The following is a 57,671-nucleotide window of genomic DNA, read 5'->3' as shown; positions in this document are numbered from 1 at the left end:
AATCCTTTGCCTAGAAAGGCTTTAGGTTTGGGTACCACTGGGCTTGAAGTTTTCAGAACTGTTACAAGTTTAATTACATTGGCAACGTCCATTTATTTCATAGTTACAAGATAATGGCTCACGAAGATGATCACATATCAGATGTAGGCTCCACTTTTGACTTTAAAGGGTTTATTCTTAAGGTTATTAGTTATTGGAAATTAATTCTTTTATCTGTAGGTATAAGTCTGGCGGTGGCCTACTATAATAATGTGCGTAAACTTCCTGTATATCGTTTAGGAAATACTATTTCTATTAAGGACGACCAGAATCCATTCTTCACTTCTAATACCAGTCTCACGTTTAATTGGGGAGGTACCTCAGATAAGGTGAATACTGCCATGACCATTTTGCGATCGCGCTCACATAATGAAGAGGTCGTAGAAAAACTGCAATTTTATATTAACTATCTGGAACAGGGAGAATATCAGCGGGTAGATGCATATGGAAAAACACCATTTAAGGTATATGCAGATACACCCTCTTTTCAGGCCAATAATGTAACCATAGAAATCCAAATGCTGGATGAGGTAAGCTATAATTTGCGAGCCATGGTGCCTTCAAATCTATCGCGTACTAACTATAACACCAAAGAAACTGATTCACGGCTAGTAGAACCCAGGGAATTTAATAGAAATTTTAAAATAGGTGAACCCATAAGCCTGCCTTTCTTTTCTGGTCATTTAGAGCGAACCAACGAATCACTTTCGAAAAATGTTTATTATATAAGTTTTACCCCTTTTGACGGAGCGGTGGGAAGATATAGAGGAGTAAATATTTCACCTGAAGCCCAAGGATCCTCTGTTTTAAATTTAAGCATGACCGGTCTTAATAAGACTCGGATCGTAGACTATCTTAATGGATCAGTCCAGGTTTTAAGCGAAAATATGCTGGAAAGGAAGAATCTATTTGCGACCAAAACCATACGGTTTATTGATAGCAGTCTGGCGGTGCAAGCAGCTGAATTAAAAACTGTCGAAAATGAGCTAAATGATTTTAGGAATACCAATTCTATTCTGGATATATCAGCAGAAAGTAGTGAGCTATCTGGTAAATTAGCTAATCTCGATGTGAGAAAAGAGGAGGTTAGCAGACAATTGGCATATTATAATAACTTGCAGGATTACCTACAAACAAGGACTGATTATTCTAATGTTCCTGCGCCATCGGTAGCAGGGATAAGTGAAGGAAGTATCGCTGGAGGAGTTGCGAAAATTATTGAGTTAGCAGAAGAACGACAAAATTATCAATACACCTTAAAAGAGAACTCACCGATATTTGATGATATTGATCGTCGGATCAATTCAGTGAAATCAATTTTAATTGAAAATATCAGTTCTTCAAAAGGGCTTTTAAGGACAGAACTTAGGGATGTAAATGGAAAGATTGCAAGGTTTGAACAAGAGGTGCGCAAATTACCTCAAGAGGAGCAGGATCTGCTAAAGATCCAAAGAAAATATGCTATTAATGAGCGTACTTATAACATGTTCCTTGAAAAACGCAGTGAAGCTGGTTTAATAAAAGCAGCTAATGTTAGTGATGTACTGGTTATTGACAAAGCAAAAGACACGGGTGGAGGTCAGATTGGACCAAACACTCAACTTAATTATGTGATGGCTGTAATGGTTGGCGGAGTAATACCACTTACTTTCGTATTCTTACTAGTTTTTCTTAACTCTAACATACATAACGCACAGGAGATTACGCGCCTTTCTCCGATTCCAATCTTAGGACTTATAGGTAAAAATAAAATGGAAGGTAATTTAGCGGTTTTTACATCTCCCAAATCCTCCATTGCTGAAAGTTTTAGAGGCTTACGATCCAGTTTGCAATTCATGTATAAGCGTCAGGGGGTAACCGGGGCAAAAACAGTAATGATCACTTCATCTGTTTCAGGAGAGGGAAAAACCTTTTGTGCCATGAACCTGGCAACGGTATTTGCCTTAAGTGAGAAAAAAACAGTTCTGGTTGGTGTTGATCTTAGAAAACCTAAAATTTTTGATGATTTTCAATTGAATAATGATTTGGGAATCGTGAATTATTTAATTGATCAGGCCTCACCACAAGAGATTATACAAAAAAGTAAGATTCCCTATTTAGATGTGATCACTTCGGGACCGGTGCCTCCGAATCCTTCAGAGTTATTACTAACTGAAAAAATGGATGTCCTGATCAATGAGTTGAAAAAGGAATACGATTACATAGTTTTAGATACTCCACCTATAGGAATGGTGGCAGATGCACTTAATCTGGTTAAACATGCTGATGCAACCTTATACATGGTTCGTCAGGATTATACAAAGAGAGGCATGCTGGAAACCATCAATCAAAAATATGCTAAAGGAGAAATAAAGAATATTAGCTTTGTATTGAACCACTTTGTACATAGTGCCAAATATGGTTATGGTTATGGTTATGGTTATGGTTATGGTTACGGATATGGTTATAATCGTTATGCCAAAGGTTATTATGGGGCTGCCCCTTCTCGTATTTCTCAAGTTAAGGATTCATGGAGGAAGTTTTTGCGAAACTTTGAATAGAAGAGAACTAGACTATGCAGAAGGATCGGGAGTGGTTATATGAAATAAGTCCAAAAAGAAAGCTGATAGATCTCAATTTTAAAGAAATATGGCGCTATCGTGACTTATTGATTCTTTTTGTTAAGCGAGATATTGTAACTGTTTATAAACAGACTATTTTTGGACCACTTTGGTACTTTATTCAGCCGCTGTTTACTTCGGTTATTTTCACCCTGGTTTTTAATAATATTGCCAGTATTCCCACAGGGAATGTTCCATCTTTTTTATTCAATTTAACGGGGATCACGGCATGGAACTATTTTAACCAGTGCTTAACTGGTACTTCAAATACTTTTGCGGCCAATGCGGGGATTTTTGGTAAGGTTTATTTCCCACGGGTGATTATGCCTTTGAAAACTGTAATTTCTAATCTCTTTAAATTTGGAATCCAATTGATAATATTGCTTATTTTTTATATTTATTTTCTATTTAGAGGTTATGACTTAAGTCCAAACTTTAATTTACTGTTCTTTCCAGTATATGTGATAATGATGGCATTGTTAGGTCTAGGAGCAGGAATGGTAATTTCGGCCCTCACAACTAAATACAGAGATCTAGGTGTTTTAATTGGTTTTGCTACATCTTTATTAATGTATATCTCGGCTGTACCATATCCCCTTAGTGAAGTCTCTAAAAAAATGCCAGATTGGGCCTGGGTAGTAAAATATAATCCTTTAACCCATATAATTGAAGGATTTAGATTTATGATCCTTGACACAGGTCTTTTTTCCTGGTCTGGTTTCTTTTATACGCTAGGGATTTCTGTTTTTCTATTTTTAGTTGGCCTGGTGATATTTAATAGGACAGAAAAGAATTTTATAGATACTGTATAGTTTCTGATAGTGTGAATAAATTCAAAGTATGGTTTATCATTAATTCTCTGAAGTACCATTCAAGGGTTCATTGTTTAGGAAAATAAATGCGCAGTATTAATCCATTGCCATATATGAAAGCTTGAGGTATTTTCACCTTCCTGATAAGAACGCCATTCTTTTTCAATTTCCTTATGGTCAAACCAATCTGCAACTGAGCAAGATTTAAGTTTTTCAAGATTCCCGGAAACATACTCTTTAAGTTCATTGCCTAGCCATTCTCTTTGTGGGGTTTGTAACGGACGTTTTGGGGCATTACTTATCTTTCTCGTAGTTAATTCCATCAATATTTCTCTAATTAAAAATTTCTGGACCTCCCCTTTAATTTTAAAATTTCGCGGTTGAGCAAAAGCAAATTCAACCAGGCGATAATCTAAAAAAGGTTCACGGAGTTCAGTTGAATATGCCATGGAAACACGATCGTTAAACCTAAGTGCTCTAGGGATTTTTGTATAAAATAAATCTCTATATTGCAGGTTTTGGAGTTTTTCAGCAAAAGGTTCAGGGTATTCCGGTTTTATGCTTTCTTGTAATAATTCCTTTTTCAGCACATTGGATTTAAAGGGTTTTTTTCCACCTATTCCCTGAATATTTACAGAATGTGTATTTAAATAATAATCGTAGCCGGCCCACTGCTCATCCATTCCCTGTCCATCAAGAAGAACTTTTACCCCATCCTTTTTGGCTCGCTTAAAAATTTCAGAGTAAGCCATGGTGGGAATCCCTCCAAAGGGTTCATCCTGAATTTCACTAATAAATTTTGAGGTTTTTCCAACTTCTCTAGCCTCAAATTTAATCGTATTCAGAGGATTATTGGTATAGGAAATCATTTCTTCCACCCAGGGCAATTCATCGTAATTTCGATCTCCCGTATAAAAAGTATAGGCATTAATATTATTTTTTTTCTTGAATTGATTTACAAGTGCTAAAAGAAGAGAACTATCTACGCCACCGCTTAGATTGAAACCCACTGGAACATCGGCTCTAAATCGAAGCGCAATACTCTCTTGAAGCATTTCCAAATAATATTCTTTAGCCTGGTTATATTTAAAATCTTTTGGATTTTCCTTGATCTTTTCCTCAAAGTTGTACCATCTGGAAGTAGAGAGAATTCCTTTAGAATATTCTAGATAGCATCCACCAGGAATTTGGTTTATCTGCTGATAAAATGTTTCATCAGGCATTCCATAAATGCCATATTTAAAGTAATTAGCCCAAACCTTTTTATTTGGAGAATTAATTTTGGTCACAGCAAGTAAACTCTTAATCTCACTGGCGAAGTAAAAAGATTCTTTATCTGAAAAATAATAAAAGGGTTTTACCCCGAATCTATCTCTGGCAGCAAAAAGTGTTTTATTTTTGGTATCCCAAACTGCAAAAGAAAACATTCCATTTAATTTCTGAAGGCAATTTTTCCCCCAATGTATAAATGCAGCCAGTAAAACCTCGGTGTCTGAGAACGTCTGGAATTTATACTCATTTCTCAATTCCTGTCTTAGCTCCTTATAATTATAAATTTCCCCATTGAAAGTGAGATAAAATCTTTTCGAAGAATCACAAAATGGCTGATTAGCGTCTGGGGAAACATCAATTATAGAGAGGCGGTTATGTCCTAATGAAGCAAAACCATTGTCGATATAAATTCCTGTATAGTCTGGACCCCGGTGAGCCTGCTTTCTCAGCACTTTTTTTAAATTTGCTGCCTCAGGTTTCTCTGAAATAATTCCTGCGATACCACACATTACTCAATCCATTTTAAAATTTTTTCTGCCTTTTCCCAGTCTTCAGGCTCATCGATATTTACATAACTACTTCCGGTGGTATCGATAAACGAAATTTTTTTACCATAAAGGGAATTTTGATTTTTTATTACTGAGGTTTTCGTTAAATATATAGAACCGTCTCTATGATAAGCCTTGGGGAGTTTTTGACGTTGTGAAATAATTTCTGACTCGCCGGTCGCAATTTGCAATAGATTGGTTTCATCTGGCTCAAAGGTCCAGTGGGGATTATATTCTACAGGAACCTCTCTAACAGAAATCAGGCAATCGGCCTCTGATTCTTTGAATTTCAGAATAGCTTTATCTATAAGTGATTTTTCGCGAAAAGGAGATGTTACCTGAAGAAAGCAAACTACATCAAAATATTCATTCTTTGCTTCAAAAAAATCGAGCGTATGCTTTATTACATCAAGTGAAAAAATATTGTCACCTGCAAGATTTGATGGACGTTTAAAAGGAACTTCCAGACCTAGCTTTTGGGCGACCTGAATAATATTATCATCATCAGAGCTAAGTATACAACGATCCAGGAATTTGGAAGAACTTACGGAATCAACGGTGTACTCCAGGAGGGGTTTATTTCCCAGAAGTTTGATGTTTTTACCCGGGATACCTTTACTACCTCCACGAGCCGGTATAATTCCTAAGATTTTCAATTTGATTTTTTTAGTGCTTAATGATGATTGAATTAATACGAAATTGTCTTAGAGAAAGACAATTCTACAGTTGCAAGTATCTCCGCGATCATTTTCCCTGAGTTTCCAGAACCATACATTTCTGAAGGCGGATAATGCTTCTTATTGATTCCATCCCTTATTGTTGAAAGAATTTGAAGCTCATTATAGTCCACATCCGTAACATTTTGTGCGCGGTTTCTACGGTTTTGACGATTTCCAATATTTATAACCGGAACTCCTAAATAAGAACATTCCCTAATCCCGGCACTAGAATTTCCAACCAGAACCTTTGCATTTTTCATTAATTTCAGAAAATCTATGGGATTCATATTTTTGAAAAAATGTATATTTTCTGGCTTTTCAAGTTCACGAAAAGATCTAATTCCATTTGAAGTTCCATCAGAACCAGCATCTACATTTGGCCAGAACCAAAAAGCAGGATAACCAGAAGCTTTTACCGCTTTTAAAGTTTCCTGGATGTGTTTTTTTGCCTTTTCATATTCCGTGGTAACCGGATGTTGCATTATCACCATGTAACCATTTGTCCAGGAGAATTCGGCTCCAACCCCACCATATTTTTTAATAGGATCAAAATCAAGCTCAGGATTCTGGGCCACCTGTTTTGCCAGATCTATCGATGGGCAGCCAGTATTAATAACCTTAGAGGGATCTTCCCCTAATTTAATAACCCGTTCCCGGGCATCTTCAGTGCACACCAGATGAAGGTCTGCTAATTTTGTATTGGCATGCCGTACTTTTTCATCAATACTGCCGGTAACTTCCCCTCCCTGGAGATGGACCAGCGGGATATTTTGATAAGCCGCAGCTATAGATGTAGCAATAGTTTCAAATCTATCGGCAATACTAATAACGGCATCAGGTTTAAGGTTGTAAAGAACATTGGTTAACTCCATTACTCCAAGACCAGTGGTTTTTGCCATAGTGGTCGGATTTTCACCCTCCAATACCATAAACACCTTGGCTGAAATTGGGAAGCCATCTTTTTCAATGAAATCGATGGCGTTTCCATACCTATCCAGTAGGGCAGAGCCAGCTATCACCAGTTGAAGTTCAAGGTCAGGATGTTCTTGAATAGCAGTTAGGGCAGTCTTGACGCGACTGTATGAAGGTCGAGCCGTAACTACTACACATATTTTTCGTTTGGGCATATTAGCAATTTGTTATCGCAAAAATTTACTGTAAGCTAATGTAGCAAATAAGTATTGGATTAGAATATATGCAGTAGGCGATGCCTACTTTTTAATATCTTCTTCCGTTAAGAAATCCCACTGCTTTAATTCACGAATCAAACACTTGCCAATAATACTTTGAAATTGGGAAGCAGGAATACCATAACCTTTTGGCTTTTTTGATTCCAGGTCCTCAAAAGCTAATAGATGACCTGCTGGCAGATCTTTATTTACAGCCAAAGATTTCTCAAAAATATCCTTTAAACCTGAAAAAGAGGAGTTGTCATTTTTATTTACTGGATGCTCATTGGCAATTTCTAAATCTCTTATAGAAGACACTAATTGTTTGATCTCATTTATTTCAAGGGAAGAAGAAGCATCTGGGCCAAACATTTCCCGATTAAATACTGCATGAAATTCAAGAATTTCAGCTCCAAATATAGTAGCAGCAATGCTGGTTTCTATTTTTGCAGAATGATCTGAGTATCCTATTGGAACCTGGTATCTTTCTTTCATTTCCCTAATCACGTTAAACCCATAATTCTTAGGGCTGGTAGGGTATGAGGTAGTGCATTGAAGAATAGAAAAATCTACATTTCGTTGGTTTAAAAAATCTACGCTTGTATCAAGCTCTCCAAAAGAGCTCATTCCAGAAGATAAAATAAGGGGTTTACCAGTCCTGCTAATTTTTTCAAGTAATAATAAGTTATTTACTTCACCAGAGCCAATTTTATATCGATGAACATTCAGCTTTTCGAGCAGATCCACTGCAGCAATGCTGAAGGGAGAAGCTATAAATTCAACATCGACTTCCTCACAATGTGCTTTTAAATCCTCCCATTGTTCAAGAGAAAACTCCATACGTTTCCAGTATTCATAACGGCTTTTATCCTGAGAGGAAAATTTAACCCGAAAAGGTTCATGGATGCTACTTTCAGCTTCAGCTATATGAACCTGAAATTTTACAGCGTCTACACCTGTCTTTGCAAGTGCATCAATATAGGAATGCGCTATACCTAAACTTCCCTCATGGGCCTGAGCAATTTCGGCTATCAAAAACATCCTTATTTATTTAGTTTCATTTTAATTTTTGTAAAATTCTTTTTCATTTTAAGTTTCCAACCAAAATGCTGGTCCTTGAAAATAATTGGAGAAAAGTCACCCTTATCTGTATTTGGAATAGATTCCAAAATATTATTGATACGGTCTGTGTGCTTTATATTTTGACCATAAGCTCTGGCATACCAGGTATGGTGTAAGAGGAGATTCCCATCTGGAACATATACTGAGGTTGTAATATCATCTGCGGGAAAGTTTGTGTCGACATTAAGATATAGAAATTTAAATCCTTTCCTTTTTAACCAGAAATAAAAACAGTAATAGGGCTCATATAAACTTGCAGTATCAAATTTCATTGAAAGCTGTGATAGATCATCTTTAAATTCATCTGGAGAGATATATTGATTTTTCTTTATCTCTTTTTTATTGAAAATTTTTTCAATTTCAGAAAAATGCAAAATAGAGAAAAATGTATTGATAGCGTAAGGATTAAAGGGCTTATGCGAAATTATACCGCCTTCTCTCACCCCTGATACCTGAAAATTGTTCTTTTTCATGTATGCAACAAGCTCCAGAGTCTTTTCGGGATTTTTGAAAATCACATCTTCATCTGCCATTATAAGCCAATCTATATCTTTATTTTTTAGTTTTTTAAATATGTAAAAAATACTTGCAAGACCATGCATGCCATTTCTACCATCAATGACGTAGTGATTTATATTCTTTGGAAATAAAGGAGAAGTCTTCGAATATAACTCGAAATTTACTACAGTTGATATAATAGCTATTTTATCATTCATGGAGCTTCTCTGGTAATTGATTGTTAATGAGATAACTTGAAGGTTTAGTATTTTTTCCTTTGTAGATAAAAATCATATTATGATAGAAGTGAATAGATTCAATATTAAGATTCAAATAAGAGGCTTTATAATCTGGTATTATAAGTTCTGCATGATTCAATCCGTCAGTTAGAGATTTAAAAAAGCCCATTATAGTTTCGGGGTTATTTAATTCTAAACTTGAACCACCATACTCCGGCCAGTATGAGGTTTGAATATCTTCTATCACATAAATTCCTTGCTCGTTCAATTTTGGAAATAAGAATTTAAAGGAGGTAATAACATGCTCGTTGATATGGCTGCCATCATCAATTATTATATCCAACTTTCCGATTTCTGAGTATACATGATTTAAGAAATTTAGGTCTATCTGGCTACCTTTAAAAATTTTAATACGTTTTTCCTGAAGTTTCTCTTTGTCATAAATATCTATAGCAAAAATTTTTGCTTTTCTGAAATAGCCTTTCCACATCCTTAGCGAATTTCCACCAGAAATAGGATTCTTATACCCTCCAACTCCTATCTCCAGAAGATTGATCTTCTTTTTGCGCAATGGATGAAAATGCTTTTGATAAACAGGGGTATAGTTATGTTTCTCAAATTTATCAGTCTTAAAGATCTGGCCAATCCTGCTCAAGTCTTTTTTATAAAAATGGGCCCGGACAGCTTCAAGTTTTCTTTTCAGCCTGGTTTTAAATTCTGGTGACAATGATTTTTTAAGATACATTCGTTGAATTACTAGTTAACACCTGAATTTTTTCAGGATTCCAATAGATCCTGGTTTCATTTAGCCCGAGATATTTCTGATATTCTTTACGATTCAGTCTTTTAGAATTAGCAAAGATCCTGGGTAAATGGATCAATAGATCATACAAGGCTAGAATTATAGCTCTTAGAGCTTTAAAATCACCTTTGAAAACCTTCAGCTTTAATTGCATCCATACAGAATAAACTAATTTTCTAGGTATTAAATGTACAGGTAAAAAAAGTATATATAAAAACCATCCTGCTCTTAATGAATAACGGAGTCTGGTTATATAGTCTGCTTCTTTTTTTCTTGCTTTTATATTTACCCGATGCTGTACCAGTACGCTAGGTAAATAATGCACTTCCCAATTTTTTTTAAGCAGGTGATAGGATGCAAAGTCCTCTTCCCCATAAAAATTAAACCAGGCTGGATAATCTGGGATATCTCTCCAGGCCTTCATACGCCAGGCATGTCCGCATCCTACAAAACTTCGAACTCTATGAGGTTCTACTGAAGTAAAGGTGGTTTCTGGCGTATTTTTAGACCAATAGATCCTGAAAGAGGTTACTGCACATTGCTGATGGGTGTTGAAATAGTTTATTATTTGTGATACTGGCTGCTTGCTTAAGAAATTAGAATCGTCATCCAGGGATATGGCAAAGTCAGTTTCAACCATGTTAAGTAACCTGTTACGGCTAAAAATTAATCCCTTACTTTCAATATTGCGTATTAAATTAATTTCTGGATAATTAGCTCCTAAAAAATGAGAGGTCCCATCTTTAGAACCATCATCGCAAATAATGACAGGTACTTTCTTCCGAAACAATTGATCTAATAAACTTAAACTTCGCTTAAGTTCATGTAAACGATCCTTTGTAGTAATAAGAATTGTGACCCGTGTATCCTGCATTCTAAATTACCATTTTTAAAATAATATCCTTTAATCTGTTACTGGAAAAATAATTTAATAGATCGGGCCTGTTTAATTTTAAATCTACAGGATCTTTCAACCATATATTATAAAGTTTTTGGAGTAACTCTACAGTCTTTTCAATATTGTTAGCTTCGGTTTTGAAAGGGTATTCTACTCCTAAAAGCCTGTTTACTTCACTTTTTTGCGGTCCAAGGAAAAGGATCGTTTTATTCGCTTTGAGACAATGAGGGAATTTACCAGGTAAAAATGGGCTATCATTGGCTTCAGATTCTAGAATAATATTTACACTTACTTTTTTTTGAAGTCTTAATACAATATCAAATTTTACATTTCCATCACTTATATACAGTGAATCAACTTGATCTTCCAGTTCTTGAAGTCTTTTCGTATAATAATCTGCATTACCTAACAAGATTAATTGGGATTTCTGTGCGGCTTCAGGGTTTTGCTTTAAAAATTTTTGATAGGATATTAATAATGGAAGAGGAGAGCGTTGTTTCATTAGATTCCCTGCATGGAGTAATGAGAACTTTTTTGGATCAAAAAAATCTGGTAGCGTGCCTTCAGAAAATTCTTTTTTAGCTAACTGATGCGGAATAATTATACTTTTCTTTTCAAAATAGGGATATTTTCTTGTCATCCATTCCTTTAAAAATAAACTAGGAAAAGCAGCCCACTTACACTTACTGGAAACTTCAGAAAAAAAAGAAATCTTTTCTTTAAATCCTGGTTCAGACCATTGATAAGGTTCGGGATAATAATGGAATGGATAGGGATCATGTATATAGGCCAGCCATTTTGCATGTAATTCAGGTAATTTGAGCAATGCATGATGAGGTCTAAAACTAGCCCCTTTACTTAAGCTAAGGACCAAATCCGGTTCAAATTCACAATTCTTTATACTTTCTGCAATACTTTTGCTATCATTAAAAAAAGTGAATGAAAAGCCAAACGTATTTTCTAGCGGTTTATTGATGATAATCTTAAGATCATTTTGTATACGTCTTTGCGATCTGCTTAGGAAATACAGATAATTCCATTTCTTTTCTTTGATTGCAACGCACTTTATTCCGGGTAAAAAGATCTCTTTTCTGGTATAATGAAGTACTAATAATTCAAAACCTTCTTTATGTAGATTTTCTATTAGCGCAACATTAGCTTTTGAGCCACTGCTATCTTCAACATCTATTGATTCTACTACTACAAGAATTTTTATTTGGTTAGCCAATTTCAAAGTATCAAAGATTTAAGAAAGATTATATGCCTTATACTTTAGGATTAAGATTTTTTCTTATATGATTTATAATTCTTCCTGCAGCTTTTCCATCACCATAGGGATTTTTTAGAATATCCAGATTTTCCGGATTAGTGAGTAATTTTATTGCTTCTTTAAGTATAGTCTTTTTATTTGTACCTACTAATTTGGAAAAGCCCTGATCTAAACCTTCTAAGCGTTCAGAATGATTACGGGTAACTAATATCTTTTTATTAAAACTAGGCGCTTCCTCTTGGATGCCACCTGAATCTGAAATAATAAATGCCGCCTTATCCAGTAGCCAAAGCATGGTAGGATAAGAAACCGGATTTATTAAATAAATATTGGGTTGTTCTTTTAGTAAATTATATACGGTCTCTTGAACATGCGGGTTAAAATGAACAGGGTAAACTATGTTTATATTATCAAATTGAGATAATTCTATAAGTGCTTCACATATACTAGCTAATCCTTGAGCAAAGCTTTCCCGCCGATGTCCCGTTACCAAAATTAGTCTCTTATCTAGGTTTAATTTGGACTCTAAAGAAAGAATTTCCTTATTCATCTTAGATTTAGAAACTATATCTTTAGCCAAATCCAATGCATCTACAATGGTATTTCCCGTGACTACTATTTTCTCTTCCGGGATTTTTTCATTTAGAAGATTTGATTTTGCTTTGGTAGTAGGAGCAAAATGAAAATGAGCCAATCTCGCTGTGATTTGGCGGTTTACTTCTTCGGGGAAAGGAGATTCCATGTTATAAGTTCTAAGACCGGCTTCAATATGTGCTACTTTTATTCCTTTATGAAAAGCGACCATGGCACTTATCGAGGATGTAGTGGTGTCTCCATGTACTAAAACAACATCTGGCTGTTCATTTTGCAAAATCGTATCCAAACGCTCTAAAAGTCTAGCGCTTAATTGATTTAGATGTTGGTTGGGTTGCATCAAATCGAGATCATAATCTGGTACAATATCAAAAAAATTAAGCACTTGATCTAACATTTGCCGGTGTTGAGCGGTATTACAGATTACTACAGATAATCCCTGTTTTTTTATTTCCAGGATTACAGGGATCATCTTGATGGCTTCCGGTCGTGTACCAAAGACTACAAATATTTTCAATATTTCTCTATTTTAAATATTTCTTGTATAAGGGATATATTTTTTTATAAATATAATATCTCAGCATGTAGTACCTGCTTAATTTTAAATTAATATCATGCTCTTTAAAAAAAAATGAATGCTTTTCTAAAACTTCTTTATCTGAGTGCCAGAATCCGAAAAAAACTCTTTGTAACTTCATGTTAAAGAAAGATTTGGACTCTATCTTTTTCGCTTTTAAGTGAGCATGCATCAAACGAAGACTATAAATTAAGGAGTAGAGTCTTTCCGAATTTTTCTCACTACTAATTCTTTTTGCTTCATGGGAGCGATAAAGCACATAGCAGTTTTTTACATTAATTATTTTATTTGAAGCGAGAATAACCCGCGTAAAATATTCCGCGTCCTGGTTGATTCTTAATTTGGTATTCCATTCTCCAGCCTCTATTGCTATTTTTTTCGGTGTTAAATATGCTAATGGTGGGATAAAGCTTCTGGTCTTTGTCATCTTTGAGAAAAAACCTTCACAATCTGTAAATTCTATTCCATCAAGAATATCATTAAGTTCCAGGGTTTTTCCATGCCAGAACAAATCCCAGGCACAGGTTGCTACTAGATTTTTGTCTGAATTTTCCAGTGCCATGACCTGTAATTCCAGTTTGTTTGGTCCTAAAAGATCGTCATCATCCAGCCATTGAATGTATTCTCCTTTAGATAGAGATAAACCATAATTTCTAGCGCCACAAGCGCCTTTAGGATATAAATCAGGCCTTAAATGATACAGGATTCTTGGGTCTTTCCTGGCGAAATCTTTTACAATTTCAGCCGTCCTATCTGTACTTCCATCATCGATCACCAGGCATTCCCAAGTTTGATAGGTTTGAGCAGTTACAGAATTCAGGGTTTCAAGAATGAGGTTCTCTCTATTATATGCAGGTAAAATGATTGAAACCATTGGAAACATATATTCAATATTTGAGTAATTTTAATATGACTTTCCGAAGTAAAACATGAAATTTTTTGGCTAATAGAAATCTATAGTAAAACCTCCTGTCCAGATCTTTTAAATCTTTACCAATTTGCTCAATATAGACGGATGTAAATCTATATAGTAAATAATTTCTTGCAAAGAAGAATAATGTAACCTTAGTATGTAGATTATGTTTATTTAAAAATTCAAAAACCTTAACACCAGTAATCGCTGAAGCTTTTCTTCGGGAAAAATCAATGTCTTCACGTTCAGTAATTGATTCAAGATGTTTTCTTCGGTAAAATAAAACCTTATTTTCCATTTCATAAGTCGGTCTATTTGATAAGAATTGCATTGAAAATAAGACCCATTCTTCCGCATAAAATAATTCTTCATCAAAAGCGAATTTTTTTGCGTAGCTCCATCTGAATAAGGGAACCTGCGCTACAAATTTTATTGTTCCGATTAAATAAGCTTCACCTAATAATAAATTTTTCGGATTATTTTTTTGCTGAATTTCTGTAAAATTTATTTCAGATTTATTCTTGAAATTTTTGGCCCCACAGAGAGAAAATTGAGCTTTTAAATTTTTTTTTAATGCCTTAGTCTGAATTTCAAGTTTAAGAGGATGCATAAGATCATCATCATCAAAAAATTGAATAAATTCAGAAGGGTTTCTTTTAGCTAAATCTAAGCCGAAATTTCGGGTTGCAGAAAGACCTTTAGCATATTCTATTGGTTTTAAAAAGTATCCAAAGCGATCATCTTTTCGACAAAATTCCTCAACTACTTTTCTCGTGTGATCTGTTGAGTGATCATCGATAATATAACATTTAAAATTAGTGAATGTTTGGTTTTGGATAGATAATAAAGTTTCTTCAATAAGATGCGCTCTATTAAATGTGGCTAAGAGTATTGTGACTTGGGCTTTTATTGCCATAACCTTTTTATGAATCTGATTGGGGCTAGTATTTTAGTTCCTACTTTGTATTCTATTCTTTCTTTATTTTTTATCTTTTCCTTCTCCTCTAATGCAATTTTACTGATAAAAAAATCAATCATAGATTCATAATTGTTTTTATAGAGCTCAGAATGTTTTCTAAAAATATAAGCCCAAAGTTCATATTTTATTTTATTAGCGCTTTTGCGCATTGATTGTTCTTTCTGTCGATAATGAAATAGAGGTTCTTTTATTACATATGCTTTTCCAGAGTTCGAAAGTAATCTTATATAAAATTCCCAATCTTCGAAACCTTTTCTCATATTTTCATCATAACCTTCAATTTGTTGCCAATCTAATTTGGTGAAAAGAGAATTGCCTATTGCAGCATTAAAGAATAAAAAATTCTCAATGCCACCGCCTTTTGGTTTAAATATGTCGATTACCCCTTTCCGATCAAAACGTTTAGCGTAGCATGTAATAACCTTATATTCACTTTTGTTCTCTAAGAAAATTTTTACTGCCTTCTCGCAAAAACTAGGTGAAAAAAAATCATCTGAATCTAAAACAACAATAAACTTTCCATTGGCGGCGCTAATTCCAATATTTCGTGCTGCACTTAGCCCACGATTTGGTTGAGTTATTATTTTATTTACTTTAAGTTTTAAAGAATTTAGAACAGCTTTGGTTTCTTTATTAGAACCATCATCTACTATAATAACTTCTTTATTTTTATAGGTCTGGTCAATAGCGGATTGAACTGCCTCAATAATAAAAACTGGATCGTTGTAGCAAGGGATTATAATAGAAACCATCATATTAAATTATTTGTTACCAACTTTAGTTTCTATGAAATAAGATAACTTTCTCAATATCTTAAGACGTCTCAGGAAGGTTGTGTTTATTTTCCTTTTCATAAATAACAGGATTGCTTGCTTTTGAGAAATAAAATTTTCCTGCAAAAGAAACTTTTCAATTTTCCTAATTTCACAATTATATCGTTTCGGATTTATGTACATGAACCTGAATAAAACAAATAAGATAAATTTTTTGAAATATTGATTATAATTTTTTATCTCGTACCTTAAAATTTTTTCAAATATTATTAAAAAACTATAAACTACATTATCTATATGATTAGTTGAACTCGTTCTTTTACAATTTAACCTGTAAAAATTATCGATTTCAAAAATCCGTTTTCCATTTAAATTTTCACTAAGTAATACTCGAATATGAAAATCTACATCCTGTAATCTACTAAGGTTTTCATCAAAGGAATAATAATCTAATACGTTTCTTCTCCAAAAAACACTTCCAGTTTGCCACGGAATTTGATAGCTTAAGAATAATTTGAGATAAGAATCTTTTGATAAATTTTTTGGGTCAATATTAAAAATTTCTCGTTCTCTAGAACCATTAGCTTGCATCTTACCCGTAGATTTTATCAAATAGTCGGCTTCATAATTTAATTGACATTGAAAAACCCGATCATTTAAACAATTAGGAGTGATTATGTCATCAGAATCTAAAAACTGAATAAATGCCCCTTTACTTTGGTTAAAGCCAAAATTTCTACATGCATTAGCTCCTTTGGGACGTTGCTTTGGCCTATGGTAAAACTTTATTCTTGGATCTTTTAAATAGAATTCCATCAATTCCTCCGTATAGTCATTTGAACCATCATCAACAACAATACATTCCCAATTTCCATATGTTTGTACTAGAACAGAATCCAGAGTTTCACCCAGCAAATGAGCCCGGTTATAGGTTGGGATAACTATGGATACTAAACTTGACACTGAATTTTATAATTAAAATTATCTTCTAGCTGCTTTTTGAATTAGCTCGTTTATCTTCCCCAGATGCCTGGATATGGTATAGTTTAATGAAATATTTTTTTTCCCTGCTTCTCCCATTTTTCTGGCAATATTTTGATCTTTCAAAAATATTTTCATCTTAATAGCCATTGCATCAACATCATGTTCTTTTACCAATAAACCTGTAGTTCCATTGATAATAACATCAGGGATTCCTGCATGAAGGGTGGAAATTACGGGTAACCCTGCAGCACTAGCTTCGAGAATAGAAACTGGCGTACCTTCAGAATCACCATTGTCGGCCAAAACAGAATGTTGTACGAATGCTAAGGAATTCTCTAAATATTCTTGATAAATTTCTGGGGTAATAATGCCAGGAAAAGAAACATTGTTTTCAATTCCTAAATACCTCGACATATTCTTACAAGTATTCAATAAAACTCCATCTCCAGCCATAACAAGTTTTGCTTCCGGGTAGCTTTTTAAGACTTTCGAGAATGCTAATAGAGTGTAATAAGGTGCTTTTTTGTCTACAAACCTACCAACAGATATAAACTGTTTGTTTGTAAATTTTGGAGAAACTTTTAGAAATCTGTCATTTGGACCATATACATTATAGATGATTTTTTCTTGAGGACATCCCATTTGGAGTAATTTTTCATACATTTTCTTTGAGACAACAATGATATAGCTGGAATAATCAAAAACCTCCTTATAGTTTTTGTATCGCTTAATTATATCATTACGGGATGCATCGTAACCATGAAAATGGACAATTAAAGGTAAATTAAGGTACTTTATTACAGGAAGATGAATGGCGGCGGTAATACCATACTCTGCTAGTACTACCTGAATATTATTTTTAGAGAGAGATTTAACAAAAAGTTGTTCATGAAGATATGAATAAGATTTTTTGAGAATCTTACGCTTCACTTTCAAAAATGTGGTTTTAGGCATATTTGAAAGAGCCCCCTCACCTTCTAAATGCAGGAATGATTTATCACCGTAATAATAAAATATTTTTCCTTCTAGCTTTTTGTGTGCCTGGATAAAAGTTTCAGAATATGCATTTTGCAAAGGTGAAATTATCGCTGTGTTTATCATACCTTTTTTTTTGCTGTTCCCGTAAGCCCGGTTATCATTTGACCTTCCTTAAATTCTATTTTATCAGGTTGGTCCAATTTAATCAAATAGCGGATTATTGGTTTTGATATATAGGATAGTATTTTTCGCTTATTAGCTGCCATGGGACTTCTTCTAACCCACAGTCCTAGCATTTGTGCCATAGAAGCGTGCCAGCCTCCTGTGGCTTTAATTTCTATATCCTCAAAACCAGCATTTTTTAAATGACGTTTAATAGAAAAAGGGGTATAGCGGTATTCATCATGAGGTACTTCATGTAAATTCCATAAAAATGGAACTGTAAAAAAAAATATACCTTCCTTCTTAAGAATGCGATATGTTTCCTTTAAGACAGTTTCTGGATCAGGGCAGTGTTCTAGTACCTCAGTAGCTAAAGCGCAATCAAAAGAATTTGAATCAAATGGCATTTTTATCCCATCCCAGTAGAAATCAGGTTTTATACTTTCATCATAATTGATCGCGGTTTCTATATCTAATCCAATATAATTCTTAATGGGACAGTTTTCGAGGATATAATTTTTATAAGGCATCTTACCACAACCTATATCCAAAAACTTATTTTTAAACAAATGAGTAGAATCTTTTATTGCATTAAAAATAGAATTACGAATAGTAAATCTGTCTAAATTTTCAATATTCAATGGTATATTTATAAATTGATTATCCATTAAGTATTAATTTTTTACAGAAATTCTACATGTATAATCAATCCGATGTAGCAAAAGACTAATATCATTTTTAGCTAGATATTCATCAACAGCTTTTTTGCAACCTTTCCAATGACCGTAATCATCAATAATTAACACACCTCCCGGAACTAATCTAGGATACAAATGTTCTAATTCATGCAGGGTTGACTCGTACCAGTCAGTATCCAACCTTAATATGGCAATTTTGTTAGGTGCATTTCCAGGTATTGTGTCTTCAACTTTTCCTTTAATAAATTTTATTTTTTTGCTGGGATAATTTATAGTTTTAATATTGGATTCAACTTCTTCAAGAGTTGAAAAACATTTAATCCTCTCCCAAAATTCATCTTTTTTATTAAAGGCTTTATTAGCAGATTCTCCCCTGAAAGATTCGTCTTTTTCAGTTGGTTCACTCATGCCCTCGAAAGTATCGTATAAATAAATTTCCCGATTGGTACTATCTCGATTTTTTAAAGTTTTTAGAATTGACATGATACTTCCACCTTTCCAAACCCCACATTCTACAATGCTACCTGCTATATTGTTTGATTCGATATAATCTACGGCTCTAATTAAGCTAACTAACCTTTCAGGATTAGTCAATGTAAAATCTTTTGTCTGGTTAATGATATTCCATTCTCTATCAGTAATGTCAGAATAGTTTGAGGCTGGCTTTAATGCATCGTCCTTACTATTCACTAAAAATTTAGCTATTTTTTTTCTTAACTTATATAGCATTTGAATTAAATTTTGATACAGACCAATTCGCATTCTCGAGATATTTACATGTTCCATGAACCCAATTGAAATCTTTTCTTACACTTTTCATCATTTTTATCTTAAAACCACATACAGATTCTAAATAATCAAACTTTTCCTTGGTTTTGGAATTTGAAAGATGGACTCTTACTGAATAATCACCCATATATAGTTTTGGTTTAGGTATAGTACATATAAAAAAATAATTACCTTTTTCTCTTTTTATTTTTTTCTCCGAGTCAATAATCCATATGTGGGTAATCGGTTTTTGCAATTCATCTATTATCTGAAAGGATAGAGCCAAATTATCTGTGACATATGGAATATCTATTTGAAATTCAAATTTTAGTTCCTTTCCGAATTCATGAATATTGTTTGGTAGGCTGGTTTGTAATTCAATGTGTCTTATTTTGGGGATTTGTGATACTCCATCTGAGTGATATGATTTACCGCCCTTATAGATTTTAAGATATTCATTTACTCCCTTCATAGTTTCACCATCATAATGCACTAAACCATTTTTCAATAATAAAACCCTATCAGTTAAAAGTGAAATAGAGTCCATATTATGACTAACAAATAGCACTGTTCTACCTTCGCCAGTTGACAGATCCTGCATTTTGCCTATGGCTTTTTTTTGAAATTCGGCATCTCCTACGGCCAGGACTTCGTCTACTACTAAAATTTCAGGCTCTAAATGTGCTGCTACGGCAAAGCCCAGTCTCACGGTCATCCCGCTGCTATATCTCTTTACCGGGGTGTCAATGTATTTTTCGCAACCGGAAAAAGAGATGATCTCATCGAGCTTATTTTTGATCTCGCTTTTGGTCATTCCTAGCACCGCTCCATTCATAAAGATATTCTCCCGGCCGGTTAATTCGCCATGAAATCCGGTGCCCACTTCTAATAGGGAAGCGATCCTGCCTTTGGTTTTTATACTCCCGGTAGTAGGAGAGGTAACCCGTGATAAAATTTTTAAAAGGGTGGATTTACCAGCACCGTTCTTGCCAATAATTCCCAGCACTTCTCCATGCTTAACTTCAAAATTTATATCCTTTAAAGCCCAGACATAATCTTCATTAGCTTTACTGGAGCGGTCGTTTACTGCACCAACTTTTAAAAAGGGATCTTCCTTACCTCGAATTCCTGCCCACCAACGTTGTGCATCATGTTTTAAGGTTCCTGTACCCACAGTCCCCAGGCGGTATTGTTTGGAAATATTTTCGGCCTTTAAAATAATGCTCATATACTAATTATTGGGAAAGGATAAATGTATTGGATTCTATATTTAGGTACAAATTAAATAGGCCTTCTATAAACTATTAACTGGCTACGGGTAAGATTAAGGTTTAAAAAACCTGGTAAATATTTCTCAGATCTTAACGCCCATTTTCTGTAGCGATGGTTGAATTCATTTTTAGGTAAAATGCGGTGGAGCCTTTCTAAGGTGCCCACAGGAATAATCTCAGTTATTTTAAAATAATTTTGTCCGGCCTTTTTAAAATGCCTGGAATTTAAGGTCCTATCTGGATGAACATCTTTTTCTTTCCATAGAGCAAAGGCCTTTTTATTAAATTTTGAAGGCCTTCCCGGAACGGGAATATGCCATCTGAGTTCGTCGAGTAGTTTACTATTTACGGCAGGTTCAAAAAAACGCGCTTCGCCCTCAGGTTTAAGAAGTCTAGCAGTCTCCTTTATAAAGGCCTCTTCCACGGGTAGGGTTAAATGGTGCAAAAAAGCCTTGCCAATAACAAAATCAAAACTATTGCTTTCCAGAGAATTTTCTAGAAAATCACCCTCTATAAAACGAATGGGATGTTTAAAATTGTAACTATCATTTAACTTTTTAATAATGACACCACTGGTTGAAGCGATATCATTAGCATAAACTTCAGCTCCCAGGGCAGCCATAACCGCGGCATTCGAGCAATCCCCACAACCCATTTCAAGCACTTTTTTTCCTTTTAAACGGTTTTGGAAATCATTTTTATACATTCCGTTCCAGGTGGTATACGTACTAATTATTCTTGGGAGGACTTCCTTTAAATTATTTAGCCAGTAAAGAATTCCTTCAATAGGATGGTTTTCATAAAGTTTCTCGTAATATTCTTGGTTTTTATCCTGGTTTTGCTGGGAATCGGTTGTCATATTAATGGCTATAATCCAAAGGCAATATAGAAAAGTTTCAATTAAAAGTCTTCATTTAGAGATTTGAAAACAATAGTTACTATTCCCGGCTGGGCAAAGTTAATATTTCTGCTATTTTTGCTTTAACAGCTCCTAAAAAAATGAATGAAAAAAACTCAGGAAAACTCGGTCTGGTCATTACAGATGGCGTAGGTTATAGGAACTTTGTGTTGAGTAATTTTCTTCCCGAGGCAGTCAAGAATTTTGAAGAGGTGATTATTTATTCCGGTTTACCGGGAAAAATATACAACGATAATAGTTATGATAATTTAAAAATAATTGAGCTGCCGGTTTATATAGAGCCATTCCAAACCTGGTTTTGGAGAAAATTCAAAGAAGTAGCACACTTACAGTTACACAAAGATTACTTTGGAATCAATGATAATTTAATAGCCAATAAGTCCAAAAGTAAATCTAATCGAGGGAAAGCAATAAGACTTATTTACAGCATCACAAATGTATTTCATTCAGAAAGATTTATCAGGATTCTAGAAAAGAGACAACAGAAATCTTTGAGAAATCACAAGATGACCAGAGAATGCTTAAACATTTTAAATAGCAATTGTCCAGACCTTCTATTTTTTACGCATCAGCGTCCTCCTTATGTTGTGCCATTAGTTGCTGCAGCTCAGGAGCTAGGGATTAAAACCAGTTCCTTTATTTTCAGTTGGGATAACCTGGCTTCAAAAGGTCGTATGGCGGCAGGTTTTGATTCTTACCTGGTGTGGAGTGATCTAATGAAAAATGAACTTCTTTATTTCTATCCGGCTACCCGGGCTGAAGACGTGAAAGTTGTAGGTACTCCTCAGTTCGAACCATATATTATGCCGGAATACCAATCGCATAAATATGAATTTTATAGAAGGTTTAAACTGGACCCAGGAAAAAAAACTATTTGTTATAGTTGCGGCGACGTCTCTACCAGCCAGAATGATGGTCTTTACATAGAAACGATAGCAACGGCATTACAAGATGGGCAAATTAAGGAAGTGGTGAATTTTATTGTGCGTACCTCGCCTGCTGAAGAGCCCGAAAGATTTTTATATTTAAAAGAAAAATTCTCATTTATAAAATGGAATTTTCCTGACTGGTTTATTTCCAGGAATGATCATCCTGAACCATGGTCGCAACGTATCCCGAAAGCTAGAGATATTAAAGATCTTAGAGCACTTCTGGAATATGCAGTTCTAAACCTGAATATGTGCTCTACCATGAGTCTTGATTTTATGTTATTTAATAAACCTGTTATCAATCCGGTTTTTGGGACTGAAGATAATGGACTTTATAATGATCAACGTTTTCTCAAGTTTGGTCATTATGAAAAGGTAATACAAAGCGGAGCGGTTAAAGTTTCAAAAAATAAAACAGAACTTATTGACGCGATAAATAGCTATCTTATGAATCCTCAGTTGGATAAAACTGAAAGGATGAAATTGCTGGAGATGCAAATAGGTAAAAATCTTGAAGGTACCAGTATAGGGATTACAAAGACTTTAAAGAAAATAATAAAGGGTTGAGTAGAAAGCGACATATCGCCGTAGTTTGTAATTATGAATTAAAACCAGACCGAATAGGTGGAATGGATAGGTTTTTTATAGCCTATGATTCAGAACTCAAAAGAAGAGGCTGGATTGTGAATTGGTTTTTTGCAGGGAATAATCATCCCGATTTTCATTCAAATTTAGATGTGCGTTTGGCCGGCATTCAATCTTTAGAAAATTTTTTTATAAAGCATCTACATGAGGGAAAAGAATATGCAATTGTAGTAACTCATTTTATTGCATTATGTACCCCTTTTTTTAAAAAGGTTAAAGAGGAAACACCAGCATATATTATTGCTGTAGATCATAATCCAAGGCCTTTGGAGGGTTTTAACTTAAAGAAGCGTATTAAAAACAAAATTAGGGGAATTCTCTATGCTTCTTATATAAATCATTTTGTAGGTGTTTCCCAGTATACTGCAGATGCCATCATAGAGGATTACGGAAAAACTTTAACTAAAAAGACCAGTGTTGTTTATAATGGAATAGATTTAAAGTCCTATAAAAAAAGGAGGCGAGAGAATTTTGGTAAATTTATAGTCGCCTCACATTTGCGTAAATCTAAGGGTATTGGGGATCTAATCAACGCGGTATCGGCACTGTCGGAAGAGATCAAGCAGCAAATTAGAATTGATATATTTGGAGAAGGCCCACTGGAAACTGAATTGAAGGAACTGGTTAGCAAATGTAATCTTCCTGAAGTGATAAGATTTCATGGTAGTTCTTCACAATTGCCAGATCAATTTCAAAATTATTCCTATTTATTACAACCTACATACATGGAATGTTTTAGCTTATCTATTTTAGAAAGTCTTGCATCTAATGTTCCGGTGATAACTACTACGGTAGGAGGCAACCTTGAAATTATTGATAATTCTATCAACGGATATATTTTTGAACCTAAAGATACAAGGCAGCTAACCAGCATTCTAAATGATATTATGACGGGGAAAAAAGGTATTGATAAACCTGTAAATGGAATAATCGAAGAGCGGTTCAATTTACAGGCGATGCTATCCAATCATATAAAACTTTTGCCATGCACTTAGGTTTTCTTACTCCGGAATATCCCCACTTGCGTACAAACGCTGCCGCGGGAATTGGAACCAGTATCAAGAATATGGCAGAATCCTTGACTCTCAAAGGTATAAAGGTTTCAATATTTATTTACGGGCAGAAAGAGGATGAGGTATTCGAAGAAAATGGGATCAAATTTCACCTCGTAAAACAGAGAAGGTTTAAATTGCTAGGATGGTACCTGTATAGAAAATTCCTGCAGAATTATTTAAATAAATTTATTCTAAAAGAGCAAATAGATGCCATAGAAGCACCGGACTGGACCGGTATAACAGCATTTATGAAAATTCGATGCCCGCTAGTAATAAGAATGAATGGGAGCGATGCCTATTTTTGTCATCTGGAGAGTAGACAACAAAAAAGGAAGAACTTCTGGTTTGAAAAGAACGCCTTGTTGGGTGCAAACCATTTATTATCTGTTAGTAAATTTACAGCGGATAAAACAAAGGAGATTTTTGGTTTGAAAAAAGAGATCGAAGTTATTCCAAATTCTGTGAATACTACAATTTTTAAGCCTTTGCCAGGGAGGATTGAAAGTAATATGATCCTTTATTTCGGAAGTATCATCAGGAAAAAAGGAGTTCTGGAGCTTGCCGCAATTTTTAATATCGTTCATAAAAATATTCCGAAAGCTGAATTGGTTTTTGCAGGAAAAGATGTGATCGATAAAAAAACTTCTCTTTCTACTAAAGAAATAATTGAAGAAAAACTTAGCCCTGAAGCCCGGAAGAAAGTGACCTTTTTAAATGAAATTCCTTATGAAGAGGTGCTTAGCCTGGTAAACCGGGCTGGAGTGGTCGTGTTGCCAAGTTTTGCAGAAGCCCTTCCCATGACGTGGTTAGAAGCAATGGCATTGGAGAAGACACTTGTTTCTTCAGACATTGGCTGGGCGAAAGAGGTTATGATTCATGGGGAAACTGGTTTTGCCGTAGACCCAAAGCAACATAAAGTTTATGCCGAAAAGATTGTAGAAGTTCTTAAGAATGATGAATTGAGGTTAACAATGGGAAAAGCAGCGAGGAAAAGAGTTAACGAAATTTTTTCTGCAGAAGTGGTTGCTTCACAAAATATTCAATTTTACAGAAGAATACTTGGTTATGGATCTTAAGGAATATAAAGCCAGTAATGGAGATATCCTGTTATACTGCGGGAATCCTAAAATGGATATACTGGACGAATTAGCTATGGGCCCTGGAGACCTTTGGCATAGCTCCTTAGACCAGGGATTTAAAGACGTATTTCCTGAACTTGTATATCAGATCGCTGTATTTTGGTGGTTCTTGAATGATTTCCCCCATTTGGACAGAGCAGTAAACTGGAGGATCAACCCAGAGCAATTTGTAGTAAGGAAAGAAGTTTGGGAACTTTTTGGAGGATTCCCAAGAGATTATAGATCAGAGACTATGCCTGCTCTGGATTTGGGATTTAGGATGTTGAGGTATGGAGGAGCTATTCCACTATATATAAAAGGCCTGTATCCATCATCTAACAATTTAGTAGCAATTCCAGCTTTTGATAGGTATATTTTTTTTAAAAAGAATTTTAAAAGAGAACATGCTTATAATATGCTCTTGAAAGAAGGATTGAAAAATCCTTTTAGAGAACTTAAAGCATATTTACAGGCACAAAGAGCAAGCTCTAGAGCTAATAGTTTTCCATTAGTTCCTCCCCGGGAGCTGAAAGATATAAAAGGGCAGCCTGAAATTAGTGTAGTTATTCCTACTATGTTCCGGCAGGAATATACTCTGCGGCTTTTACAGGATTACGAAAAACAGGAATACCCGGTAAAGGAAGTTATAATAATAGATGCGACTCCAAAAGAAGAGCGGAAAAAAAATATCTACAATAAGTATAACTTTTCTTATAACCTTATAGTAAGATGGCAAAAAAGTAAAGGAAGCTGTAGGGCAAGAAATGAAGCTATAGAAATGTGTACAGGTGATTATATCATCTTTGCTGATGATGATACCCGTATTCCATCAGATTTTACAAAAAATCATATTAAGTTATTACAAACCTATAATGTTGAAGCATCCAACGGATTGGATATCATGGCAAAGAAGCATACGGAAGGCTTAGAGGAACTAAAGAAGGCCCTTAAAGGGCTTGGGCAAAGTAGGTGGAAAGTAGGTGCCGCACAAACCTTTAGTAATGCTAATTCCTGTGTTAAAAAAGATTGGGTAAAAAGATTAGGAGGTAATGACGTGAATTTTGATGGGGGTTATGGTGAGGATAGTGATTTTGGTTTTTCATTGTTAGAGAAGGGAGCTATGGTCATATTTAACCCTTTTTCAGCAAATCTACATTTAAAACCTCCTTCAGGAGGTTATCGGTATTGGGGAATTCAGGGAAAAATCCTAGGGAAGAGAAGAAAAAAACAGGCCTGGGAATTAGATAGGCCGGTACGTTATATTAGGCCAGTCCCAAGTCCTACCATTTTATATGGTATAATTAAGCATTTTAATACTAATCAAATAAAGGAATATCGGTCGAAATACTTTTTTTTATACCTTTTTAAAAATCCTAAACGTAGTTTTTTCTTAAGGCTATTCAAAATGCCATATAAAATGCTACAGTTTAAGCGTGCGATGCTTTATGCGAGGAATCTTAATGATAGAGGGGTAAGGTTTGATTAATTTCTGATATTATACCTGTTTATTGAAAATTAGTTATTAGACTTGTCCATGTATTTTAGTCTTATTATTTGTACTTACCACAGGCCGGAGGCTTTAATAAAGCTTCTGACCTCTGTTGCCAAGCAGAGCGTACATCCCAATGAAATAATTATTGTAGACGGTTCACTGGATAATATCACTAAAGATATACTTGCAGAAAAATCGTTTTCAAATTTAAAGTATTATAAGGTTACTAAACAAGACAGAGGTTTGACCAGGCAGCGTAATTTTGGGAATTCCAGAGTCTCTAAAAGGTCTGAAGTAATTTTTTTTCTTGATGATGATACGGTGGCGTCTAGTCAATATTGTGAAGAAATTTTAAAAGTTTACAGAACATTCCCTGATGCTTTGGGAGTAGCTGGTTATATAACTAATGAGACCGTTTGGAAAAAGGTAAATGAAAGTTACCAACCAGACAAGGAAGAATACTATTTCGATGGTTGGGTTAGAAAAGAAGGTGCGCGGTTTTCTTTGAGAAGAAAATTTGGTTTGAAACCTGATGAAAACCCTGGAATTATGCCTGATTTTTCTCACGGATATTCCATTGGCTTTTTACCGCCTAGCGGAAAGATTTATCAGGTTGAATTGTTAATGGGAGGGGTGGCCTCCTATAAAAGAGAAGTTTTTGACCATATTAAGTTCTCTAAGTATTTTGAGGGTTACGGTTTGTATGAGGACGCCGATTTTTCTTTAAGAGCCTCCAGGATGGGGAAACTATATGTGAATACGGCGGCAAAAATAGAACATTATCACGATATAGCAGGCCGTCCTAATAAATTTAGGTATGGTAAAATGGTGGTGAGAAATGGCTGGTATGTATGGCGAATCAAAAATCCTCACCCCAGTCTAAAAGCCAGGCTAAAATGGAACAGTACTTCTTTATTACTTACCTTGGTTAGATTAGGTAATATAGTTAGTACAAAAAATAGAAAAGAAGCTATAACGGAAAGCCTGGGTAGAATTTTTGGTTGGTTTAGCTTAATAATTACAAAACCTATTATTGAAAAAGATGTTTAAATGGGGCAGGACATTGATAGTTTTAGTTACTGTAATTATTATTATTTTATTAATCTTTAATTATCGGTATCCTTTTATTTCTCCCGGAAGCAAAGGCTGGTCAATAGGATATAGGACTATAAATAATCTTATATTTCAAGAATCTTATGAAGATATATCTACATGAAGGCAAATGAAGATTTAATAATAAAACAAAAGAAGTTCTACGAAACTAAAAAGAAAAACCTTCCTACTAAACTATGGTTCTTTGTAAGGAATGGTTTATTAAATAAAGTTAGAAAAAATATAGGTGTTCAAAATGATATTTATGCCCTTCATAAAAAATGGTGTGGCGATTTATCGGGTAAAAAAGTCTTGGACCTGGGATGCTTTGAAGGAAATGCTTTGTCAATATATTTAGCACAAAGCGCAAAGGAATATATAGCAATAGATTTAAGTGAATCTGCTATTTTAAAGTTGAATATAAGACTTGAAAATATACCACAAGCAAGAGCTATAGCTGTCGATTTTTTATCTAGCCAATTTGTTGAAAACGATTTTGATCTAATTTATGCCTATGGTGTTTTGCATCACTTTAAAGATACAGATGGATTGGTAACCAGATTAAAGGAAAAATTAAAACCTGAAGGAATGGTGATAAGTTATGATCCGTTACAGACCAGTATACCTATAAAAATCCTAAGAAATCTTTATAGGCCATTTCAATCGGATAGAGCATGGGAATGGCCATTTACAAAAAAGGTTTATTTTCATTATAAGCGTTCCTTTAATATTGTAGAAAAAAGGGCTGTATTGGGAAAATCCAAATGGTTGTTCCTTCTTAACCTCCTTCCTTTAAGCACTAAAAGGAAGGAGAAAATTGGGAAAAACTGGCATTATCAAGATTGGCAAAAATCTCAAATTTCAGATAAATATATGTTTAAATGCATGCATTTGACCATGTTGTTGGCTAACAGGGTTTAATGATTTAAATTAAAGATAGAAATGCAGCGTTTTCGAAGCGATCTAAGAAAATATAGAGAATACAGCGGAAAATCTTCCCTAAATCTGTTATTAACCCATCAGGGCCTTTGGGCGATATTTGTTTACAGAATAAATAATGGTATTTATACTTCCGAAATTTCGATAGTTTTAAAACGATTGCTTTTAATTTTTGGAGTGTTTTTTCAGAAATTAATGGAAATTCTGACCGGAATTTCTTTACCATATTCGGCAAGTATAGGTAATGAATTTTATATTGGTCATTTTGGGGGTATTATAATCAGCTCCAGAGCCATTATTGGGGATAATTGTAATATTGCTCAGGGAGTCACTATTGGGATTAGTGGAAGAAAAGACCGCAGAGGTGTGCCAATAATTGGTAATAATGTATATATAGGAGTAAATGCTGTTATAGCTGGAGCGGTTGAAGTAGGAGATAATGCTGTGATTGGTGCAAATTCCCTGGTAATAAATCCGGTGGCTCCAAATACTACAGTATTAGGAGTTCCCGCCACAAAAATTAATGATAAAACATCTCAAGATTATATCTAATTGAAATTTCTAATCGTCACAAATGCTCCTACCATCTCAAGAGGTGATAAATCTTCATCGTATGCACCATATGTTCGCGAAATGGAGCTTTGGTTTGAATACGTAGATGAGGTTGCAATAGTATCACCCACGACCTATCCTGAGAAGGTTTTTTTAGCAGATTTCAGCATCCCGGTTAAAGTTTTCAAGCTGCCTTTTTTTTCATTTAGATCTATCTCCGAGTGTACTAAATCATTATTACTTCTTCCTATAATTTTTTACCGAATTATCAGGTCATTTCTGTGGGCCGACCATTTACATTTACGTTGTCCTGGTAATGTAGGTTTAATTGCATGTGTCGTTCAGATATTTTTTCCAGATAAACAAAAATCCGTTAAATATGCAGGAAATTGGGATCCAAAAAGTAAACAACCCTGGAGCTACAAAATACAGAAGTGGATTTTAGGAAATAGTTTCCTAACCAGGAAAGCAAAGGTTTTAATTTATGGAGAATGGCAGAATAAAAGTAAAAATATAATTCCCTTTTTTACAGCAAGTTATTCGCATTCTGATATACAGAAAATAGCAAAAGATTTTTCTCAACCTTTCAAATTTGTTTTCGTAGGGACACTATCTAAAGGTAAACGACCTTTAATAGCAGTAAAAGTTCTTCATGAACTCATAAATAGTGGGTTTAAGGTTTCTTTAGATATATTTGGAGATGGGGTTGAACGAAAAAAGATTGAAAATTATATTTCGGAAAATCGTTTAAAAGATAATATACGGTTACATGGGAATATTAGTAAAGAAAGACTAAAAGAAGCATATATAGAATCGCATTTTTCCATATTGCCTTCAGAAAGTGAAGGTTGGCCCAAGGCTCTGGCAGAAGGCATGTTTTTTGGTTGTATACCAATTGCAACTTCTGTAAGCTGTGTTCCATGGATGCTGGGCAACGAAACCCGGGGTTTACTCATTTCAATCAATAAGGAAACAAATCTGGAAATCACCAAAAATTCTTTAATAAACTTAAAAACACTTCTTGAGGATCCCCAAGAAATGGAGAAGAAATCTTTAGCAGGTATAAAATGGTCGCAACAATTTACTCTCGAAAGATTTAAAGAAGGAATTGAAAGCCTTCTTATTAGGTCTTAGCTATTACAAGTTAAAGAAATGAGAATACTGCAACTTATAGATTCATTAAGACCCGGAGGCGCAGAACAAATGGCTGTAAGTTATGCCAATGCCTTTTCAGAGGAAAGCGTAGATTCACATCTATGCTGCTCCAGACTGGAAGGGAGTTTAAAGAAAAAAATAAATAATAAAAAGAATTACATATTTCTTAATCGCCAAAGCACTTTCGACCTAAAGGCAATTATTAAACTTAGGCGCTACATTAAAAATAATAAGATCGATTTGATTCAAGCACATGGTAGTTCTTACTTTTTGGGTGTACTTATTAAGATAATAATCCCAAAAACTAAACTGATATGGCATGATCATTTGGGAGCTCGGGCGCTAAATAATAAAGATCTGGGATTTCTTAAAATTGCATCTAAGTTTTTTGATGGGATAATTGTTGTGAATCATGATTTATATGAATGGACAAAGAAGAACCTTCTCTGCGGAAATTTACTTTTATTAAAAAACTTTGTAAAATTAGGTAAAACTAACTCTACAGATTTTTATTTAAAGGGTAAGAGCGATTTCAATATTATTTGCGTTGCAAATCTTCGACATCCAAAAGATCATTCAACTCTAATAAAAGCTTTTTCTTTATTAGATCATAAAAAATTTTCTCTTAGCCTGCATCTTGTAGGTGATGATTCAGATAAGCATTATACTGCAAAGCTTATAAGGTTAATTGAGGTTTATAATCTACAGAATAACGTTTTTATTTATGGTCAAAAAGGAAATATTAAATCAATTTTAAATCATGCATCTATTGGAGTGTTATCTTCAAGCTCAGAAGGTTTACCGGTTGCGCTTCTTGAGTATGGTCTCGCAGGATTACCGGTGGTCTGTACGAATGTGGGGGATTGTAAAGATGTAATTGGAAATTTTGGGAAGGTTGTAGAAAAAGGAAATCCAGATGCGTTCGCTGCAAATATTGCGGAATATTTACTTCATCCGGAAGAAATGAAAAAGGATGGGCTAAATTTTCAAAATAGGATTATTGATAATTATTCAGGAAAAAAATCAATGCCATTAGTAATTGAATTTTTTCGGTCTATATTGAATAGAGATAAATAATTAGGTTTTAAAGCGATCTAATTCTTTAATTTTTTTGTAGAAATTAACTAAATACTGAACTTATTAAAGACCTCACCCACATACAATATGTACAGTTAGTGCTTTTACATTTTGTAATCGCAGTGGTGCTCTATTTATTACGTCCCTCAGCAATTATTATATTTTCTGCTATTTGGATATTCTGGATTCTATTCATTTTTATCCGAAAAAATAAGAATAATGAGGCTTTAATGGCGGCAGCATATATATCTGGAGCTGAAGTACTATTTAGGATGACCGAGGGTATTATTTTCTATGAAACAGGTAAATATTCTGTAATCCTCTTTCTTTTAATAGGTATGTTTTTTAAGGGAACATCCATAAAAACTACACCTTTCTGGATCTATCTAATTATTTTATTTCCTGGAATTGTAGTGGCATCTCAAACATTGGACTACGATGTGGTTTTCAGAAAAGCAGTGGCTTTTAACCTGGCAGGGCCGGTGTGTCTGGGCATAGCTGCTTTATACTGTTATTATAAAAAGATTACAGGAGTACAGTTTAATTATATTTTAATGACCTTACTCCTGCCGTTGGTTTGCCATATGTTTTATTTGTTTTTGTATACACCGAGTATAGGAGAGGCTTTATCTAGTGGGACAAATTCTAATTATGCAGCTTCTGGTTATTTTGGACCAAATCAAATCTCTACAGTTATGGGGCTTGGAGCATTCCTTCTTGCTACTCGGTTATTCGTGATTAAAGTACCAATCATTAATCTTATTGATTTATTTTTATTTGGTATGATAAGCTATAGGGCAATTGTTACCTTTTCACGAGGAGGAGTTTTAACGAGTTTAATATGTATTATTTTATTTCTAATTTTTTATTATTACAAGCAGAATGCCAGGTTGCAGGCTAAAATAAATAAGAAAATAGTTTTCTTATTTATGGCTGTTTCCATTACCTGGATTGTTACCTCAATATTTACTCAAGGTCTTATAGATTACCGTTATACCAACAGGAATGCGGCAGGAAAATTAGAAGATGATATTACAACTGGTAGAACTGAACTAATCGTTAGTGAGCTTCAAGGCTTTTATGAAAACCCTGTAATTGGTGTAGGAGTTGGAAAAGCTAAAGAATTCCGAAGTGAAGCTACAGGTTTTGAGACTGCCTCTCATAACGAAATAAGTAGACTACTATCTGAACATGGAATATTCGGATTATTAGCGATCCTAATCCTTATATTTGTCCCGGTAGTTTTTTGGTTCAAGTTTAAAAATAATTATTATTTCCTGGCATTTGTAGCATTCTGGTTTTTAACCATTAACCACTCCGCCATGCGTATTGCTCTTCCAGCGTTTGTATATGGACTTGCTTTATTATATATAGTAGATGAAAAAAAGAATCCTGTACATAGGAAACGACTTGCAGGTCAATAGTTTTACGGTTACCTATATTTCTTTTTTTAGTAAAATGTTACGGAAAGAAGGTTACGAGGTTAAAACTGCATCTACACGATCCAATAAGGCTTTGCGCCTTACCGAAATGCTTGGGCTAATTGCACGCTACAAAAATTCTACAGATATTGTTCTTATCGATACTTATGGTGCCCTGAACTTTTATTATGCCTACCTGGTTGGGAAAGCCTGTCAGCTTCTGGATCTTGAGTATATTCCAATATTACACGGTGGAAATTTACCGGAACGACTGGAAAGATCTAAATCATTTAGTGAGAGTCTATTCGGAAACTCAAAGGTCAATATAGCACCCTCCATGTTTTTAAAGAATGCTTTTGAAAAGCACGGCTTTCAAAATACCAAAGTCATTCCAAATGCCATCAAAACCTCCAATTATCCCTTTAAGAAACGTAAAAATTTTCAGCCTAAATTGCTGTGGGTAAGACGTTTCCAGGAGCGATATAATCCTATAATGGCTGTCGAAGTATTGAAGATAATTTCTGAAAAATTTCCACAGGCAAGTCTTTGTATGGTAGGCCCGGAAAAAGATGGGACGATGAAAACCTGTAAGAAACTTGCGGAGAAATATAAGCTAGATGTTCGTTTTACCGGGAAATTAAAGAAGAAATACTGGTCCTCCCTATCCCAACATCATGACTTTTTCATTAATACCACCACCGTGGATAATACGCCTATAAGTGTTATAGAAGCGATGAGCCTTGGCCTGGTTGTAGTTAGCACGAATGTTGGTGGAATGCCACAGCTAATTGATCATTCCATGGACGGAGTCCTAGTGCAGGATCGTTCTGCTCAACAAATGGCTGTTGCTATTCAGGACATCGTGGAAAACCCGGAAGTAGGAGTATTACTATGTAAAAATGCTAAAAGCAAGGTAGATGAATTTGACTGGAGTTGTGTAAGAGATGACTGGAACCTAGTGCTGGCCTGATGCATAAAATTCTTTATATAGGCAACAAACTGGAAAAATGGGGAAGAACTCCTACGGCAGTTGATACTATACCTGATTTGCTCAAAACTGAAGGTTTCGAAATTGTAACGATTTCAACCTTTCAAAACAAATTCCTGAGACTTCTAGAGATGTGCCTCTATTGCTTATTTGGCAACTATCAAAAACTTCTTATTGATACCTATAGCACTCAAAATTTTATTTATGCAAAATTCTGCGGGAGTATAGCCAGGTTTAGAGGGAAGGACTATTATTTTATTTTGCATGGTGGTAATTTATCGAACAGGTTGAGGTCTTCAGGTAATTATGTAACAAATCTCTTCCAGACCGCTACAAAATTGGTAGCGCCTTCAGAGTACCTTTATCAGCAGTTTAATCAGCTGGGTTATGAGAATCTTGTTTGCTTTCCTAATGCTGTTCCTCTTCAAAATTATGCTTTCCGGCATCGAATCCATATTAATCCAAAATTGCTTTGGATTCGCTCGTTTCAAGAACTTTACAACCCCGAACTAGCCATTCAGGTACTGGAAAATTTATCAGATCTTTATCCTGAAAGCGAACTTTGTATGGTAGGACCTGATAAGGATGGTAGCCTTGCAGAACTTAAGAAGTATGTGAAAGAAAATGACCTCAAAGTTAGCTTTCCCGGGAAACTCTCTAAACCTGATCTAATTTCGCTATCTCATGATTACTGCGTTTTTCTAAATACCTCGAATGTGGACAATACTCCTGTGAGTGTAATCGAAGCCATGGCCCTAGGCCTTCCAGTAGTTTCAACGAACGTAGGTGGAATACCGTATTTGATCCAAAATGCACACACCGGTCTCCTGGTAACTCCAGAAGATCCTAAGGCTATGACTGCTGCTTGTATTAAATTGATATCTCAGCCTGAATTTAGCGCTCAACTTGCTAAGAATGCTAGAATCGAAGTAGAGAAGTTCGATTGGCAGCGAGTTAAACAACAATGGCTGGATTTACTAGGCTAAAAGTTCTATATTTATCGGCACATTAGCAGCCCTGCCGAAATGTCTAAAAAGCCTATATTTCATTTTGAAATTTCTGAGCGAAAGTTTCTCCTGAAACTTTTTGATATTCTGTTTGCCTTACTTTCTCTTACTATTGTAGGGATTATATTTCAGTTTGATTACTTCAGAATTAATTCTGAAACCTGGACCTGGACTCTTGTGTTTATATTATATCTGAGTTTCTTCGGAAATGTTTTCGAACTTTATGATCTTCAGAAGGCAGACAGGTTTGACAGCGTATTGAAAAACGTCCTGCTTACCACCAGTCTTACGGTTTTGTTCTATATGCTAACGCCATTACTTACTCCAAGTTTGCCTGATAACCGACTGCAGATCATCTTTTTCTTTCTTTCTGTAGCCATTTCACTGCTTATATGGAGATCTCTTTATATCAGTCTGATTTCAAGTCCAAGATTCTATAAGCGGGTGTTGGTGGTGGGCGATTCATTCGACATTAAGTTGATTGCTGAATCCCTGCAAAAAGCTGATCCTAATTATTTTGTAGTTGGCTATATCAATACCGATGAGACTTTAAAAACTGATATCGCCAGAGAAGATCTTTTAAGATTTGAAGTAGAAGAACTTGTGCAGACGGTCAAGGATGAACATATAAGCGAAATTGTTGTTACCAGTGCATTTCAACGTGGGTTGATGTTGCCACTTTACAATCAGTTAAGCACACTTCAGAAGCAGGGGTTTTCTATTCGTGATTATTCGCAGGTTTATGAGGAGATCACTCAGAGAATCCCGGTGCAAAATGTAGACAAGGACTTTTACCGTTATTTCCCCTTCAGTAGAAATCACCAGAATAAATTTTACCTGTTGGCCTTTCGAAGCTTTGATATTTTTGTTTCCATATTCGGAATTTTAGTTGGAATATTTCTAAGCCCTTTTATCATCGCCGGAAATCTGATCGCGAATCGTGGAAAGACCTTTTACTTTCAGGAACGTGTTGGAAAAAATGGGGAGGTTTTCAAGATCGTAAAGCTGCGAACCATGAATAAGGATGCGGAGATTTCAGGACCACAATTTGCTCAGAAAAAAGACCTGAGGGTTACCAAATTTGGCCGATTCCTGCGTAGATCAAGGCTGGATGAAATTCCGCAGTTTTACAATGTATTACTTGGTGATATGAGTTTGATCGGCCCAAGACCTGAGCGTCCTGTGTTCGTGGATGAACTTTCAGAACTTATTCCTTTTTACGATACCCGGCACATCATTAAACCCGGCTTAACTGGCTGGGCGCAGGTAATGGCTAACTATGGAGATTGCTATGACGATAGTCTTGAAAAACTTCAGTATGATCTATACTATATCAAACATCGCGGAATCTTTCTCGATCTGAGTATACTTTTAAAAACCTGTAGTACCGTGCTATTCTTTAGAGGACAATAAAAAGTGTACAGTTGGAGGTTGTACATTTTGGGTTGTCATATGGTTCTTAGGTGTAGGTAGGCTGCTTTCAGTCTTCAGTTGAAGAGAAAATGGGAAAGAAGCTGGAAATTTTCTTCATACTTCTCACTTCTCACGCAGGTCTTTTCCTGTTATATTTTACTACGGAAAATAAGAAGATGAATAGAGCCAGAAACTGTGCGATTCTTGCTAAATAATCTCCGTATTTGGAATAAAAAGTAAGCTCATTCTGGATTCCGACTCGCCCTGAAATGCTGCCACGCTCCTCGTATGCCAGGGTTTCCAAAATATCACCACGGGAATTTATAATCGCTGAAATACCAGTGTTGGCGCTTCTCGCCACATATCTTCTATTTTCTATAGCACGTAAGCTCGCGTAACTTAAATGCTGCTGGTGACCCTGTGTGTCACCCCACCATGCGTCATTGGTAATAATACTTAGAAAATTCGCTCCGTTTTCTACATACCCGGTTACATACTCGCCGTAAACCGATTCGTAGCAAATAATTGGTGCAGTTCCCAGAGAGTCCTCAAAATAAAGCACTTCCCGCTCTTCCTGGGTGGTTTTCATGGCAACCGTACCCCCAAGATCGATCATTACATCTCCAAGTATTGGTTTCAAAATTTCCTGGTATGGGAAATTCTCCACGCCTACGACCAGTTTCGATTTATGGTATAATTGCAAACTATCTGAATGATCACTGATCATAAATGCAGAGTTATAATCATCATACCAATCCTTAGGACCGATTCTATTAGATTGTCTGCGGACTTTCCCTGGATCATTGAACCTCTCGTACAAGGTAATTCCTCCCATGAAGGATAATTCATCGTCCAGTCGGCTTATTTGCTCACCATAAAATACTCCTTCAGAATTGTTTAGGTTCTTCAGTTGTGTACCATCAGCAAAGACAGTTTCAGGAGCAATGATTAAGTCGGTTTGCGGTGTTACCGCTTTAGCAGATAGATCAAGTAGGAGCTCCCCGATCTTTCGATCTGTAGTATTATATTTTTCAGTATATGGATTAATATTTGGCTGAAGGATAACCACATCTATAAATTCCTCAGGCTCCGCGTATGTCCAGTATAGAACTCCAGAAATTAGCATTGGAATACCAATAAGCAACAAGACCTTTACAGCGGCCCTTGCGATGATTGCTTTGTCTTTAAATTCCTGGTATGATAAAATGGACTTGAAGATAGCGATGTTCAATACCCATACCCATAGTGTTCCTCCAAAAGTTCCAGTATATTCGTACCATTGAATCCATGCTGGAACTTCTGAAAATACGTTCCCAAGATTAAGCCATGGCCAGGAAAAGTCCCAGTTCAAGTGTATTTTTTCAAATACCATCCAAATGCTAATAAGGAATGCTGAAGCGGCCTTAAACCCAGTTCTCTTGGCTACAATATGATATAAGAGAAACACTATAGACATCAATAGCGAATTGGCCAGTATAGCGAAAACGCCTCCAAAAGGAGTAGAGTTGTAGATCCACCAGGTAGTAATCACATTCCAGATGAAGAAAGTGAGATAGGAAAGAGCAAAAACTTTCAGTTTGACTTTGCTTTTAGAATAGTTACGAATCTTAAATTCAGCATAAAGCAGTGGCACGAAACCTAGAAATATGAAAATTGGAAATCCATAAGTTGGCCAGGAAATTGCCAGAATGATCCCGCTAAGAAGCGCCAGAAGAAAGTTTTTCATAGATGCTGAAGTCTGCTCAAAAATAATAAACTTATACAGGAATCATTAAATTTAGCGGACTTGCTTTTCATATAACAGTATTTTTAGAGGCTTTTAAATTCAAAATGTTAGTTTAGTGGATTCTATTTAAAACAGTCAAATGGGCTTAAAAAAACACGTTCCGAATCTAATTACTTCTTTAAACCTGCTATCTGGTAGTATCGCAGTTATTTTTGCTGTACAGGGAAACCTGGTGCTGGCGGCTATATTCGTAGCAGCAGGGATCTTTTTCGATTTCTTTGATGGGCTTGCCGCTCGTGCGCTTGATGTAAAAAGTGAAGTAGGACTACAACTGGATTCTCTGGCAGATGTCGTTACCAGTGGAGTAGTGCCGGGAATAGTGATGTACCAGTTGATCATAAAAGCATTGCCGTCCAGCGGTAGCTTATCAACCGACTGGAATTCTTCAGAATTTGATCTCAACCTGCAACCTTTCGCGCTTATAGGATTGTTAATCATTGTAGCTTCAGCCTATCGTTTGGCAAAATTCAATGTCGATGATCGCCAAACTGATTCTTTTATTGGTCTTCCAACTCCGGCGAATGCTTTGCTGATCCTTAGTTTACCACTAATTCTTACCTATGAATCTGTTCCAATGATCAATCAATTGATTCTGAACGAATGGTTTTTGGTTGGATTAACGATCTTAAGCTGTATTCTTCTGAATGCGGAATTACCATTATTCGCGCTAAAATTTTCAGACTGGGGATTTAAAGAGAATAAATTACGATACTTCTTTATTATTAGTTGCCTCTTGCTCATAGTATTCCTGAAGTTTATAGCAATACCAGTAATTATCCTTCTCTATGTACTACTTTCAGTAATTTCCAATAGAAAAGCAACAGCTTAGTTAAAGATCTTTTTCTTTCTAAGCTCGAAGTTCTGTCCAAGGTATACTTTACGTACCATTTCGTCCTCGGCCAGCTCTTCAGGCATTCCATGCTTTAAAATGCTACCTTCGAACATAAGGTAGGTCCTGTCGGTAATGGCAAGGGTTTCCTGCACGTTGTGATCGGTAATGAGAATACCGATATTCTTGTCTTTGAGTTGAGCAACAATTCTTTGAATGTCCTCTACCGCCACTGGATCTACCCCGGCAAAGGGCTCATCTAGGAGAATGAAATTTGGATCTGTAGCCAAAGCCCTGGCGATTTCTGTTCTTCGACGTTCACCACCACTTAAAAGGTCTCCACGGCTTTTTCGTATATGGCCAAGTCCAAATTCTTCAATAAGCGATTCCATCTTCATTAATCGCTCTTTCTTTGAAAGCTTGGTAAGTTCCAGAACGCTAAGAATATTGTCCTCGATACTCAGCTTCCTGAAAACCGAAGCTTCCTGGGCAAGATATCCAATTCCGTGCTGTGCACGCTTGTACATGGGGAATTTGGTAATGTTCTGCTTATCCAGAATAATGTTCCCACTATTGGGTTTGATCAAACCTACGATCATGTAAAAAGATGTGGTTTTACCAGCACCATTCGGTCCAAGTAACCCCACGATCTCTCCCTGATTAACTTCCACAGAAATACCTTTTACAACATTTCTTCCTTTATAAGTTTTGATCAGATTTTCAGCGCGTAGTTTCATAGTCTCAATTTATTCTGAATAAGCAGAAATTGTTCCGTTTTATTCCTGGGCTTCCAAAGCTTCCCAATATTCGTAAGCACGTCTTAAGTGAGGGATCACGATAGTTCCACCTATAAGAGTACCAATACTCAGGGTTTCCATTACTTCTTCCTTGGTGATTCCTTCATTATAACTCGCTTCCAGGTGATATCTTACGCAGTCATCACAACGCAATACTGTAGATGCAACCAGTCCAAGTAATTCTTTTGTTTTTTTATCCAGGGCACCTTCAGCAAATGCATTGGTGTCCAGGTTAAATATCCTTTTTATGATCTTATTATTATCACCAAGAATCTTATCGTTCATCTTGGCACGGTACGAATTAAATTCGTCCACTTGATTTGTCATAGCTTAACTTTTTAATTTTTCTTCTTCTTTTTTATACATGAACTTTGAAATGATAATACTCACTTCATAAAGTATCAATACCGGAACCGCAACAATGATCTGACTCACAATATCTGGCGGAGTAATTACTGCCGAAAGGATAAGTACAATCACCAGGGCATACTTTCTATAGGTTTTCAGGAATTGTGGTGTTACAATACCAACCTTTGTCAAGAAATAAATAAGTATAGGAAGCTCAAAAATTAATCCTGAAGCTATAACTGTAGTTCTTACCAGGCCTATATAATCACTTAAATCGAATTCATTCAGAACAATGTCACTTACCTGATATTTCCCAAGGAAGTTTATGGATAACGGAGTGATCACGTAATAACCGAAAAGGACTCCAATAAAGAATAGCATGGAAGTCACAAAAATAAAGCCTTTAGCATGTTTACGTTCCTTCTCATGCATTGCAGGAGCGACAAACTTCCAGAACTCATAAATGATGTAAGGGAATGCGATGATAAAACCTGCGGTAATGGAAGTCCAGATGTGTGCAGAAAACTGTCCACCCATCGTTCTACTTTGTATGGTAAAAGGAAGCTCTTGAAAACAGAACCCACCGTCAAAACCAAGCGCTTCAGAAACTTTACATAACATACTATAGGACCAGAAATCACCTTTGCTAGGTCCAAATAATACAACATCAAATATGAAACTTTTCAGTAAAAAGGCAACAGTGGCTGCGATTACTACAGAAAGTACTGCACGAATCAAATGCCATCTTAGTTCCTCAAGATGATCTAAAAAAGACATTTCCGGTTCTTCCTGGGGGGCGATTCTTTCCATTATAAAATTCCTTCTCTTATTAAATTGTGCAGGTGAACAACACCCGTATATTTTCCATTCTCGACAGCCAGTAGCTGCGAGATCTGGTTCTTCTCAAGAATTTCCATGGCCACAACAGCCAGAGTATCCTGTTCGATCGTTTTTGGATCGGCACTCATGATGTCCCGTGCTTTTAATCCCTTTATTTCTCCGTGATCCTTCAGCATTCTACGAATATCACCATCTGTGATGATCCCAATGATTCGATCGTTTTCCAGAACTGCGGTTACACCCAGCATTTTTTCTGAAATTTCAATGATCACATTAGCCACATCGGTTTCCGCAGAAACCATAGGCACCATATTTTGAGATACGATATCGCTAACTCTCAAATATAATTTCTTACCTAATGATCCTCCCGGATGATATTTGGCGAAATCTCTGCTGCTGAAGCCTTTTAAATTCAATAAGCATACTGCAATTGCATCTCCAATAACCATTTGTGCAGTTGTACTAGTAGTCGGAGCGAGATTATTAGGACAGGCTTCCATCTCTACATAACTATTAAGAACATAGTCTGCCTGTTTCCCAAGAAATGAATCCTTGTTCCCGGTGAGTCCTATAAGTACATTATGAAAATTCTTAATGAGTGGCACTAAAACCTTTATTTCAGGGCTATCTCCACTTTTGGAAATACAGATCACCACATCATTATCCTGGACGATCCCAAGATCTCCATGGATCGCGTCTGCCGCATGCATAAAAATAGATGGAGTACCAGTTGAGTTGAGAGTGGCCACAATCTTATTGGCGATTATGGCACTTTTACCAATACCGGTGACCACAACACGACCTTCAGACCTATAGATGACTTCTACCGCCTTAATGAATTCTTCGTCAATGTAATTTTCGAGATTCGCAATTGCTTTGGCTTCGTTTGAAATGGTTTCTTTCGCTGAAGAAATGATTTGCTCGCTAAGTTTCAAATTAGATTAAATTAAGAATTGCAGGTACTAAAGAAAACCGTATATTTAGTTATACAAATGTATGTAAAATTGTAACACAATTGAATGGGTTTGACCGAAATTGATTTACACAAAGAACTGAAGAAGTACTTTGGTTTTAGTCAGTTTAAGGGGCTTCAGGAAGATGTTATCACCAGTATCGTAAATGGCCATGATACGTTCGTTGTTATGCCAACGGGTGGAGGTAAATCATTATGTTATCAGCTCCCTGCACTAATACAGGATGGAACAGCGATCGTTGTTTCCCCACTTATAGCTTTAATGAAGAACCAGGTAGATGCTATTCGTAGTATCTCTTCGGAATATGGTATCGCCCATGTTTTGAATTCCTCTTTAAACAAAACAGAAGTAAACCAGGTAAAAGCAGACATCGATAATGGTGTTTGTAAACTTCTCTATGTGGCTCCGGAATCACTAACCAAGGAAGATTATGTGGATTTTCTGAAGCATCAGACGATCTCGTTCCTTGCTGTGGATGAAGCACACTGTATAAGTGAATGGGGACATGACTTCAGGCCGGAATATCGAAATCTAAGACATATACTTCAGCGTATTGGCAATAATATACCGGTCATCGGACTTACCGCCACGGCTACTCCCAAAGTTCAGGAAGATATTCTGAAGAATCTGGGAATCGCAGATGCAAATACTTTTAAGGCAAGTTTTAACCGACCTAATCTTTATTACGAGGTACGGCCAAAAACCAAGAATGTTGATGCCGATATTATTCGTTTCGTTAAAAAGAACGATGGTAAATCGGGAATTATCTATTGTCTGAGTAGAAAGAAAGTGGAAGAGCTTGCTCAAACTCTTCAGGTAAATGGCATTAAAGCCGTTCCTTATCATGCCGGCCTGGATGCAAAAACACGTTCCAGACATCAGGATATGTTTCTTATGGAAGATATCGATGTGGTGGTGGCAACCATCGCCTTTGGAATGGGGATCGACAAGCCAGATGTTCGTTTTGTGATTCACCATGACATTCCTAAAAGTATAGAAAGTTATTACCAGGAAACCGGTCGTGCCGGGAGAGATGGTGGTGAAGGTCATTGTCTTGCGTTTTACAGTTATAAGGACATCGAAAAGCTTGAGAAGTTTATGAGCGGTAAACCTGTCGCAGAACAGGAGATTGGCCATGCACTATTACAGGAAGTGGTTGCCTTTGCTGAAACTTCCATCTCAAGAAGAAAATTTATACTGCATTACTTTGGGGAGGAATTCGATTCTGAAACCGGGGAAGGAGCAGATATGGATGATAATGTTCAGAATCCCAAGAATCAGCATGAAGCCAAGGATGATCTTGAGCTATTGCTGAAAACCGTTAAAGAAACAAATCAGTTATATAAGTCAAAGGAAGTGGTGCGCACGCTCATTGGAAAAAGCAATGCGGTCATTCTTTCTCATAAGACCGATGAACATCCTCTCTTCGGAAAAGGAAGTCACCAACATGCCGGTTACTGGATGGCACTAATACGCCAGGCTTTAATCGCAGGATTTCTGAAAAAGGATATTGAAACCTACGGGGTGGTAAAGCTAACCAGGCGTGGGGAAGAGTATCTGAAGAATCCGGTATCATTTATGATGACCGAGGATCATGTTTTTAATGATAGTACTGAAGAAGTCGTTGTACCGCAAAAATCTGCAAATACTGTGGATGATCAGCTGGTCAAAATGCTAAAGGAACTTCGGAAGAATGTTGCTAAAAAGAAAGACCTGCCTCCATTTGTGATCTTCCAGGATCCATCTTTGGAAGATATGGCTCTTAAATACCCGATAAGTATCGAGGAATTAGGAAACATTCATGGAGTAGGTGAAGGAAAGGCCAAAAAATACGGAGCAGATTTTGTAGATCTTATCTCGAGATATGTTGAAGATAATGAAATTGTAAGGCCCGATGATTTTGTGGTGAAATCTACAGGTGCCAATAGTGCTTTGAAACTATTTATTATCCAGAGTGTAGACAGGAAATTACCATTATCAGATATTGCTTCGGCAAAAGGTATGCAAATGCCTGAGTTTATCAAGGAAATGGAAGCGATCGTCTATAGTGGAACCAAATTGAATATTGACTATTATCTCGATGATATTCTGGATGAAGACCAACAGGAAGAGATTCATGAATATTTCCTGGAAGCGGAGACCGATAAGATCGATGAAGCGATGGAAGAGTTTGATGGCGATTATGATGACGAAGAATTGCGATTATACCGAATCAAGTTTATAAGTCAGGTAGCGAACTAAAACAAAAAACCCGGAATCTCTTCTGGGTTTTTTTATTACAATAATCTAACTATTGAGTCTCATCTAGAGTGTATATGCTATACTCAGGATCCATTGTGATGGTCTTGAATCTATAGTGAAACCACTATCGGCAGCAAGATTTCCACCCAATGCCTGGTTGTCCTGGAAAGCTCCTTCATATCGAACATCGAAACCAAGCCTGCCTAAATCAAGACCTGCTCCTAATTGATATCCCACACTGATTTCATTTTCAACATCACCAATACTCAAATTCGTGTTTTCCAGTTCATTTTTCAGAATATATTGAAATGCCGGACCTGCCTTGATATTCAAAGGTCCTAGCACATTTACTCCTAGAAGTACAGGAGCATCTATCTTCTGAAGCTTATAATCAAATTGTGAGTACTCGGTATTCATTTCTGTATAAACCAATTCCGGGCGTAGAAAGATTCCCAGTATTTCGAACTGACCAAAAAATCCTGCATGAAAACCGGTCTTGTTTTCTCCATCTTCAAATGAACCGCTAAAATCATCGGTTAGACGGCTAATCGATTCATATTCTCCGGTTGCACCGTAATTTAATCCACCTTTGATCCCAAAACTTGCATCCTGTGCAGAAACATTCAGCGCACCAATCATTAGTGCAAACATCATTAATTTTTTCATAGGTCTAATTTTTTCTTATTTCAGGCTATTATAACGCCATGGGTTTATTGTTTATTTCAGTAAAAGTAGAAAAGCCTTCCGAAGATAAACTTCAGAAGGCTTTAATATGCTGACTTCTATGTTATAGAAGTATTATTTTCTTTTAATAGCTTTTTCCGCAGCCTTTACAATAGCAGTGGCATTCAAACCATATTTTTCCATCAACTGAGCAGGAGTTCCGCTTTCCCCGAAGCAATCTTCAGTCGCCACGAATTCCTGAGGTGTAGGGTGGTGAGAAGCCAAAGTTCTGGAAACACTTTCACCAAGTCCGCCAAGGAAGTTATGCTCTTCAGCAGTAACCACACATCCGGTTTTCTTAGCTGAAGCGATCACAGCTTCTTCATCAAGTGGTTTGATTGTATGAATGTTGATCACTTCGGCACTAATACCTTTTTCATTCAGCTCCACAGCCGCCTGAATAGCTTCCCAAACTAAATGACCAGTTGCAATGATACTAACATCGGCACCTTCATATAGATGCACTGCTTTCCCGATCTGGAAATCCTGATCCTCTTCAGTAAAATTAGCAACCTTTGGTCGGCCAAATCTCAGGTAAACAGGACCATCGTAATCTGCAATTGCTTTGGTTGCAGCTTTAGTCTGGTTATAATCACAGGTGTTGATCACCGTCATTCCAGGTAGCATTTTCATCAAGCCGATATCTTCAAGGATCTGGTGAGTTGCACCATCTTCTCCCAAAGTAACTCCGGCGTGACTTGCACAGATCTTCACATTCTTCCCGGAATAGGCAACACTTTGTCGAATCTGGTCGTAAACTCTACCTGTCGAGAAGTTGGCGAAAGTTCCTGTAAACGGAATTTTCCCACCAATGGTCATCCCTGCGGCCATCCCGATCATATTCGCTTCAGCAATACCAACCTGGAAAAATCTTTCAGGATGATTTGCTTTGAAGTCGTCCATTTTCAGGGATCCGGTAAGATCGGCACATAGTGCAACCACATTCTCGTTAGATTGCCCAAGTTCTGTTAAGCCATCTCCAAAACCAGATCTGGTATCCTTACTTCCTTTATTTATATATTCTTTCATGATATTCTTAATTTTGATTTTAATGAATTCGGCTTAGTAATCACCAAGGGTTTCCGGGTTCTGAGAAAGTCCTTTTTCCAACTGCTCGTCGTTTGGAGCCTTCCCGTGCCATGCGTGTGTATGCATCATAAAATCGACACCATTACCCATTACCGTGTTCATTAAAATACAGACTGGCTTACCTTTTCCAGTTCTGGTTTTAGCTTCTTTAAGTCCGTCGATCACCTGTTGAAGATTATTTCCATCTTCAATTTCCATAACGTCCCAGCCAAATGCTTCAAATTTAGCTCTAAGATTTCCTAGCGGAAGTACTTTTTCTGTACTACCATCAATTTGCTGACCGTTGAGGTCTACTGTAGAAATTAGGTTGTCTACTTTATTTCCGGCAGCGTACATGATCGCTTCCCAGTTCTGACCTTCCTGCAACTCACCATCACCATGAAGGGTGTACACAAGATGAGTATCATTATTCAGTTTTTTAGCCTGGGCAGCACCCAGAGCAACGCTCATTCCCTGTCCTAGCGAGCCTGAAGCAATTCTAACTCCAGGAAGTCCCTCGTGAGTGGTAGGGTGTCCCTGCAATCTTGAATCGATCAATCTAAAAGTATTCAGTTCTTCAACAGGAAAATATCCACTTCGGGCAAGTACACTGTAAAAAACCGGGGAGATATGACCATTGGAAAGAAAGAACAGGTCTTCTCCCTTACCATCCATGTTGAAGCTGGTGTTGTGATCCATAACTTCCTGGTAAAGAGCCGTGAAAAATTCAGCGCAACCTAAAGAACCTCCAGGGTGACCAGAGTTTACTTTATGCACCTGTCGCAGAATATCGCGGCGAACCTGAGTGACAAAATCTTGTAATTCGTTGATGTTTGGCATTTTATAATGTGTTGTTTTGTTGCCGCAAAAATAAGCGATTTAAAGCCTTTGACAAAGCAACCATACCCCAGTTATTAACTTTTTCAGCAAAATACTAACAGGCTCTGTGAACTCTGACTTCCATTTGAGTTTTGAATGAGTATCTTTGCAGCGATCAAACGGAACTATGAAATGAGCCAATTCAAAAACTTTACTTCAATTCGAGGTTTTTTGGCGAATTGCATCTGATCGTTAAAGAACATATATTAAATACCAGATGAAATTTGAACTTTTATCTACCGATGCAGGTAGTAAAGCACGTGCCGGAAGTATTACCACAGATCATGGCAAGATCGAAACTCCTATTTTTATGCCGGTTGGAACGGTAGCTACCGTTAAAGGCGTACATCAACGTGAACTAAAGGAAGACATCAATCCAGATATTATACTGGGAAATACCTACCATTTATACCTTAGACCTCAAACTGAAATTCTCAGGAAAGCCGGTGGACTTCATAAATTCATGAATTGGGATCGAAATATCCTTACAGATAGTGGTGGTTACCAGGTTTATTCACTTTCAGCAAGAAGAAAGATCAAGGAAGTAGGTGTGAAGTTCAAATCTCATATAGATGGTTCCTATCATACGTTTACTCCTGAAAATGTAATGGAAATTCAGCGTACCATTGGAGCCGATATTATTATGGCTTTTGATGAATGTACGCCATATCCATGTGATTATAATTATGCAAAGAGATCTATGCATATGACGCATCGCTGGCTGGACAGGTGTATTAATCACCTTGAGAAAACGCCTGAAATTTATGATTATAAGCAAACGCTTTTCCCGATCGTACAGGGAAGCACTTATAAAGATCTTCGGAAGCAATCTGCGGAATATATCGCAAATGCCGGAGCTGAAGGAAATGCTATTGGAGGATTATCTGTAGGAGAACCGGCAGATGAAATGTATGCCATGACTGAAGTGGTTACTGCCATACTACCGGAAGACAAGCCACGTTATCTAATGGGAGTGGGAACACCAATTAATATTCTTGAAAATATTGCTTTAGGAGTAGATATGTTCGATTGCGTGATGCCAACTAGAAATGGACGTAACGGAATGTTATTTACATCCCATGGAACCATTAATATCAAGAACAAGAAATGGGCAGATGACTTTTCACCAATAGATCCAGAAGGTGTTAGCTTTGTAGATTCAGAGTATTCTAAAGCCTATGTTCGACATCTATTTACTGTGAACGAAATGCTTGGCAGGCAAATTGCAAGTATTCATAATCTTAGTTTCTACCTGTGGTTGACGAGAGAAGCCAGAAAGCATATATTAGCCGGAGATTTCACACAGTGGAAAGATAAGATGGTAAAACAAATGGATAAACGATTATAATTCCGGAATTTGAAAATTCTCGATTGGTATATACTTAAAAGATATCTGGGAACCTTCAGTATGATGCTGTTGTTGTTCATTCCAATTGGTATCACTGTAAACCTTGCTGAAAAGATCGACAAGATCCTGGATAATGAAGTGCCATTTATTGAAGTCGCCTATTACTATCTGGACTTTACCATCTATTTTGCAAACCTCCTATTTCCTATATTTCTATTCTTGTCGGTCATCTGGTTCACTTCGAAGCTAGCGATGAATACTGAAATTGTCGCTTTTTTAAGTAGTGGTGTTTCTTTTTATAGATTTCTAAGGCCTTATTTAATAGGTGCAACTATAGTTTGTGTTGGTGCATTGATTCTTTCCATGTATCTCGCTCCGCAGGCCAGTAAAGGTTTTAATGAGTTTAAATACAGGTATTTAAAACACGGGCAGGAAACCAGGGAAACCAACGATGTTTACCGGCAGATCAATGACAACGAGTTCATCTACGCCAATCACTTTTCACCAAGTTCAAATTCTGCGCGTAATTTTACGCTAGAACACTTTGAAGGGAATGAGTTGAAATTTAAGATAAGCGCTTCCAGTTTACGCTACAATCCAGAGGACAGTACGTACAGGCTTACTATGGCAGATAAACGAATTATTGGAGCCAGAGGAGATAGCATATTTAACTACAGGACCCTGGACACGATCCTGCCATTCGAATTCGATGAACTTACTCCTGAATCTTATATTGCTGAAACATTAAATTATACCGAATTAAAGGAGTTCATCTCTAAGGAAAAAAGAAGAGGTTCGGGTAACATAAGCAGGTATGAGGTCGTGGCTTATAAGCGTTGGAGTATCCCTATTTCAGCCTTTATTCTAACAATAATTGCCGTTGCAGTGTCTTCCTTTAAGAGAAGAGGAGGAATGGGAGTGAACCTTGCAGTGGGAATCTGCCTGGCCTTTATTTTTATCTTTTTCGACAAGGTTTTTGGAACCATGGCAGAGCAGTCCACCTTCTCACCTTTGATCGCAGTATGGTTTCCTAATATAGTATTCGGGATACTGGCCATCGTGCTTCTTATTCGCGCGAAGCGTTAATCCATAACTGTTGAAAATTTAAACTTTATCAGCCATTTCTATCCTTTCAAAGTTGTTATATTTGTGAGCTATTTAAATTAATAACCATAAGAAATATGGAGTATTTAGAATTTGAACAACCTATCAAGGAGCTTGAGGAACAATATGCCAAAGCCTGCAATATTGGACAGGAAAGTGATGTAGATGTTACGGCAACCTGCAAGCAAATTGAGAAGAAACTTGCTGAAACCAAGAAACAGATCTATAAGAATCTTTCGCCCTGGCAGAGAGTACAACTTTCCAGGCATCCTAATAGACCTTATACTTTAGATTATATAAACGCTATTTGTGGAGATACTTTCCTTGAATTGCACGGTGATCGTAATGTGAAGGATGATAAGGCAATGATTGGTGGTCTTGGAAAGATCGATGATCAAAGTTTTATGTTTGTTGGGCAGCAAAAAGGTTATAATACCAAAACAAGACAATACCGTAATTTCGGGATGGCCAATCCTGAAGGGTATAGAAAAGCACTTCGTTTAATGAAGTCTGCTGAAAAGTTCGGTGTTCCTGTAGTATGTTTCGTTGATACTCCTGGAGCATATCCTGGGCTGGAAGCTGAAGAGCGTGGGCAGGGTGAAGCGATCGCAAGAAATATTCTTGAGATGACGCGATTAAAGGTGCCAATCATCGTAGTGATTATTGGTGAAGGTGCCAGTGGTGGAGCTTTGGGAATTGGTGTTGGAGATAAAGTACTAATGCTGGAAAACACCTGGTATTCTGTGATCTCTCCTGAAAGCTGTTCTTCCATTTTATGGAGAAGCTGGGAATACAAGGAAATAGCAGCAGACGCTTTAAAACTGACTGCTACAGATATGAAAAAGCAGAAGCTTATTGATGAAATTGTAAAAGAACCTTTAGGAGGTGCTCACAGCAATCGCGAAGAGATCTTTAATACGGTAAAATCTTCAATTACCAAAGCACATTCTGAATTCAGAAACTTATCACCAGACCAACTGGTAGAAAATAGAATGGATAAATATTTAGACATGGGAGTGTTTAAAGGCTAACTGCTTTATTTATACATCATAGTTAGAAAATCCGGCAGTCAAATTCCGGATTTTTTTGTCTTATTAACACAAAATCGAAGTTATCAACAGGTGAATTGTTCATTACCTGTTGAGTACCTCAGGGCTTTCTACTTAAGATTGTCTTAACATTTTATTTACTTTCGTATCTATGGAAAAAATAAGCTCCCCCCAGAACATTACCTACAAAAAAACAAATGTGGTAAGCCTTGAGAAAGGTAAAGTCCCGCCTCAAGCTGTTGATTTAGAAGAGGTTGTGCTTGGTGCAATGATGATCGACAAAAAAGGAGTTGACGAGATCATTGATATTCTGGTACCGGATGCCTTTTACAAGAATTCCCATAAGTTGATCTATGATGCCATCAAAAAATTGTTTGATGCCTCTGAAGCGATTGACTTATTAACCGTTTCTAACCAACTTAAGAAGGATAAGGTGTTTGATAAGGTTGGAGGAGACTATTATCTCATTCAGCTTACTCAAAAGGTGTCCAGTAGTGCGCATATTGAATTTCACGCACGTATAATTTTACAGAAGTACATTCAGAGATCTTTAATTAAGATCTCCAACGAAATAATTGAGGAAGCATTTGATGAAGGTTCAGATGTGTTCGATCTTTTAGATTCAGCAGAATCCAAACTGTATGAAGTAACCCAGGGGAACATTAAGCGATCAACCGAAACTGCACAATCACTGGTAATCCAGGCGAAGAAGAAGATCCAGGAGATTTCCAACAAAGAAGGACTTAGTGGAGTTCCTTCAGGATTCGACAAACTTGATGATCTTACTTCGGGATGGCAACCTTCAGATTTGATTATAGTTGCTGCCCGTCCAGGTATGGGTAAAACTGCGCTTACCTTATCTATGGCCAGAAATATTGCTGTAGACCAGGGTTTTCCAGTAGCATTCTTTTCACTGGAGATGTCTTCAGTACAGTTGATCACCCGTTTGATCTCTTCTGAAACCGGACTTTCTTCAGAAAAACTTAGAACCGGTAAATTGGAGCAGCACGAATGGGAGCAATTGAATGTAAAGGTGAAAGATCTTGAAAAAGCACCTTTGTTTATTGATGATACTCCTTCACTTTCTATTTTTGATCTACGTGCAAAAGCCAGACGTCTTGCCTCCCAGCATGGGATAAGACTTATTGTTATAGATTATTTGCAATTAATGACTGCCGGTGGCGGGCAGAAAGGTGGGAACCGTGAACAGGAGATTTCCATGATTTCCAGAAACCTGAAGGCTCTAGCAAAAGAACTTAATGTACCTGTAATCGCCCTCTCACAGCTTTCCCGTGCGGTTGAAACGCGTGGTGGAAGTAAACGACCATTACTATCCGACCTTAGGGAATCTGGAGCGATCGAGCAGGATGCAGATATTGTATCATTTATTTATCGTCCGGAATATTATAAGATCGAAGAGTGGGATGATGAAGAAAGAACACCTACGCAGGGTCAGGGTGAGTTCATTGTAGCGAAACACCGTAATGGTGGTCTGGAAAATATTCGCTTAAAGTTTATTGGAGAACTCGGTAAATTCGATAATTTAGAAGACTTTAGTTTCCCTTCTGAAATTCCTTCAAGCATGAATAGTGGAGATGGGGATGACTTCGGAAATTTCAATTTACCAAATCCTAGTGCAGATGAAGCATTTGGTAGCTCAATGAATAGCGAGGATGATGATAGCGACGTTCCATTTTAATGATCTTAAACTGAAGAATATCAGCAATACAGGACATTTAAAAAATATTATAAAAAGCAAAGTACTTCAAACTACTTTGCTTTTTTTGTATCTATTGGTTACCAGTTTTACTGCAAATGCCTCCAAAGTACTTATCCCGATGGATGCGAGTACACAAAATGATCATTTGAAGGCATACGGAATGGTCTATTTTTCCCTTCAGAAAAACTTCAAGGTCAACTGGCTGCTAAATTACAGAGGTGGTTCCTTTCTGGTCTCAGATCATCCAGATTTTCGGAAAGAATGCCAGATTCGTGGTGTGTCTTTTGAGATCATTAGTGATCAAAAAGCAGAAATTATTCTTCAGGAAATTAGCAGTCCTTCCCAGAACATGGAATCAGTTCCACTGGAAAAGGCACCTAAAATTGCAGTTTATAGTCCGCAGGGAAATAAACCCTGGGATGATGCCGTTACTATGGCACTTAGTTATGCTGAAATACCATATACTACCATTTACGACCGTGAAGTTCTGGCAGATGGCCTGCTCTTATATGACTGGCTTCACCTGCATCATGAAGATTTCACCGGGCAATATGGGAAATTTTATCGCAGTTTTAAATCTACTCCTTGGTATATAGAAGACAAGAAGGAAGCTGAAAGACTGGCGAAAGAGCTCGGTTATGAAAAAGTTTCAGAAGAGAAACTTGCGGTGGCCAGAAGAATAAGTGAATATGTAAAAGGGGGAGGTTTTATGTTTGCCATGTGTAGTGCCACAGATAGTTTTGATATCGCTTTGGCGGCAAATGGGGTAGATATCGCAGAAACAATGTTTGATGGTGATCCAAGTGAACCGGCGTATCAATCTAAATTAGATTATGATCTCAGCTTTGCGTTCACCGATTTTATTTTGGAGAGAAGTCCGTTGGTGTATGAATTTTCCAATATAGATATGACCTCGAAACGACAGATGATCGAAAAGGAGAGTGATTATTTTACTTTGATGGATTATTCTGCGAAATGGGATGTAGTGCCAACCATGCTTACGCAAAATCATACCCGGCTGGTAAAAGGTTTTATGGGACAAACAACAAGTTACGATCCTGAAACGATCAAACCTGGTGTTTTAATAATGGGAGAATCCAAACTCAATGGCGAAGCTCGGTATATACATGGGGTAAAAGGCAAGGGATTTTTCACCTTCTATGGGGGACATGATCCTGAAGATTATCAACACAGGGTAGGGGATCCTAAAACAGAATTGCAGTTGCATCCTAATTCGGCAGGATACCGGCTTATTCTTAATAATGTGCTATTTCCGGCAGCTAAGAAAAAGGAACAGAAAACTTAATAAAATTGAATGGAAATTTATCAGACTGAAATGCGCTTAAAACCACGCAAACGTGGTTTCCACTTAATTACAGATGAAATTTTAAATCATTGTTCAGAAATAGAAGACTTCAAATTCGGATTCTTGCAGATCTTTATCAAACATACCTCTGCAGGGTTGACCATCAATGAAAATGCAGATCCAACTGTAAGAGAAGATTTCCGTAGTCATTTTGATGAGATGGTACCGGAAAATCAGGAGTATTATAGACATACTACAGAGGGTAGCGACGATATGCCTGCACATATCAAATCTTCACTAACCGGGCCTTCATTGCAAATTCCTATTACTAATGGTAGTTTGAACATGGGAAACTGGCAGGGCATATATTTGTGTGAGCATAGAAACTCTGGAGGATCGAGAAAACTTGTGCTAACGATCTATGGAGAAGAGGATATCTAGGATCATTTCCGGATTAGTAGAAAACAAAAAATCCCGCAATTGCGGGATTTTTCTATAAGAGAGTATAATTGTTTATTTTACTTTTTCTACAATTGCTTTGAAAGCCTCTGGGTGGTTCATCGCCAAATCGGCAAGAACCTTACGGTTCAATCCAATTTCACTGGTTTTGATTTTCCCCATAAATTGAGAATAAGATAATCCTTCCTGTCTGGCTGCAGCGTTAATACGCATAATCCATAAAGAACGGAAGTTACGTTTCTTAGCTTTACGGTCTCTGTATGCATAAAGCATCGCTTTGTCAACCGCATTTTTAGCAACGGTCCAAACGTTTTTACGACGTCCAAAATAACCTTTTGCTTGCTTTAAAACTTTTTTTCTACGTGCCCTTTTGGCAACTGAGTTTACTGATCTTGGCATATTTTAAATTTTTTTGTAGTAGGCGGTCGTTCACCGACACTTTCAACTTAAACTTATACTGTAGCACTATGCACAGTCTAAGTGTTGCCCAACTCCATGGTTAAATAATTAATTAAACCTCAAGAGCTTCAATTTACTTTAAACGTAATTGAAGTTTGATATTTTGCTTATCTGCATCATGTACCAAAGTACTGTGAGTTAAGGCTAGCTTACGTTTCTTAGACTTCTTTGTTAAGATATGACTCTTAAACGCGTGCTTTCTTTTAATCTTACCTGTACCGGTTAGCTTGAAACGCTTCTTGGCACTGGATTTCGTTTTCATCTTAGGCATTACTGTCCTCTTTTTATAATTAACTCTCTTATTCTCTTATTTCGATTTCTTGGTAGGAGAGAGAAACATTGTCATTCTCTTTCCTTCAAGTTTTGGCATCTGTTCTACCTTTCCAAGTTCTTCAAGATCCTGTGCAAGTCTAAGAAGAAGAATTTCTCCTTTATCCTTGAACACGATAGATCGTCCTTTGAAAAAAACAAAAGCCTTTAGCTTTGCACCGTCTTTCAAGAATTTCTCTGCATTACGTTTCTTAAACTCGTAATCATGATCATCTGTATTGGGACCAAATCGAATTTCTTTAACGACTACCTTACTGGCTTTAGCTTTCATGGCCTTTTCACGTTTCTTTTGCTCATAAAGAAACTTCTTATAGTCCATTACTTTTACCACTGGTGGTTTTGCATTTGGAGAGATCTCTACTAGATCAAGACCCTGTTCCTCTGCAATTGCAAGAGCTTTCTTTACAGGATATACATCCATCTCTACGTTATCACCAACCAGGCGTACTTCGTCTGCTCTGATTTTCTCGTTGATTCGGTGCTGCTCTTCTTTTTGTCGACCGAACCTGTTCGGTTTTTTTCTACGTATAGCTATGGCTTAAAATTTTAATTAAACTTATGTTTTGAAAGGCTTTAAGGTACTACTGATTTCTGTATTAATCAAATCTGCAAAATCATCGATCTTCATCGTTCCCAAATCTCCTTCACTATGCTTACGAACAGAAATCGTACCATCTTTGGCTTCCTGCTCGCCGACAATCAGCATATACGGGAATTTGTTTACTTCGGCTTCCCGAATCTTCTTCCCGATAGTTTCGTTTCTATTGTCTACAAGGGCGCGAATTTCGTGATTTTCAAGTAAATTTAAAACTTTTTGTGAGTAATTTTCATATTTCTCGCTGAGCGAGAGAATAATTGCCTGTTCTGGCATTAACCACAGTGGGAAATTACCACCTGTATGTTCCAGAAGAATAGCAATAAATCTCTCCATACTTCCAAAAGGAGCACGGTGAATCATGACTGGTCGATGTGACTCATTGTCACTTCCTTTATATGTCAGGTCAAAGCGCTCTGGCAGATTGTAGTCTACCTGGATGGTTCCAAGTTGCCAGCTTCTTCCCAGTGCATCCTTAACCATAAAGTCAAGTTTTGGTCCGTAGAAAGCCGCTTCTCCTTTTTCAATCACATAATTAAGACCTTTTTCTTCCGCAGCACTTAAAATGGCCGACTCGGCTTTTTTCCAAACATCATCAGATCCTATATACTTATCTTTCTTTTCAGGATCCCTTAAAGACACCTGGGCAGTAAAGTCATCAAAACCTAAAGACGAGAATACATATAAGGTAAGGTCAATTACTTTTTTAAATTCTTCATCCAGCTGCTCCGGCATACAGAATATATGCGCGTCATCCTGAGTAAAACCTCTAACTCTGGTTAAACCATGCAATTCTCCACTTTGCTCATACCTATATACAGTACCAAACTCAGCAAATCTCTTCGGAAGGTCACGATAACTCCAGGAACTCGCATTGTACATTTCACAGTGATGCGGGCAGTTCATAGGCTTGAGTAGAAATTCCTCTCCTTCATTAGGAGTCATTATCGGTTGAAAGCTATCTTCCCCGTATTTAGCATAATGACCAGAAGTTACATAAAGTTCCTTATGACCAATGTGCGGACTTACAACCATTTCATAGCCGGCTTTCTTCTGAGCCTTCTTTAGGAAATTCTCGAGTCTCTCTCTAAGAGCTGCACCTTTCGGAAGCCATAATGGTAATCCCTGTCCAACTTTTTGGGAAAAAGTGAATAGCTCCAATTCTTTCCCCAATTTTCTATGATCTCTTTTCTTGGCTTCTTCCAGCAGAGCCAGATATTCTTTTAATTCTTTTTGCTTCGGAAATGATATACCATATACTCTGGTTAGTTGAGGATTAGTTTCATCACCTCTCCAGTATGCACCGGCAACACTCATTAATTTTACTGCTTTGATGATTCCTGTATTTGGAATATGACCACCGCGGCAAAGGTCTGTGAAAGTATCGTGATCACAGAAGGTGATTTCACCATCAGTAAGATTTTCGATAAGCTCTACCTTAAAAGGATTATTCTCCTTCTTGTAAAATTCCAGCGCATCAGTTTTAGAAACTGAACGCAGTGCAAAATCATGTTTACCGCGGGAAATTTCCAGCATACGGTCTTCGATCTTCTTGAAATCATTTTCTGAGATCTTTTTCTCTCCGAAGTCTACATCATAGTAGAAGCCTCTATCAATCGCTGGTCCTATAGTAAGCTTAGCTCCCGGGTACAGATCCTGAATAGCCTGAGCCATTACGTGAGAAGATGAATGCCAGAATGCTTTTTTACCTTCATCATTAGACCAGGTGAAAAGAACAAGATCGCCATCGGTATTTAAAGGTGTTGTGGTTTCTACAGTTTCATTATTGAACTTTGCAGAAATAACATTCCTTGCAAGTCCTTCGCTTATACTTCTGGCTACATCCATCGGAGTAGTGCCTTTTTCAAACTCTTTAATACTTCCGTCTGGCAGAGTGATCTTGATCATTATATACATGTTTTACGAAGTCGCAAAGATAAGGTGTTGAGTTTGGTTGCACAATACATACTTACCTATATACTATATATAGGTGTTGATTATCTCTTCGGAAATGTATTATGAAATTATTTAGAATTAGATAATTCTGAAATTCAATCACTTATAAGCAATCTTGTATTTATTTTATATTTTTCTTCGGAAAGTCATTGTGTAATTAAAAATGGGGTGTATATTTGCAGCCGCTTTGGCAGCAAGGCGTATGTTCGTTGAAAGTAGTAATGGTGGGTGATGTGAGAGGATCTGGCTTTAAAAAATTAAACTAAAATTTATTAAATTTTAGTTTGGTAGAAAGAAAAAAGTTAGTGTATATTTGCAGCCGCTTTGAGAGCAGGGTGAGAGTTCACTGAAAGGTATGTAAAGGGTAGGCTAT

General features: G+C 36.6%; 54 protein-coding genes (1 of these 54 running past the window's edge). 24 read left to right on the top strand and 30 right to left on the bottom strand.

Annotated features, from left to right (window positions below; all coding sequences use genetic code 11):
* The 3 genes in view from ACSHZO_RS10185 to ACSHZO_RS10175 are tightly spaced (at most 14 nt apart) and all read left to right on the top strand, a layout consistent with a single transcriptional unit that may run on beyond the window.
* Nucleotides 1–114 carry the final stretch of a polysaccharide biosynthesis/export family protein gene (locus ACSHZO_RS10185; protein ID WP_298247550.1) on the top strand. Its footprint begins 675 nt before the window's first position, so the window shows 114 of its 789 coding nt (coding positions 676–789); its start codon lies off the left edge, out of view; it ends in the stop codon at nt 112–114.
* Nucleotides 114–2,579 carry a GumC family protein gene (locus ACSHZO_RS10180; protein ID WP_298247549.1) on the top strand — a complete coding sequence of 822 codons (2,466 nt, stop codon included), beginning with the start codon at nt 114–116 and terminating at the stop codon, nt 2,577–2,579. Before ACSHZO_RS10185 ends, ACSHZO_RS10180 begins: the two co-directional genes overlap by 1 nt.
* Before the next feature lie 14 nt (nt 2,580–2,593).
* Nucleotides 2,594–3,451, top strand: a complete 858-nt coding sequence (locus ACSHZO_RS10175) for an ABC transporter permease (RefSeq protein ID WP_298247548.1) — start codon at nt 2,594–2,596, stop codon at nt 3,449–3,451.
* 74 nt (nt 3,452–3,525) lie between these two features.
* On the opposite strand, the gene asnB is transcribed toward ACSHZO_RS10175, so the two are convergent.
* The 18 genes from asnB to ACSHZO_RS10085 form a co-directional block, all read right to left on the bottom strand.
* Nucleotides 3,526–5,232, bottom strand: coding sequence for an asparagine synthase (glutamine-hydrolyzing) (gene asnB / locus ACSHZO_RS10170; RefSeq protein ID WP_298247547.1), 1,707 nt, complete (start codon nt 5,230–5,232; stop codon nt 3,526–3,528).
* On the bottom strand, nt 5,232–5,927 hold the full coding sequence (locus tag ACSHZO_RS10165) for a cytidylyltransferase domain-containing protein (protein ID WP_298247546.1): 696 nt from the start codon (nt 5,925–5,927) through the stop codon (nt 5,232–5,234). The genes asnB and ACSHZO_RS10165 overlap by 1 nt, the downstream gene beginning before the upstream one ends.
* A gap of 32 nt (nt 5,928–5,959) precedes the next feature.
* Nucleotides 5,960–7,117, bottom strand: coding sequence for a UDP-N-acetylglucosamine 2-epimerase (gene neuC / locus ACSHZO_RS10160; RefSeq protein WP_298247545.1), 1,158 nt, complete (start codon nt 7,115–7,117; stop codon nt 5,960–5,962).
* A gap of 84 nt (nt 7,118–7,201) precedes the next feature.
* A complete protein-coding gene (locus tag ACSHZO_RS10155) occupies nt 7,202–8,200 on the bottom strand; it encodes an N-acetylneuraminate synthase family protein (protein WP_298247544.1) in 999 nt (332 codons plus the stop codon).
* A gap of 2 nt (nt 8,201–8,202) precedes the next feature.
* Complete coding sequence (locus tag ACSHZO_RS10150) at nt 8,203–8,997, bottom strand: hypothetical protein (protein ID WP_298247543.1); 795 nt, start codon at nt 8,995–8,997, stop codon at nt 8,203–8,205.
* Complete coding sequence (locus tag ACSHZO_RS10145; protein ID WP_298247542.1) at nt 8,990–9,763, bottom strand: class I SAM-dependent methyltransferase; 774 nt, start codon at nt 9,761–9,763, stop codon at nt 8,990–8,992. Before ACSHZO_RS10145 ends, ACSHZO_RS10150 begins: the two co-directional genes overlap by 8 nt.
* Nucleotides 9,753–10,694, bottom strand: a complete 942-nt coding sequence (locus ACSHZO_RS10140) for a glycosyltransferase family 2 protein (protein ID WP_298247541.1) — start codon at nt 10,692–10,694, stop codon at nt 9,753–9,755. The genes ACSHZO_RS10145 and ACSHZO_RS10140 overlap by 11 nt, the downstream gene beginning before the upstream one ends.
* Before the next feature lies 1 nt (nt 10,695).
* Nucleotides 10,696–11,952 carry a UDP-glycosyltransferase gene (locus ACSHZO_RS10135; protein WP_298247540.1) on the bottom strand — a complete coding sequence of 419 codons (1,257 nt, stop codon included), beginning with the start codon at nt 11,950–11,952 and terminating at the stop codon, nt 10,696–10,698.
* 31 nt (nt 11,953–11,983) lie between these two features.
* A complete protein-coding gene (gene wecB, locus ACSHZO_RS10130) occupies nt 11,984–13,099 on the bottom strand; it encodes a non-hydrolyzing UDP-N-acetylglucosamine 2-epimerase (RefSeq protein WP_366941472.1) in 1,116 nt (371 codons plus the stop codon).
* Between the two features lie 7 nt (nt 13,100–13,106).
* Nucleotides 13,107–14,042 (bottom strand): glycosyltransferase family 2 protein, encoded by a 936-nt coding sequence (locus ACSHZO_RS10125; RefSeq protein WP_298247539.1) that lies wholly within the window; start codon nt 14,040–14,042, stop codon nt 13,107–13,109.
* Between the two features lie 4 nt (nt 14,043–14,046).
* Nucleotides 14,047–14,988, bottom strand: coding sequence for a glycosyltransferase family 2 protein (locus ACSHZO_RS10120; protein WP_298247538.1), 942 nt, complete (start codon nt 14,986–14,988; stop codon nt 14,047–14,049).
* Nucleotides 14,979–15,806, bottom strand: a complete 828-nt coding sequence (locus tag ACSHZO_RS10115) for a glycosyltransferase family 2 protein (protein ID WP_298247537.1) — start codon at nt 15,804–15,806, stop codon at nt 14,979–14,981. Before ACSHZO_RS10115 ends, ACSHZO_RS10120 begins: the two co-directional genes overlap by 10 nt.
* Nucleotides 15,807–15,812: 6 nt before the next feature.
* Nucleotides 15,813–16,787 carry a glycosyltransferase family 2 protein gene (locus tag ACSHZO_RS10110; RefSeq protein ID WP_298247536.1) on the bottom strand — a complete coding sequence of 325 codons (975 nt, stop codon included), beginning with the start codon at nt 16,785–16,787 and terminating at the stop codon, nt 15,813–15,815.
* 18 nt (nt 16,788–16,805) lie between these two features.
* On the bottom strand, nt 16,806–17,909 hold the full coding sequence (locus ACSHZO_RS10105; protein ID WP_298247535.1) for a glycosyltransferase: 1,104 nt from the start codon (nt 17,907–17,909) through the stop codon (nt 16,806–16,808).
* The gene (locus ACSHZO_RS10100) at nt 17,906–18,616 is read right to left on the bottom strand and encodes a class I SAM-dependent methyltransferase (protein WP_298247534.1); all 711 of its coding nucleotides are present in this window, start codon (nt 18,614–18,616) and stop codon (nt 17,906–17,908) included. Before ACSHZO_RS10100 ends, ACSHZO_RS10105 begins: the two co-directional genes overlap by 4 nt.
* 6 nt (nt 18,617–18,622) lie before the next feature.
* Entirely contained in the window at nt 18,623–19,375 is a 753-nt protein-coding gene (locus ACSHZO_RS10095; RefSeq protein WP_298247533.1) for a TylF/MycF/NovP-related O-methyltransferase, read from the bottom strand.
* The gene (locus ACSHZO_RS10090; protein ID WP_298247532.1) at nt 19,365–20,642 is read right to left on the bottom strand and encodes an ABC transporter ATP-binding protein; all 1,278 of its coding nucleotides are present in this window, start codon (nt 20,640–20,642) and stop codon (nt 19,365–19,367) included. Before ACSHZO_RS10090 ends, ACSHZO_RS10095 begins: the two co-directional genes overlap by 11 nt.
* 53 nt (nt 20,643–20,695) lie before the next feature.
* Nucleotides 20,696–21,544, bottom strand: coding sequence for a class I SAM-dependent methyltransferase (locus tag ACSHZO_RS10085; RefSeq protein WP_298247531.1), 849 nt, complete (start codon nt 21,542–21,544; stop codon nt 20,696–20,698).
* A gap of 140 nt (nt 21,545–21,684) precedes the next feature.
* Here ACSHZO_RS10085 and ACSHZO_RS10080 point away from each other — a divergent pair, with 140 nt between their 5' ends.
* The 13 genes from ACSHZO_RS10080 to ACSHZO_RS10020 all read left to right on the top strand — a co-directional run bounded on the left by ACSHZO_RS10080 (nt 21,685) and on the right by ACSHZO_RS10020 (nt 36,487).
* Nucleotides 21,685–23,100, top strand: coding sequence for a hypothetical protein (locus ACSHZO_RS10080; RefSeq protein WP_298247530.1), 1,416 nt, complete (start codon nt 21,685–21,687; stop codon nt 23,098–23,100).
* A complete protein-coding gene (locus ACSHZO_RS10075) occupies nt 23,097–24,173 on the top strand; it encodes a glycosyltransferase family 4 protein (protein ID WP_298247529.1) in 1,077 nt (358 codons plus the stop codon). Before ACSHZO_RS10080 ends, ACSHZO_RS10075 begins: the two co-directional genes overlap by 4 nt.
* Nucleotides 24,164–25,309, top strand: coding sequence for a glycosyltransferase family 4 protein (locus ACSHZO_RS10070; protein WP_298247528.1), 1,146 nt, complete (start codon nt 24,164–24,166; stop codon nt 25,307–25,309). The genes ACSHZO_RS10075 and ACSHZO_RS10070 overlap by 10 nt, the downstream gene beginning before the upstream one ends.
* Complete coding sequence (locus tag ACSHZO_RS10065) at nt 25,299–26,837, top strand: glycosyltransferase family 2 protein (protein WP_298247527.1); 1,539 nt, start codon at nt 25,299–25,301, stop codon at nt 26,835–26,837. Before ACSHZO_RS10070 ends, ACSHZO_RS10065 begins: the two co-directional genes overlap by 11 nt.
* Before the next feature lie 48 nt (nt 26,838–26,885).
* Complete coding sequence (locus ACSHZO_RS10060) at nt 26,886–27,893, top strand: glycosyltransferase family 2 protein (protein WP_298247526.1); 1,008 nt, start codon at nt 26,886–26,888, stop codon at nt 27,891–27,893.
* Between the two features lie 162 nt (nt 27,894–28,055).
* Nucleotides 28,056–28,856 (top strand): class I SAM-dependent methyltransferase, encoded by an 801-nt coding sequence (locus ACSHZO_RS10055; RefSeq protein WP_298247525.1) that lies wholly within the window; start codon nt 28,056–28,058, stop codon nt 28,854–28,856.
* 21 nt (nt 28,857–28,877) lie between these two features.
* The gene (locus tag ACSHZO_RS10050) at nt 28,878–29,426 is read left to right on the top strand and encodes a serine O-acetyltransferase (RefSeq protein WP_298247524.1); all 549 of its coding nucleotides are present in this window, start codon (nt 28,878–28,880) and stop codon (nt 29,424–29,426) included.
* A complete protein-coding gene (locus tag ACSHZO_RS10045; RefSeq protein WP_298247523.1) occupies nt 29,427–30,560 on the top strand; it encodes a glycosyltransferase in 1,134 nt (377 codons plus the stop codon). It abuts the gene before it with no gap.
* Between the two features lie 18 nt (nt 30,561–30,578).
* Entirely contained in the window at nt 30,579–31,658 is a 1,080-nt protein-coding gene (locus tag ACSHZO_RS10040) for a glycosyltransferase (RefSeq protein WP_298247522.1), read from the top strand.
* A gap of 98 nt (nt 31,659–31,756) precedes the next feature.
* A complete protein-coding gene (locus ACSHZO_RS10035) occupies nt 31,757–33,082 on the top strand; it encodes an O-antigen ligase family protein (RefSeq protein WP_298247521.1) in 1,326 nt (441 codons plus the stop codon).
* Nucleotides 33,036–34,049: a glycosyltransferase family 4 protein gene (locus tag ACSHZO_RS10030; protein ID WP_298247520.1), complete on the top strand. Its 1,014-nt coding sequence runs from the start codon at nt 33,036–33,038 to the stop codon at nt 34,047–34,049. The genes ACSHZO_RS10035 and ACSHZO_RS10030 overlap by 47 nt, the downstream gene beginning before the upstream one ends.
* Nucleotides 34,049–35,053 (top strand): glycosyltransferase family 4 protein, encoded by a 1,005-nt coding sequence (locus ACSHZO_RS10025; RefSeq protein WP_298247519.1) that lies wholly within the window; start codon nt 34,049–34,051, stop codon nt 35,051–35,053. Before ACSHZO_RS10030 ends, ACSHZO_RS10025 begins: the two co-directional genes overlap by 1 nt.
* Nucleotides 35,054–35,092: 39 nt before the next feature.
* Nucleotides 35,093–36,487: a sugar transferase gene (locus ACSHZO_RS10020; protein ID WP_298247518.1), complete on the top strand. Its 1,395-nt coding sequence runs from the start codon at nt 35,093–35,095 to the stop codon at nt 36,485–36,487.
* A gap of 130 nt (nt 36,488–36,617) precedes the next feature.
* On the opposite strand, the gene lnt is transcribed toward ACSHZO_RS10020, so the two are convergent.
* On the bottom strand, nt 36,618–38,213 hold the full coding sequence (lnt, locus tag ACSHZO_RS10015; protein ID WP_298247517.1) for an apolipoprotein N-acyltransferase: 1,596 nt from the start codon (nt 38,211–38,213) through the stop codon (nt 36,618–36,620).
* A gap of 139 nt (nt 38,214–38,352) precedes the next feature.
* On the opposite strand from lnt, the gene ACSHZO_RS10010 reads away from it, so the two are divergent.
* The gene (locus ACSHZO_RS10010; protein WP_298247516.1) at nt 38,353–39,102 is read left to right on the top strand and encodes a CDP-alcohol phosphatidyltransferase family protein; all 750 of its coding nucleotides are present in this window, start codon (nt 38,353–38,355) and stop codon (nt 39,100–39,102) included.
* Here the strand turns inward: ACSHZO_RS10010 and lptB are convergent.
* The 4 genes from lptB to ACSHZO_RS09990 are packed head-to-tail and all read right to left on the bottom strand — an operon-like array spanning nt 39,099 to nt 42,022.
* Nucleotides 39,099–39,839, bottom strand: a complete 741-nt coding sequence (gene lptB / locus ACSHZO_RS10005) for an LPS export ABC transporter ATP-binding protein (protein WP_026914497.1) — start codon at nt 39,837–39,839, stop codon at nt 39,099–39,101. The two genes, ACSHZO_RS10010 and lptB, sit on opposite strands and share 4 nt — an antisense overlap.
* A gap of 39 nt (nt 39,840–39,878) precedes the next feature.
* Entirely contained in the window at nt 39,879–40,226 is a 348-nt protein-coding gene (locus ACSHZO_RS10000; RefSeq protein ID WP_298247515.1) for a carboxymuconolactone decarboxylase family protein, read from the bottom strand.
* Between the two features lie 3 nt (nt 40,227–40,229).
* Nucleotides 40,230–41,057: a twin-arginine translocase subunit TatC gene (gene tatC, locus ACSHZO_RS09995; protein ID WP_295180979.1), complete on the bottom strand. Its 828-nt coding sequence runs from the start codon at nt 41,055–41,057 to the stop codon at nt 40,230–40,232.
* A complete protein-coding gene (locus ACSHZO_RS09990) occupies nt 41,057–42,022 on the bottom strand; it encodes a KpsF/GutQ family sugar-phosphate isomerase (protein WP_295180981.1) in 966 nt (321 codons plus the stop codon). The genes tatC and ACSHZO_RS09990 overlap by 1 nt, the downstream gene beginning before the upstream one ends.
* Nucleotides 42,023–42,106: 84 nt before the next feature.
* Here ACSHZO_RS09990 and recQ point away from each other — a divergent pair, with 84 nt between their 5' ends.
* Complete coding sequence (gene recQ / locus ACSHZO_RS09985; protein ID WP_298247514.1) at nt 42,107–44,302, top strand: DNA helicase RecQ; 2,196 nt, start codon at nt 42,107–42,109, stop codon at nt 44,300–44,302.
* 63 nt (nt 44,303–44,365) lie between these two features.
* Here recQ and ACSHZO_RS09980 read toward each other — a convergent pair whose 3' ends face one another.
* From ACSHZO_RS09980 to ACSHZO_RS09970, 3 genes are all read right to left on the bottom strand, one after another.
* Nucleotides 44,366–44,968, bottom strand: coding sequence for an outer membrane beta-barrel protein (locus tag ACSHZO_RS09980; protein WP_298247513.1), 603 nt, complete (start codon nt 44,966–44,968; stop codon nt 44,366–44,368).
* Between the two features lie 132 nt (nt 44,969–45,100).
* Nucleotides 45,101–46,054, bottom strand: coding sequence for a transketolase family protein (locus ACSHZO_RS09975; protein WP_298247512.1), 954 nt, complete (start codon nt 46,052–46,054; stop codon nt 45,101–45,103).
* A gap of 33 nt (nt 46,055–46,087) precedes the next feature.
* Nucleotides 46,088–46,933 carry a transketolase gene (locus ACSHZO_RS09970; RefSeq protein ID WP_295180989.1) on the bottom strand — a complete coding sequence of 282 codons (846 nt, stop codon included), beginning with the start codon at nt 46,931–46,933 and terminating at the stop codon, nt 46,088–46,090.
* Nucleotides 46,934–47,189: 256 nt separating this feature from the next.
* Between ACSHZO_RS09970 and tgt the strand changes: the two genes are divergently transcribed.
* From tgt to ACSHZO_RS09940, 6 genes are all read left to right on the top strand, one after another.
* The gene (gene tgt / locus ACSHZO_RS09965) at nt 47,190–48,320 is read left to right on the top strand and encodes a tRNA guanosine(34) transglycosylase Tgt (RefSeq protein ID WP_298247511.1); all 1,131 of its coding nucleotides are present in this window, start codon (nt 47,190–47,192) and stop codon (nt 48,318–48,320) included.
* A 9-nt stretch (nt 48,321–48,329) separates the two neighbouring features.
* Nucleotides 48,330–49,406 carry an LptF/LptG family permease gene (locus tag ACSHZO_RS09960; RefSeq protein ID WP_295180992.1) on the top strand — a complete coding sequence of 359 codons (1,077 nt, stop codon included), beginning with the start codon at nt 48,330–48,332 and terminating at the stop codon, nt 49,404–49,406.
* Nucleotides 49,407–49,501: 95 nt separating this feature from the next.
* Nucleotides 49,502–50,455 carry an acetyl-CoA carboxylase carboxyltransferase subunit alpha gene (locus ACSHZO_RS09955; protein ID WP_295180994.1) on the top strand — a complete coding sequence of 318 codons (954 nt, stop codon included), beginning with the start codon at nt 49,502–49,504 and terminating at the stop codon, nt 50,453–50,455.
* A 169-nt stretch (nt 50,456–50,624) separates the two neighbouring features.
* Complete coding sequence (gene dnaB / locus ACSHZO_RS09950) at nt 50,625–52,172, top strand: replicative DNA helicase (RefSeq protein ID WP_298247510.1); 1,548 nt, start codon at nt 50,625–50,627, stop codon at nt 52,170–52,172.
* Nucleotides 52,147–53,499 (top strand): asparagine synthetase B, encoded by a 1,353-nt coding sequence (locus ACSHZO_RS09945; protein WP_298247509.1) that lies wholly within the window; start codon nt 52,147–52,149, stop codon nt 53,497–53,499. Before dnaB ends, ACSHZO_RS09945 begins: the two co-directional genes overlap by 26 nt.
* A 9-nt stretch (nt 53,500–53,508) precedes the next feature.
* Nucleotides 53,509–53,940, top strand: a complete 432-nt coding sequence (locus tag ACSHZO_RS09940; RefSeq protein ID WP_298247508.1) for a secondary thiamine-phosphate synthase enzyme YjbQ — start codon at nt 53,509–53,511, stop codon at nt 53,938–53,940.
* Nucleotides 53,941–54,012: 72 nt separating this feature from the next.
* Here ACSHZO_RS09940 and rplT read toward each other — a convergent pair whose 3' ends face one another.
* The 4 genes from rplT to thrS form a co-directional block, all read right to left on the bottom strand.
* Complete coding sequence (gene rplT / locus ACSHZO_RS09935; RefSeq protein ID WP_026914511.1) at nt 54,013–54,357, bottom strand: 50S ribosomal protein L20; 345 nt, start codon at nt 54,355–54,357, stop codon at nt 54,013–54,015.
* Between the two features lie 133 nt (nt 54,358–54,490).
* On the bottom strand, nt 54,491–54,688 hold the full coding sequence (gene rpmI / locus ACSHZO_RS09930; protein ID WP_141878381.1) for a 50S ribosomal protein L35: 198 nt from the start codon (nt 54,686–54,688) through the stop codon (nt 54,491–54,493).
* A 36-nt stretch (nt 54,689–54,724) separates the two neighbouring features.
* Nucleotides 54,725–55,276 (bottom strand): translation initiation factor IF-3, encoded by a 552-nt coding sequence (infC, locus tag ACSHZO_RS09925; RefSeq protein ID WP_084509743.1) that lies wholly within the window; start codon nt 55,274–55,276, stop codon nt 54,725–54,727.
* Between the two features lie 27 nt (nt 55,277–55,303).
* Entirely contained in the window at nt 55,304–57,250 is a 1,947-nt protein-coding gene (gene thrS / locus ACSHZO_RS09920) for a threonine--tRNA ligase (protein WP_298247507.1), read from the bottom strand.
* Nucleotides 57,251–57,671 lie beyond the last annotated feature (421 nt).

The sequence above is a fragment of the Christiangramia sp. 3-2217-3z genome, assembly GCF_051195275.1.
Taxonomy (GTDB): Bacteria; Bacteroidota; Bacteroidia; order Flavobacteriales; family Flavobacteriaceae; genus Christiangramia; species Christiangramia marina.
This window is presented reverse-complemented; position numbering and strand designations above follow the sequence as displayed.

What these genes read in the sequence shown, in the direction of transcription:
- ACSHZO_RS10180 (WP_298247549.1), top strand. Translation starts at nt 114, where the DNA reads ATGGCTCACGAAGATGATCACATATCAGATGTAGGCTCCACTTTTGAC.
- ACSHZO_RS10175 (WP_298247548.1), top strand. Translation starts at nt 2,594, where the DNA reads ATGCAGAAGGATCGGGAGTGGTTATATGAAATAAGTCCAAAAAGAAAG.
- asnB (WP_298247547.1), bottom strand. Translation starts at nt 5,232, where the DNA reads ATGTGTGGTATCGCAGGAATTATTTCAGAGAAACCTGAGGCAGCAAAT.
- neuC (WP_298247545.1), bottom strand. Translation starts at nt 7,117, where the DNA reads ATGCCCAAACGAAAAATATGTGTAGTAGTTACGGCTCGACCTTCATAC.
- ACSHZO_RS10155 (WP_298247544.1), bottom strand. Translation starts at nt 8,200, where the DNA reads ATGTTTTTGATAGCCGAAATTGCTCAGGCCCATGAGGGAAGTTTAGGT.
- ACSHZO_RS10150 (WP_298247543.1), bottom strand. Translation starts at nt 8,997, where the DNA reads ATGAATGATAAAATAGCTATTATATCAACTGTAGTAAATTTCGAGTTA.
- ACSHZO_RS10145 (WP_298247542.1), bottom strand. Translation starts at nt 9,763, where the DNA reads ATGTATCTTAAAAAATCATTGTCACCAGAATTTAAAACCAGGCTGAAA.
- ACSHZO_RS10140 (WP_298247541.1), bottom strand. Translation starts at nt 10,694, where the DNA reads ATGCAGGATACACGGGTCACAATTCTTATTACTACAAAGGATCGTTTA.
- ACSHZO_RS10125 (WP_298247539.1), bottom strand. Translation starts at nt 14,042, where the DNA reads ATGTTTCCAATGGTTTCAATCATTTTACCTGCATATAATAGAGAGAAC.
- ACSHZO_RS10120 (WP_298247538.1), bottom strand. Translation starts at nt 14,988, where the DNA reads ATGGCAATAAAAGCCCAAGTCACAATACTCTTAGCCACATTTAATAGA.
- ACSHZO_RS10115 (WP_298247537.1), bottom strand. Translation starts at nt 15,806, where the DNA reads ATGATGGTTTCTATTATAATCCCTTGCTACAACGATCCAGTTTTTATT.
- ACSHZO_RS10105 (WP_298247535.1), bottom strand. Translation starts at nt 17,909, where the DNA reads ATGATAAACACAGCGATAATTTCACCTTTGCAAAATGCATATTCTGAA.
- ACSHZO_RS10100 (WP_298247534.1), bottom strand. Translation starts at nt 18,616, where the DNA reads ATGGATAATCAATTTATAAATATACCATTGAATATTGAAAATTTAGAC.
- ACSHZO_RS10095 (WP_298247533.1), bottom strand. Translation starts at nt 19,375, where the DNA reads ATGCTATATAAGTTAAGAAAAAAAATAGCTAAATTTTTAGTGAATAGT.
- ACSHZO_RS10090 (WP_298247532.1), bottom strand. Translation starts at nt 20,642, where the DNA reads ATGAGCATTATTTTAAAGGCCGAAAATATTTCCAAACAATACCGCCTG.
- ACSHZO_RS10085 (WP_298247531.1), bottom strand. Translation starts at nt 21,544, where the DNA reads ATGACAACCGATTCCCAGCAAAACCAGGATAAAAACCAAGAATATTAC.
- ACSHZO_RS10080 (WP_298247530.1), top strand. Translation starts at nt 21,685, where the DNA reads ATGAATGAAAAAAACTCAGGAAAACTCGGTCTGGTCATTACAGATGGC.
- ACSHZO_RS10070 (WP_298247528.1), top strand. Translation starts at nt 24,164, where the DNA reads ATGCACTTAGGTTTTCTTACTCCGGAATATCCCCACTTGCGTACAAAC.
- ACSHZO_RS10065 (WP_298247527.1), top strand. Translation starts at nt 25,299, where the DNA reads ATGGATCTTAAGGAATATAAAGCCAGTAATGGAGATATCCTGTTATAC.
- ACSHZO_RS10060 (WP_298247526.1), top strand. Translation starts at nt 26,886, where the DNA reads ATGTATTTTAGTCTTATTATTTGTACTTACCACAGGCCGGAGGCTTTA.
- ACSHZO_RS10055 (WP_298247525.1), top strand. Translation starts at nt 28,056, where the DNA reads ATGAAGGCAAATGAAGATTTAATAATAAAACAAAAGAAGTTCTACGAA.
- ACSHZO_RS10050 (WP_298247524.1), top strand. Translation starts at nt 28,878, where the DNA reads ATGCAGCGTTTTCGAAGCGATCTAAGAAAATATAGAGAATACAGCGGA.
- ACSHZO_RS10040 (WP_298247522.1), top strand. Translation starts at nt 30,579, where the DNA reads ATGAGAATACTGCAACTTATAGATTCATTAAGACCCGGAGGCGCAGAA.
- ACSHZO_RS10030 (WP_298247520.1), top strand. Translation starts at nt 33,036, where the DNA reads ATGAAAAAAAGAATCCTGTACATAGGAAACGACTTGCAGGTCAATAGT.
- ACSHZO_RS10025 (WP_298247519.1), top strand. Translation starts at nt 34,049, where the DNA reads ATGCATAAAATTCTTTATATAGGCAACAAACTGGAAAAATGGGGAAGA.
- ACSHZO_RS10020 (WP_298247518.1), top strand. Translation starts at nt 35,093, where the DNA reads ATGTCTAAAAAGCCTATATTTCATTTTGAAATTTCTGAGCGAAAGTTT.
- lnt (WP_298247517.1), bottom strand. Translation starts at nt 38,213, where the DNA reads ATGAAAAACTTTCTTCTGGCGCTTCTTAGCGGGATCATTCTGGCAATT.
- ACSHZO_RS10010 (WP_298247516.1), top strand. Translation starts at nt 38,353, where the DNA reads ATGGGCTTAAAAAAACACGTTCCGAATCTAATTACTTCTTTAAACCTG.
- lptB (WP_026914497.1), bottom strand. Translation starts at nt 39,839, where the DNA reads ATGAAACTACGCGCTGAAAATCTGATCAAAACTTATAAAGGAAGAAAT.
- ACSHZO_RS10000 (WP_298247515.1), bottom strand. Translation starts at nt 40,226, where the DNA reads ATGACAAATCAAGTGGACGAATTTAATTCGTACCGTGCCAAGATGAAC.
- tatC (WP_295180979.1), bottom strand. Translation starts at nt 41,057, where the DNA reads ATGGAAAGAATCGCCCCCCAGGAAGAACCGGAAATGTCTTTTTTAGAT.
- recQ (WP_298247514.1), top strand. Translation starts at nt 42,107, where the DNA reads ATGGGTTTGACCGAAATTGATTTACACAAAGAACTGAAGAAGTACTTT.
- ACSHZO_RS09980 (WP_298247513.1), bottom strand. Translation starts at nt 44,968, where the DNA reads ATGAAAAAATTAATGATGTTTGCACTAATGATTGGTGCGCTGAATGTT.
- ACSHZO_RS09975 (WP_298247512.1), bottom strand. Translation starts at nt 46,054, where the DNA reads ATGAAAGAATATATAAATAAAGGAAGTAAGGATACCAGATCTGGTTTT.
- ACSHZO_RS09970 (WP_295180989.1), bottom strand. Translation starts at nt 46,933, where the DNA reads ATGCCAAACATCAACGAATTACAAGATTTTGTCACTCAGGTTCGCCGC.
- tgt (WP_298247511.1), top strand. Translation starts at nt 47,190, where the DNA reads ATGAAATTTGAACTTTTATCTACCGATGCAGGTAGTAAAGCACGTGCC.
- ACSHZO_RS09955 (WP_295180994.1), top strand. Translation starts at nt 49,502, where the DNA reads ATGGAGTATTTAGAATTTGAACAACCTATCAAGGAGCTTGAGGAACAA.
- dnaB (WP_298247510.1), top strand. Translation starts at nt 50,625, where the DNA reads ATGGAAAAAATAAGCTCCCCCCAGAACATTACCTACAAAAAAACAAAT.
- ACSHZO_RS09945 (WP_298247509.1), top strand. Translation starts at nt 52,147, where the DNA reads ATGATGATAGCGACGTTCCATTTTAATGATCTTAAACTGAAGAATATC.
- ACSHZO_RS09940 (WP_298247508.1), top strand. Translation starts at nt 53,509, where the DNA reads ATGGAAATTTATCAGACTGAAATGCGCTTAAAACCACGCAAACGTGGT.
- rplT (WP_026914511.1), bottom strand. Translation starts at nt 54,357, where the DNA reads ATGCCAAGATCAGTAAACTCAGTTGCCAAAAGGGCACGTAGAAAAAAA.
- rpmI (WP_141878381.1), bottom strand. Translation starts at nt 54,688, where the DNA reads ATGCCTAAGATGAAAACGAAATCCAGTGCCAAGAAGCGTTTCAAGCTA.
- thrS (WP_298247507.1), bottom strand. Translation starts at nt 57,250, where the DNA reads ATGATCAAGATCACTCTGCCAGACGGAAGTATTAAAGAGTTTGAAAAA.